Genomic DNA, 57671 nt, shown 5'->3' with positions numbered 1-57671 from the left:
TTCCTTCTATAAAACTCTTTGTTTGACGCAGACGATTCCACATTTGAAGTGTTCGACCGACGAATTGATATCCCCCTGGACCCTCCATTCCGTATACACACATATAAGCTCCGCCAATGCCTACAGCATTTTCCGGTGTCCATGTTCTGGCAGGATTATATTTGGTGGTTACTAAACGGTGCCGTGGATCAGTTGGTGTTGCCACAGGAGCACCAAGATACACATCTCCAAGACCAAGAACTAAGTAGTTAGCATCAAAAACAACGTTTTTAACTTCTTCAATGGCGTCCAATCCATTCACACGTCGAATAAATTCTAAGTTACTAGGACACCATGGTGCGTCAGGACGAACATTTTTTTGATAACGATCAATGGCAAGCTGTGTAGCCGGATCATCCCATGAAAGTGGCAGTCGAACAATACGGGACGGTACTTCCATTTCTTCAAGAGCTGGCAGCTCACGATCAAGAGATTGAATGATTTCACACAGTTCGGCAACCGACATTTTTGTTGCATCAACATGGACTTGTAGCGAACGGATGCCTGGAGTTAAATCGATTACTGGAATATCCTTACGAGATTGAATAGCCTGCATTAGTGCATGTACTTGGAAACGAAGCATAAGATCCAATTCCATTTCTCCATATTCAATCAGAATGTTTTCATCACCATCTGCACGAATCATCATGGGAAAACGGCCATCTGGACGCTGAACTAGTACTGGATAGTCTGATGAAAATAATGTGGCTTCTGTTGGTAAAGTCGGAAGAACAGCGGAATCAAATTCTCTTGTTCCAATATTATCCAAATACTGTTCTTGTATTAGACGCAGTTCGTTGGCTTCTTCTAATGTTAATAGCTGAAAACAAATGGTGTCTCCTGCATGAAGTTGACCAATTTTCCAAAATTCAGCTGAAGCAGTTGTAACCGGACATACAAACCCACCAAGACTTGGACCATCTGGGCCGAGTAAAATAGGCATATCTCCTGTTAAATCAAGAGTTCCAACAGCATAGGCGTTATCGTGAATATTCGAGGGGTGCAACCCTGCCTCCCCTCCATCTTCACGTGTCCAATGCGGGGCAGGACCTATTAACCGGACACCTGTACGTGAACTGTTAAAATGAACTTCCCAGCTCGTTGTAGTTAATTGATCCAGATAGTCAGGCATTAAATATTCTTCTGTGCAGTGCGGTCCTGGAATCACCCCAATCGTCCATTCCTTTGTTAGAACTGGATGAAGATCAGAAGGGAGTTCGAACTGTGCAGGCTCAGGTGAATAATTTGAGTGAACCCGCAGCACATCCCCTGTTCGCAGCGCACGTCCAGCGTGTCCGCCAAAGCCACCCAGCGTAAAGGTAGAGGAGCTGCCAAGGTATAGCGGCATATCTAATCCACCGGCTACTAATAAATAGGTGCGCATGCCTTGTACTGCTTCACCGAAAGATAGCACTTGACCACGCTTGATATGAATAACTTTATACATAGGTACTTCTCTGTCATCCAACCTTGCTTCCATATCAGCACCTGTCAAGCAAATGGTCATGTCTGCCCGGAATCGATAGGCACCGCCCCGAAGCGTGAACTCTAACCCCGCGGCCTTTTCGTCATTTCCTAACAGCTTATTTCCAATGCGGAAGGAGAAAGGATCCATCGGTCCGCAAGGCGGTACACCGACATCCCAATGTCCAATACGTCCCGGAAAGTCTTGTACTGTCGTTTGAATCCCGCCGTCAAGTACTTCAATCGCACTTTCCGCCGGTGCAAAGTTCTTTAACATTTGTGTGTGCACATATCCCAAACGGCAATCCTCATCTTGTAACAAAGCTTCTAAGTATTGTAGATTCGTAGTAATTCCATATAATCTTGTTTCTTTTAGTGCTGTAGTTAATTTGTTGATTGCTTCCTCTCTTGTATCAGCATGAACAATAATTTTTGCTAGCATTGGATCATAGAATGAAGTGACGTTTAAGCCGTCTCGTACCCATGTTTCAATTCGAGCTTGTTTAGAAAAATGAATTTGGTCCATTTGCCCTCCACTAGGACGAAAATCATTTAAGCAATCTTCTGCATAAATCCGCGCTTGAATACTGTGTCCTTTCGGAGTTGAATAAAGTGTATCCAGTGAACGCAACTCTCCTGCTGCTTCACGAACCATCCACTCTACTAAATCAATTCCTAAGACTTCCTCAGTTACCCCATGTTCCACTTGAAGACGTGTATTCACTTCCAGAAAATAAAACTTTTCTTCATCGGGATCATATAAAAATTCAACGGTACCTGCACTGCGGTACCCTACTTCTAGAGCCAATCTCTTAGCTGACGCTAGCATTTCTTCTCGGACAGACGAGGAGAGAAGAGGAGCCGGACTTTCTTCTATCACTTTTTGATTTCTTCTTTGAATCGAACAATCCCTCTCTCCAAGTGCGGCAACTTCACCAAATTCATTTCCGAAGATTTGCACCTCTACGTGACGCGCTTTTTGAATATATTTTTCTAAAAATACACCACCATTGTTAAAGTTCGTTTCCGCCAATCTACATACCGACTCGAAAGCTTCACTTAATACTGTCTCATCCGTACAGATTCGCATGCCGATTCCTCCGCCGCCAGCTGTACTTTTTAGTATTATTGGATAGCCAATCTGTTCGGCTTCTATTAACGCTATATCTAGATCACTAATTAACGAGGTACCTGGTAAAAGCGGAACATTTGCATTTGTCGCAAGTTCACGAGCAGAGTGCTTTAAACCAAATAATTCAATTTGTTCCGGGCTTGGACCAATAAAAGCAATTCCGTTTTCTTGGCAGGCACGGGCAAAGTCTGCATTTTCGCTTAGAAATCCGTACCCCGGGTGAATTGCTTCTGCCCCTGTTTCAATCGCTGTTTTTAAAATAATGTCGGCGTTTAAATAACTATCTTTTGCCAAACCTTCACCGATTAAAACCGCCTCATCCGCTAGGTCGACATGCAGACTGTCTTGGTCGGCTTTTGTATATACCGCAACGGAACCAACTTCCATTTTTCGCAATGTTCTTTCTATTCGAGTGGCAATAGCGCCTCGGTTTGCAATGAGTACTTTTTTAAACATAATTACACGCTCCTTTATAGGTTATTTATCCCAGATGATTAATTGAATAGGTGTTGGGTTATAGGCGTTGCATGGATTGTTTAACTGCGGACAATTACTAATTACAACCGTTGTCGCATTTATAGCCTGCATCTCCACGTAATAGCCGGGTGCTGAAACGCCGTCATCAAATCTTAAGCCGCCTGCTGGTGTAACCGGAACGTTCATAAAGAAGTTAACATTGGGAGCAAGATCTCGTTTGGTTGTACGGTTATCAAATTTTGCCATTTGAAGCATAAAGGTATCGCGGCAGTTATGCATCGGCAATGTATCGTGTGAGTACCGGACGGTGTTACTTTGTGCAGAGCATGCCCCGCCAAGGGTATCATGTCGTCCACATGTATCGGCTACTATTTTGACCAATTCTTTTCCCGATTCAGTTAAAAGAACTGATCCAGTTGATAGATAAATATTTCGCTGACGCCCAATAGTATTAATTGCACTGTAATGATCAGATGGATGATCTGCATCATAAAATAGAGTATCTGCTGCTTGATTACCTTCAACATCTACAATTCGTAACACTTCACCTGGCTCTAACGTATACAGCCAGCCCTCTCCTGAAAGTAATTTTTTATTATAGATCGCTTCTTCCACTTTACGTTCACTCTCGACATAATTTAAAACAGACATTATTGAATTCCTCCTTTGGTAAGCATTACGTATTCCCATGTATTTTCAAATGCCCGCCGGTTTTCGTCGCGGTGGTTCAAGCAAATGTCATTTTCTTTAACGGGTTCTGCGTCCTTAATTTTCACTTCAATTGGAGTCGATTGATAAGTATGCCTTGTATCAAGCGGATTGGGTGTATTGGATAAAACGAGAAGGACATCCATTTCCGTTCTTAGTGTCACAGTCTCTCCTTTTTTCGTATGCCCTTCAACAAAATTCATGTTACCCTCCTCATCGCAAAACACTTTCGAAAATAAATTGATGACTGGTGATAAATCACTTGTCGTTAATCCATTACGGAAGAGTTCAACTATTAAATCCTCTTCTCCACTTCGGTACCATTCATTCCGATTTTCTTGATAAGTGGTTTTTCCATATTTCTCATCAATCATTAGTCGAGTACTATATCCGGAGATTGCATCATGCCAGCCGACCGTGTCTTCCACGATACTAGCCAGTACACGTCCTTGATCCGTCATCAGAACATTTCCTTTTGTTAAAAATGCTGTGTATTGAGCTTTTAACGTATCTGGCATATTGTAGCGTTCAGCTGTGTCATTGGCGTTATAAAGTAATATAGATACATTGGCACCATCTTCGAGGGCAGTAAAGGTAATTTCTTTTCCTCTTTGAATGCGGGCTGACCATTTTCCACCAGCCGGTATTGTTTTCGTAATAATTGAAGAAAAAGTGTTAATCATCGTTCATCCTCCTTTAAAATAGACAATTGAAATAAAAAAGGATAAAAGCCTGAGAGATGAACATCTCCCAGGCTTTTATCCTTCCGTGTATGCAACTGTTACGGCTGCACCCTTTCTCTCGGACCAGACTTTAAAGATCATCAAACTTCTTTAAACGGAACCCTAGAAAGCTTTTTGTTTCCAACTGATTGCGGAAACCTTTATAAGTATGATGTGTTTTGATGTACTCAGTATAAATGGTTATTGGGTTATGAAACAACAATCATGTTAGGTTATCTAACATGTTTTTCTAATTTCATTTGTGTAGTGGTTGAAAGCATGATTTTTCGTTCTAGCGCCTTCGACCACTTCGTTTTGAAAAACATATAAACAAATCCTATTACAATCCAGACCATGCCAAATGTAAGTGTATATGAATCTAGTAAAGTTAATAGCCATCCAATAAAACTAGCTCCAATTAGAGGAAAAATCAGAAATAAAAAGGTTTCTTTTGGCGAACGTTTTTTATGTTTAATATAGAAATGGGCAATCACAGATATGTTCACGAAGAAAAATGCTGTTAATGCACCAAAGCTGACAAATAATACGGCTGTACTAAGATTAATAAAAATTGCTGATAAGGAAATAACGGCTACAAATATAATATTCGCTACAGGTGTTTTGTATTTTGGATGAATAGAGGTAAATAATTTTTTCGGCAAAACCGATTCACGGCCAAGTGCGTATAGAAAACGGCTTACACTGGTCATGGAAGAAAGCCCTTGTGTAAAGGTCGCCACAATTAACACCATAATAAACAATGAGCTTAATAGGTTTCCGCCAATCAGATGCACCAGGCTGTAGGCTGCGTTATCTGGATTTGTAAATGTAAAATTCGGATAGGCAATTTGGGTTAAATAAGATATAGAAATATACAAAGCTGCAGCAATAAAAATAATCCAAAAAATCGCTTTCGGTATCGTTTTTTGAGCATCAACGGTTTCATCCGCCATCGTGGTTACTGCGTCGAAACCAAGAAAACAGAAGCAAATTACAGCAGCACCCGAGAACACAGCGCTCGTCCGCGACTCAACACTGAAGAATGAAGCGAATGAAAAGATGGAACTGGATTCATTACCTCCAGTTAAAATATCCTTCCCAACCAAAATGCAGAATAGTAAGATAAATCCGATTTGAAATAGAACCGAGATCCCGCTTATGCGTGCAGCGGATTTGATTCCAAGGATGTTTACTACAGCAAGGATAAAATTCATAATAATGATCCAAACATAGATAGGTACAGCAGGAAACTCGGTATTCATAAAAATCCCAAAGGTTAAAATCGCAATTATGGGAGAGAAAACATAATCGATCAGTAGTGCCCATCCGACAAGAAACCCTGCTTTCGGATGAATCGAATTTTTCGTATACGTATAGGCAGAACCAGAGATTGGATAAGCTTTTACCATTTTGCTATAACTATAAGCGGTAAAAAAAATTGCTAGAAATGCTGCAATATAAGCGGCTGCCATTTGACCATTTGCCGCTTCAAACGCCACACCGTAGACCGTAAAATAAATCATTGGGGTCATCCAAGCAAGTCCCATAAAAACAACTTGAGGCAGTTTAAGTGATTTAACAAGTGTAGCATTCTCCTTCATCATCCATCATCCTTTTCTCAATGTAATAAAAAAGGAAAAAAGTCCGGGAGATTTTTGTTTTAAAAAATCTCCCGGGCTTTTTTCCCTCCGTGTATACAACTATGAATAGCTGTACGCTCTCTCTCGGACCAGACTTTAAAGTTACTTTTTTAAACGGAACCCTAGAGAGCTATTTTATTCAGTTGATATTAATAACGCGTTGATATTTTTAATATGTTTGAAGTATAAACCAGGTAAAAATAGAATTCTATAACTATGTAAGGAGTTCTAACATAGAAAGCGAAGAAACGTTACTAGATTTTATTTAAACAACACATCTGATTTTAGCTTCTTACAATAAACATCAAAAAGCCTGGGAGAATACTGTTTAACAGTTTCTCCCAGGCTTTTATCGTTCCAGGTCACAGCGTAGCTATCCGTTTTGATAATATTATTATTTTCCTTTGTTTTCCTTTTCCCACTTAGCCACTTCTTCACGAACAATCGGAGCCACTTCTTTTCCTAATAATTCGATGGACCTCATAACGTCTTCATGTGGCATGGTGCCAACCGGGCAGTGGAGCATAAACCGTGTGACTCCGACATTCTTGCGAAGGTTAATGATTTTTTCAGCAACGAATTGCGGATCCCCTACATACAAGGCACCATGCAAACTGCGAGCCGAGTCAAATGCATTTTGGTCATACCTTCCCCATCCACGCTCACGTCCTAATTTATTCATCGCCTGCTGAGTTGAAGGGTAAAACTTCGCCGCCGCATCTTCCGTACTTTCTCCCACGAAACCATGTGAATGTGAAGCAACTGGCAGCTTTGAAGCATCATGACCTGCGTGTTCCGCTGCTTTCTTATAAAGCTGGACTAGCGGTGCAAAATGCTGCGGACTGCCGCCAATGATGGCTAGAACAAGCGGTAATCCAAGCAGACCAGCGCGTATGACAGATTCCTGATTGCCACCGCTTCCGATCCACACGGGGAGTGGATCCTGAACCGGTCTTGGATACACTCCCAAATTATTTATGGATGGTCGATGTTCACCTTTCCAGGATACCTTCTCAGACTTCGTTATTTTTAATAGCAGATCAAGCTTCTCTTCAAATAACTGATCATAGTCCTTTAAATCATACCCAAATAACGGAAATGATTCGATGAAGGATCCACGACCTGCCATGATCTCAGCACGTCCATTTGAAATGGCGTCAAGTGTCGCAAAATCTTGGAAAACTCTGACTGGATCATCAGATGATAAAACGGTAACCGCACTTGTCAACCGAATTCGCTCTGTTTGCGATGCCGCCGCAGCTAACACAACCGCTGGTGATGAAGCAGCATAATCTTCACGATGATGTTCGCCTACTCCAAAGACATCCAGCCCAACCTGGTCAGCTAGGACAATTTCCTCCACCACTTCACGTATCCGTTGTGCGTGACTAATCACCTTACCGGTTTCAACATCCGGTGTTGTTTCTACAAACGTACTTAATCCTATTTCCACAAAATTTCCTCCTACTATGTATTTACATCATAATTAATGGTAAACCATTCACCCTACCATCCAGCTTAACCATCTTTCACTAATTGACAAGCAATTGATTTTACTCCCGGTCTCTTTTACTTGTCAGTTTTTTGGTATCCATTTCTATTCCAGACAATAAATAAGGAATGGATGGTTTAATAAAATCTTCAGGCTGAATTGTCATACCATTTCGTTTCCATTCTACTGAAGCTCCATAAATTCCCCAGCTTAAGATGACAGTATTAATTTTGGGTGCTTCCTTATCTTCCGATGTCGTCTGTTTTACTAACATTTTGTAAAAAATGACTTCAAGCTGTTCCCTAATGATTCGGGCAATTGTATCTTCGTATCCTCGATGACAACGATTGGATAATGACTTTTGAAAATTTGTAACGGCTGTGAATATACAAATGAAGACTTCTTCATTTATTTGGTCAGTCTTGAAAACTTCTTCATTTAAATTCACTAACAATACCTCAGATAATGCCTTCTCTAATAAGTCATAGATATCTTCAAAATGATAATAAAAAGTGGCGCGATTAATCTTCGCCTCGGTTGTTATATCCTTTATGGTAATATCTTTAAATTCTTTTTTAGATGAAAGTTCAATAAAAGAATCCATAATTAATCTGCGAGTACGTAAAACTCGGGGGTCCGTCTTTGATTGAGTCATTTTGTGGTCCCTCCTACTTTTTCAACAATTTCTTCAATGTGTTGAATAAACGACATATTGAAGGAACTATCGGTATTGATCTCTTTCATTATTTACTAAAATGCAATTATAAAGCAAATAGGAGGATTGAAAAATATTGAATAACAACAACAATATGATTTGTGATTTAGAAACAGGTGTATGTGGAGTAGCAGGTGAGGAAGAAATGGAGCTGATTGATTTTAATCAACCCAAAAAATCAATTGAGGTTTATTATGTAACAGACCCAATTTGCTCTCATTGCTGGGCGATTGAACCGCTGTTGCGTCGGTTTAAAGAGCAGTATGGACACTATTTTAACTTCCATCCGGTAATGGGTGGATTGCTGGAAAAATGGCATGACGGGCCCATTGATCCTGCAAACGGAATTTATAAGCCTGCGGACGTTGCTCCTCATTGGAGGGAAGTGGGAAAACATTCCCGGATGCCAATAGATGGATCACTCATGATTGACAATCCAGTACAATCATCCTTCCCGCCTTCACGGGTTTATAAAGTGATTCAAAAAAATCATAGCGATGCAGTGGCTTATGAATATTTACGTCGTGCTAGAGAAGAGCTTTTCGCCTTCAATAAAAATATCTCAGACACATCCGTTATGATTGAGATCGTCAATAAACTTGGTCTTGATGGAGAAACAATTGTAAATGAAGCGGAACAGCCAGCAGGTCAACAATTGTTGAATGAAGATTTTGGTCTTGCAAGAAGCTTAGGTGTTAGAGGATTTCCAACGATTGTTATGATCAATGAGGAAAATAAAGGGGTAAAAATTGTTGGCGGACGTCCGTTTGAATCCTATGTGGATGGATTAAAACAGGTACTAAATATGGAAGAACTCCAGCCAATACAACTACCTTCTCTTCCTAGTTTGCTTGAAAAAGAAAAACTTCTATTTTCAAAAGAGATTGAAATCATGTACGACGTTGATCAATCGGATATTAATGCCTTTGTTGAAAAGGAGCTTTCACCCGCTCAATATCAAGTAAAGGAAATTCTAGGAGAATCATACTTTACCCCTACAATTAAGTAATATAAATCTTCGACTAAAAACGACAAAGGCAACTTCTATATAAAAGTTGCTTTTGGTCGTTCCTAAGTGAATTCTTTACTTCATTTTATCTAACGTAACTTCGAATATCATACATAAAACGAGAGAAAAAGGGATTGAAATGAGTAGTGCAAGAATAGGTCTAGTAAAATGTATTCTTATCACTATAAACATGACAATCACAAAAAATAATGACCATCCGAGATTCCAGCCATTATGATAAGAAATTGAGCCTAACTTTACAGCCACATATTCTAAAACAATAAATACTACTACGAAAAATGAAACATAAATGCCCTTAATATATATACTTAATTTATATGGGTATTTAGATAAGAAGACCCATGTTGATAATGGCATACCAACTAAAATAAGCAACAACATTGGGATTATCGAGTAAGCGACCCCATTCGGTTCCATCGTCCACAGTTGATATTTATAACAAAGGATTTCATACAGTGCATTCCCTAGTGCGGCAAATAACATTGAGGGATAATATTTACTCCAATCACGATCTCCAAATTTCATGGCAGCAATAATCCATGATATAGAGAGAACGATTGCTACCATATTAGACCACCTACCTCACCTTAATATAATAAGTATGTATTTACAAAGAGATTTAAAATGAAGAGCAGGCTGCAAATGTAATAATCACATAGTAGACTTATTCAACATATTCCAGACTTTGGACGATTTTTACCGCTTCCTTAATAGGACCTTTATAAGAAAAGTGATAAACAAATTCATTAGTTGTTTCCCAATCAATGCTTGTGTATGCTTCGCGTCTAGTGCCTAGGATTGCGATATGTCCTTCGTGAATGACCTTGCCTTTAAGCCAATCTGCATTCTTCATCGCTTTAAACAACTCATCTGCCTGCTGATATGGCTCATCCCCTTTATCTCCATCAAAAAACATCGTCCAAGGTCCGCGCTTTGCGTAGATGATAGACCTTACCCACGGTTGGATCCATAACTTAGCGCCATTTTTCTTTTTATAAAAAACAAAATCACTTGGTCGCTCGCCAGGAGTCATAGTGCCAACAAATCCGGATAGCTCTCCGATTTCGCTCGACTCTTTTGGATGAAACAAGGCGGGGTCATTTGCCCTATATGGTTTATCCATAGATAAAAAATATATCGCATAGCCATTTTCATAGGCCTTTACTTTTACCGCGGTATGCTTCTTTGGCCTTTTCGTTTGTTCCTTCCAATACGTTGGCAGAAGCACCGGGACGTTTGTATTTTCTGGCAAACCTTTTGCTGCCGATCGCAAAAACGGAACGACTTGGTTTGATTTTGCAAATGCTGTGAGCAACACAATACTGATAAGGGTTAACAGGACAAATTTTTTCATAACAGACCTCATTAAAGACACGTTTTTAGTTATTATTTGAAATAACAAAATATCTATTAATGAAATTGCATATTTTATTACAAGATTTCTTTAAACGCTTTAACGACGATATTGATTTCATCCTTGGTCGTATATCTCCCTAAACTAAATCGAATCGCACCCATTCCCACTTCTTCAGGTACATTCATTTCTTTTAAAACTGGTGATAACTTAATGCTTCCGGCATGACATGCAGAACCAGTTGATGCCGCGAGCTGAGGGATTGCATTTAATAAATCTTGCCCAATCCTTTTAACAAAACTGACATTTAGAGTATTCGGTAATCGTTCCTCAGGATGTCCATTTAATACCACCTGATCACCAAACTCAGCTCTTAATTCGTTCCAAAAATAATCGGTCAAATCCTTTTGCATAATGGTACCTAATTGTGTACCTGCGATTTCACATGCCTTCCCTAAACCGACCGCCAATAAGGTATTTTCAGTTCCTGCCCGTAATCCATGTTCATGTCCAGCACCATGAATCAGCGGTTCAAGCTCCACACCTTCGCGAATATACAGAACACCAATGCCCTTTGGAGCATACAGTTTATGACCTGCAATGGTTAGCATATCGACTTTTAACTCATTTACATCCACTAGAACTTTCCCGACCGATTGCGAAGCATCTGTATGAAAAGCAATTCCATGCTTTTTTGCTATCTGTCCAATTTCTTTTATCGGCTGCAAGGTACCTGTTTCATTATTGGAATGCATGATGGTAATTAAGATAGTATCTTTTGACACAGCTTTTTCAATTTCCTCAGGTAAAACTCTCCCGTATTGATCCACACCAACGTATGTTACCCTTGCTCCGATTTCTTCAAGGAACTTACAAGGATTTATAATCGCAGGGTGTTCAATTTTTGAGGTAATAATGTGGTTCCCTTTATGCACGTTTTTAAAATAATAACCTTTAAGTGCAAGGTTATTGGCTTCACTTCCACCTGAGGTAAATATAATTTCTCCAGGAGAACAGTTAATGAGCCCAGCAACTTGTTCTCTCGCTTTATGTAATACTGCTTTCACAGGTTTTCCCGCCCAATGCAGTGCTGAAGGATTCCCATAGTAATCATTCAACACTGGCCGCATGGCATCAACCACTTCAGGTGCCAAAGGAGTGCTTGCATTGTAATCTAAATAAATTTTTTCCATTCGAGTATCCATCCCTTCGCCTACATCTCGTTATCTCTAATTCTACTAAAAAAATGGTTTAATAGTTCTAATATTATTAAAAGAATGTCCATTTACAGCTAGTACTGAGTACTTTCTGAAATGGACTGTAGTATTTCAGCGTTTGGGACGATTTTGGGATGAATTCATTTTTAGTTTACATAATTATATTATTGTTTAATATCTAAAAGAATTAAGATCTGTCCGCTGTCATATCGTTGTACGGCAGGATTAGCTTTCTCACTCTATCATAGTTCATTGAACTAATTTCGCGCATTAATCTTGGAATTGCTTTTTCAGGATAACCATAATCTCGAAGCAGCTTTTCCATTTTTTTATTTTCATCCATTCTAGTTCCTCCTAAATCTTTGTTCATGGTTCAACGTAATATCACTTTTACTATTCCCTTAATGAAGAAAGAGTTAAATGGAAATATTTATCTGGACTCCTTTTTCAACTGAATAGTCCAGCCATAATTACATAACCTATTTCTGTTTAGGAGGTGAACCATAATGGCAAATAAACAAAATAATAAAGGTGTTGCACAAGGCATTAAAGAAACAGCGGGTGCTGCTTTCCATGCGCTTCATAGTGCATTAGAAACAACTGAAAACGTTGCGATGAGCGCTGTTGACGCAGCTAAAAGCGCTACAGATAACTTAACTGGTACCCAAAACGAAAAGGGTCACCGCAACCACGATTAAGCAATAAAAAAATCCCTTTAGTTGAAAGGGATTTTTTCATTGGCTTTTTTTTAGGATATACTGCCAATTTATTTTGTAATTTTGTAATTTTTATGATTGACAATCGTAATCAGAGGTTCATCCTTATCCTTTGACATACCGTATTGAACCATAACGGAATTTTCCCTTACTCCCGTGACTACACCTTCTAAAGAATTCCCTTCTCGTTTAAAGGAAATCTTATCACCGACTTTTGCATTAGCCATTCTATCACCTCGACTTTAGATTTACCAAAAATTACAGATTAAATACTTGTTTTCCCCAGCAAAATGAAGATCAAAAAATCGTAAAAAAAGGGAGAACGATTATTGTAAGTGTAAGAAAGAATACGGCTATTGCACTTATTTTTTGTTTTCCCTTCCATAAGGTAACACCAAATCCGAGTGTATATATCGTAATCGTGACTAGAGAAGCGATAATAAGTAACTGCATCCTACTAGCCCCCCAACTTTTTAGCTTGTTTCGTTCGATTCCCATAATCAACAATTGTAACATCCACTTTTACTCGGATGTCCGCACGGGGGTAAGCTTTTGCCCAATTGTATTTTTTGTATTCCTGAATCGTTCCGAAATATTTTTTTGAATATATCGGCAGCGGGTATGGAATTCCTTTGAATTTGGTTTGTGTCTTCTTTAAAAGGTCTTCATTCGCTTTTTCAAGATGATCAGCAATACTTTTCTTTAAGATTCGTTGGTTTTTTTCTTTTGTAAAGTCCACCATACTAGGGTTAGACATTATTTCTAATTGTAAAGGGATGGTGATGAAAATCTTGGGTGTTATGCCCTTCAAATTCATTTTTACTTTATTGTTTTCCGTTTTCATGATTCTTGCTGCAAATTGTTTCTTTTTATCTGAGAAAGGATCAGGCATATTTACCAATATATCTTTAATATTCGTCGTATCATCTAGAATATTGATCGCACGGGTTTCCTGACCTGTTAGTGTATCAAACATGACCCCATTCTTAAAAACAGCCGAGCCGATAAATTGTGTATCATCAAGTTCACCCGTTGCATTCAGTTCACCTGCCGTGTATTCATCCTCCCTTTTTATCTCAGGGTTCTTTACCCTTTTTGCCGTTGTATACATGGCCAGAAAAAGATCACTTCCTCTATCCGCAGTTTGGAAATAACGAAATAAGTTTGAATCGGGTATGAGCCCATTTTCAATCCCGTGATCGACCATAAATTGAAAGTATTTATGTGGTCTTGTTTCCATTCTCGGTTTATTTCTTAGAAAATATTGTGAGGCTTTTTCTTTCGAAACAGCGATATAACTATTAAGGCGAATTTCTTTATCCTTTAAAACTTCGGCAAATATAGACGGAAAAATTGAATCTCTTGCAAATTCTTCGGAAACAACAAATATCCTTAATAGTTCGTAGCTTATGTTACGTGAAATGACTGAATTTGCAGTCGCTTTGGCCGCAATGAAATCATTCGCGTCAAATGTAATAATTTCACGCGGTTTTTCTGTTGAACCACCGCCGCCTTGCATACTGCCAACTTCAGGGTTTGCCAGCAACATGGTGACTTTAATTTTATCTTTTTCTTTTGAACTATCAAGTCCTAATCCGATGACATAGGATTTATCCTCCAATTCTTCCCGATCCCAACAGCCAGATAATATGCAAACCATAACGAAAAACAACAATAATCTACATAATGTTTTTGTTTTTTGCATGTTTAAATTCTCCCTTTATCAAAGCAACTAGCCAAATAATAATTGAAATGACGGCGAACGTTGGACCTGCTGTTTTCACTACTACAGGTTTAAATACAAGGCTGACATCCATGGGTGCTTCTGGAATCATGCCGATCATCAAATAAATTGTCGCCAGTGATGGAATCAAGTATTCAAAGTCTTTAATTTTAAATAGATGACCGAACATAAGGGCGTTTATGTACAAAAATGCGGTAAAACGAATAAATGCCGCCATAATCCAAATGATGAAGAAAATGATTTCGACATTCGGAATGTAATCGCCAAGTGAAATAAAACGTATAACAGTATGGAAAGGGTAGGCCACTCCCCCTAAGGACTCATCAAACATGCAGACAAAAATAAGAATAGCTAGACTAATTTGGATGCTGACGTAAATATAGGCAATCCAAGTACCTTTTTTGAATGCTTTGTTTGATGTAATATACGGCACCACCATGGTAAAAAGAAAAAAGTCAGCAAATAAAGTTAACTTTTGTGATCCTTCCTTCAGTAGTTCTAGTGGTCCAGGACCCCAAAGGGGAAACATAGAATTAATATTGGCATGCTGGGTACCCAGCCACAAGGCTAGATACAAAGAAAGTACTGCATAGAACACAATTAGATAGGAAACCGATCCAATATGTTGAAGTCCTTTCTTGGCGCCATATGCACAAATAAACATTAAAATGGCATAAATGATAAGAGTAGGAGTGGTAGTAAAGTAAAATGTTCGAATGATGTTGGTGTACGTTCTGCTATCAAACGAAACAGCAAATGAGCTGATGATAAAAATCACTAAGCAAACCAAAAAACCCAGGTATTTTCCAAGTACCTTTTTTATAACAGAAAACAGATCTTTTTCTTCATACAATGACATCGTTTTTATCAATAAAAAGAGGGGGATAAAAAGGATTCCGGCTGAAATGAACGGAATCATCCATGCTGCATTTTGTACTTGACTGTACAGATGGGCCGGCGTATCCTCAGAAGCTTTAGACCCTACCATTAATACTGCGATGGAAACAAATTCACGAACTCCAATTTTTCCAGATTGCTGTTTCATATCGTTTTATCCCTTTCTTTGTTTAACCATATCCTTTGGTTTTAAATATCCTGGCCGGAACCTTTCCTTCATTGGAGTATGTCGTATCAGTAGATCCTTTGATGAGAAGGAATGCGGGGTCATCGGTGCAAAATATGATGTGCCAAATGACTTCAACGATACTAAATAAAAGAGCCCTCCAATAAATAAAGCCGTGACCCCATATATTCCGATAAATCCAGCTGTAAAAATAAATAAAAAACGGGTAATCCGAATGGCGAAATTCATACTTATATCAATAATTATAAAAGAGCTTAACCCGCTTAAGGCAATAACGATAATGACGATAGGACTTATGATATTGGCTTGAACAGCAGCTTGACCTAAGATTAAGGCACCCACAATCCCAATCGTTGGACCAATCGGGGATGGCACGCGTAATCCAGCTTCACGTATAAGCTCAAAGGCAAGTTCCATCATTAGCACTTCAATGATTGATGGAAAAGGTACCCTTTCCCTTGTACCTGCAATCGCCATCAATAAATCAGGAGGAATCATCCCAACATGAAAGTTCGTAATCGCAAGATAGAATGGGGAGGTAAAAACAGCAACAAATAGAGCAAGGAACCGTAATATTCGAATGAAATTACCGTATGGTGCCCGCAAGTAATGATCTTCTGGTGAATGAAACATCGCCCAAAAGGTAGCAGGCAGGATTAAACAGCTGGGTGAATTTTCCATCAGTAAAACAATATGCCCTTCTTCAATAAAAGCAGCTGCACGGTCAGGACGTTCTGTATATACAATGGTTGGAAATAAGGATCTTGGGCGTTCCTCTAAATATTGCTCTAATATACTTAAATCAACAGCACTATCAATTTCAAAGGAGTTTAACCTATCTTTTACATTTTGAAGTAGCTCATTATTGACAAGGTCCCTCTGATAAACAAGAAATACAGTATTCCTGGAACGCTTAGAAATCTTCTGCGCTTGGACGAGAAGATTTTCATTTTTAATTTTTTTTCGGATTAAGGAAATATTGTCAATGACCTTTTCATTAAAGGCTTCTTTTGCACCTTTTACGATTACTTCATTTTCAGACTTCTCAATGGAACGACCCCGAATTTTTGTTGTTTCAAATAAATAGCAATTGGGATCGCCATCAACAAATAGTGCTGTAACACCTGCGGCAATGAATTCCGTTATATCTCCAATATTGGTAGAAGTATTTTCAACTGGATATGAAACGATATCTTGAATTTTGGTTGAAGGGTGCTCGCTATCAATTAATGGTCCCTCAATACCTTCCATGATGTTTTTTAAATCAGCCATTGTGCTGATAAAAATGATAAATGCCTTTCGATTTAGCTGCTGGATCGTAAACTTACGTAATTTGACATCTGTATTATCAGGAATCGTAAAGATCGACTTAAAGGTCTCTAAATTTTTCTCAATAGACGAACTTATGTCTTGTTTTTTGATTTCAATTTCCTCTACATTGGATTCTTCTTTAAATTCAGGTTCAGTGTTGAGAGTATTCTTCAACAACTTAGTCATCTTTTTCCTCACAAAACACCCCTCCCAGTTTTTATATCGTTTTCCATCTAAAGGGGTTTTATGTATGAATTGGACTACTACTGAAATAAAAAGAAGTTATCCAAATAATAAAAATTGCTCTAGGGGTGTCGTCAGATGATTGACCTGACTTCCCTCTAGAGCAATTTTTTTGTAGGCACGGATTACAGAATGGAGGATTAATATTCACCTCTTCCAATAACCTAATTACCTTTTATTCGTTGATTATTATTGATTTTTTTTCCATTTCAATGACTCTTTTTAGATAGTCATACTCTGATTTTTCGAGGATGTCTATTTCACGATTAGTCGCCAAGAGGATTTGGTCCCTGCACTTTGCGACTCGTTGAATCATCGGATGAATCGTTAAACTTGATAGATTCACAAAGTCGTACAGATCATTTAAACAAACAGGCAGCTTATAACCTTTATTGCTGGAGGCAATTAATAACCCCTGGTCGCGCAGCTTTGAAACAATATTTGACCGAAAATAATGCTGCTTGATTTTATTGATTCTAATCGCATTAAGGTTATCAAGGATTTCTTCGGTATACACATATTCATCAGGATTTTCCTTTAAATTGAATAATAGAAACTTCAGTAAATCAATCCGGACTTTTTCATCCTCTTCTTCACTTTTTCGATGTTTTTCGATGTATTGATAGGCTGAATTAACTGCTTGTTTAATAATAATCTGATCGGTTTCTGAGTCCGTTTTTTCAAAATGGTAGTCATAGAGGTAGTGCTTGTAATCATGAGGCCAAAGATTAATCGTGATAATCTTATTTTTTAAAAGTCTATAAAACGATGGATACTGATGAGAGTGATATTTTGCATCATATCCTTTTGCAATTGTCTCAGCGATAAACTGTGCCAATTCCAGAAGAATATCTGATTCGCTGCTGTTAAAGCCAAAGGTTGAATAATTAAACAAGTCTGGAATGCACTTCTGTTTTACGTAAGCAATAAATTCCTGCGTAAACTCTTTTGTTCCCTGTTCATCCGCGACAAGGTCAAGGGTGTCAAAGGTACGATATAAATCATCAAAGATATTGCGATTGAAAAATTTAATAAATGTTTTTTCATAGGTAACGCCGCTGTCTTCCCGAATTTTACGTTTATCAATAACATACGCGTATACCTTAAAGGGCAGGTCCTTTAAATCCTGTAAGAGTTCCATGCGAAGACTATCGTCAATTTCCTTTTTTGAAAGGTGTTTTCGTTTGATTTTTTCTACTTCCTCCTGTAGGAATTCTTTATCAGAACCTTTTACTAGTATAGAAACGATTATAAAGTGTGTCGAAGTCTCAGGTTGATCAAAATCGAATCCGTAATGGCCAAATTCATTTATAAATGCATATTGGATATCATTCAATTTTTATCCCACCTCACCAATGGAAAAACTTACTATACTTATTTCAACAAAAAATCCTCTACACCTTTTAAATGTGTTATTTTTCCTTTAAAAATCCTTAGGAATTCAGGAGAATGTATTGATTGGTAGTTAATACAGGGAGAAGTTCGTAGGTAAGGGGCGTTTTTTGATTATTTTTAAAAATAATTAGGGATTACGTTGAATGTGTGCTATACTGTGTCTACCATTTGCTTTACGTTTTACGTTTTTCGATTACCCGCCCTGCTCAATTTACTGAGCAGGGTTTTTTTGTTTTCCTAGTTTACGGGCAAGATTATCCCTTTAGGAAAAGAAAAAAGACTCTCAAAAGAGAGTCTTTTTATATATGTCGGTTCAATTATGCTTTACGAACGTTAGTAGCTTGGGGTCCACGTTGACCTTGTTCTACTTCAAAAGTAACTGCTTGACCTTCGTCTAAAGTTTTGAAACCTTCGCTTTGGATAGCTGAGAAGTGTACGAATACATCGTCTCCTGCTTCTCTTTCGATGAATCCGAAACCTTTTTCTGCATTAAACCATTTTACTTTACCTTGTTCCATTTGTTGTTTCCTCCTCGTGTGCTGTGCACACATTGTGTTACTATCCTTGCTCAGTTCTTTAGACGTAAAGTTTGAAAACTTTTTAATCCAACTGACAAACAAAAATAATTCTTCTTTAATATAACAGAGATATCTAATTAAAGCAAATTAATCTCAAAGTTTTTTTCTAGAGCGATTCCAATTCCTTTTTTATCATAGTCTCATGCTGGGCAGTAAGAACTGTAATACTCTTCAATTGGTTTCCCCCCCATCGCCTAATTTTTCGAGATAATATTTTACTAGCTCCTGAAACTCCTGCACTTCCAGTCTGCCCTTCTCGGTAAGGTCGTAGGTACCTCTCTTAATCCGTTCAAACCATCCATAATAGTTATTTGTTAAGATTGAGGGGATTTTATCACCGGCACCAAAATCCTTTAATGCCTTTGGTGATAATGGTCCCATTTTATCTAGTAAGCAAGCAATTTGTATGCAATTTTCTTTGTAGGCGGTCATGATTTTCGTCCGACTACTTCCCCCTACATTGAAATCAGCACTTCGTCCGCTAATTTCTTTCAAAATAGCTTCTCTCTTTAGCTTGTTCCTCCCCGTTGCGATTTTACCAGTAAAAGGAGTTGGGTGGATCAGTATATCTGCTTTTGAGCCGTTACCTGGAAAGGAAACCACAATTAAGCCTAGCTCTAACCTTTTCACTAAATGACATTTATCTGCCCATTGCTTAGAATTCAGCCTGCCCTTTGGTCTAGGAATGGCAATATATACTTGGTTCGTTAACTTTTGCCGCTTTGCTGCCTGAATAAGTAGATCGACACTTAAAGTGAGTTTTAATTCAACTATGATCAGCTCACTTTCTTTAACAGCGACGATATCACAGTCCTTTACTTCACCATAGACCTCATAGCCTTCTCGTAAAAAATACCTCTGAATTGGTTTATATAAATCTACCTCTTGCAGCTTTTTCTTTTCTTTCATACGGATCTCCTAAAAACATTTTTCTCCTAGTATCTTACCATGAAAATGGTCTAAGGTTTATCAATTGAAAAGCCAGGTTCTTACTAACATTTTTTTACAAAGTCAGTGTATTTGAAATAGCCTATTCTGTCAGAATTATGTTACTATTATTTTTGTCAAAATAAATAGAGAAATTGAATGGTATCATGGGGGTCTAAAATGAACATGAAATTCGCAACTAAGCTTTATTGGATTGTACCTGGGATTATTATGATAATAGGAATACTTCTATTATTCTATGAAAACTTTTCTGATGTGACTGAACACCCTGCAGATGATTGGAGCAGGGCTCTGACAATAGGAGAAACAGAACTGAATCAACTGCCTCCGGTAAAAGTGACAGAAAATGGAGAGTTTATTTTTACAAGATTTAAAGATGGAAAATTAGCGACTACTACTTTGGGCAAGGATTTTACAGTAGAAAAAGAGAAAACCTACAACATACCGGTAAATAAATGGACGCAGGTTTATCAACAAGAAGATACGATTATCTATTTTGATTTTAAAAATATTTATGACCAAGATAAGAATATGCTCGTCTCCGAAGTTGAGAAGTTTTATCCTTTGGAAACTACTACTCTTTATGTAAAGGATCATGTGCTTTATCAACTTTCACCAGAAACGAAGACATCTGAAAAAGTGATGGAGATTGATTTGGATAAGCTCAATGTCATACCTCAAGAGAACGAAGAGGGAGTAAATCTATTAACCTATACATCTGATCCAACAGGAGTCGATGTTACACTAAAGCAACATGCAAATGGAAAATTGCAGACTGTATACCAATCTAGAATAAATGTCGACCCAGGAAAAGCTGTTAATGATATCTCGTTTGCATTGGATGGTCAAACATTAGCACTGTTACTTCAGGAAGAGCTTCAATCCACACAAGGCGGGAATCCAGAGTTTTTCAACTACTTTCTGCTCACAAATATTACAAATCCGAACGCGCAAACTCTGAACGAGTTAACCTTTGAAGATCCAGCTGGAAAAAACAGCTTGAAGGAAGTATCTGATGTCGTTCTTACGTTTCGTAATGATAAACCAACTATTCTTTTTCACGCAAACGGGCGAACACAAACTCAATTCAATGACAGTACAACCTTTAATATCTATTCTGCAGAAATCAGTGAAAGTGGCACTACTAAAACGGAGCGACGCAGCAATACACCAGATATTTCAACAAACCCACAATGGATAAATGAAGAAACCATTGCATGGGTGGATTTAGACGGTGATGACCATAAAATTAAAGTTTCATCTTCTGATATAAAAACGGTCGATCCATTAATTGAGTTTACGGGGGACGATTGGCTGCAGGCACTGGGTAAGACATTTGGTATGATCACTTCATCCTTTTTCGGTATTGCCTTTGCGGTCATATGGTTTATCTGGCCAGTTCTTTTCGTTGTATTTATGTATATCTTTAGAAATCGAATCGCTGATCGCGATCCAGCTTGGTATTTTTATACAGGAATTGGGCTTTATGCTATAGCAGCACTCATTTGGAAAGACCGATTTTTCTTAGATAACATTTATACAAACGCACCGAGTTACTTAACCTTTACCGGCAGTTCTTATGTTTACATGATTTTATTTGCTATCATCGCTTTTTGGTTAACGATGCATACTAAAAAAGTAAATGATTGGGCAGGTACGGTAAGAATAAGCTATTTTGTCGGACTTCACATCTTACTATTAACCATTTTCTTTGGTCCCTATATTATCTAAGTAAAAATCCCCATTTTTGAAATGGGGATTTTTCAATAAATTTTATAGAGTTTTTATACTTCTCATATTTGCATCCAGCAATTGAAAGACCTTTTTTAAATCCTCTTTAGGCAGCTGCGCATACAAATCACCAATGCTAACTTCGTAGTAACTAGCTGTCTTGGTAACTTCGCGTACATAACCAGTTAAGCCAATGCCTGTTTCTTCATAGATTGCGGTTAGAATCCCTTCCATCTCGTCTTTCGGTGCTTCAAAATGGACATGAAACATATTAGAGACTGGTTCCAAGGGCCTGGTCGAAACACGATGACATTGGTTAAAGTAGTGGGCAAGTTCTTTTGCTTCTTGATAGTACTGATTCATCTGTTCCACCCGCTGAACAAAATAATAATCAGCACTTAAGATGTACGGATAAAGGCTGATTAAATCGCCGCCATGGCGCCTTTTCCAGACCTTTGATTCTTCCGTAAAGGCTTTATCCCCAGCAAGTATCGCCCCTGCAATCCCACCAATGCCTTTGTAAAAGGAAACATACACACTATCAAAAAGAGCGCAGATTTCTGCTGCCGATTTTTGATAATAAGGTAAAATTTCAAACAGTCTTGCTCCGTCTAAATGTAATTTGATCCCCTTTTCCTTGCAGTAAGCTGAGATGTCTTCCAATGTTTTGTAGTCAGGAAGCTGGCCACCAATCTCCCTTTGCGGCAGCTCGAGCAATAAACAAGCGATTTCCTCCTCTAAGCCAACCACATCCTCTAGCTGAATAACACTGTCTTTGTCCGCTAATAAAAAAGTCTCAATATGGTGCAATTCCTTTAATCCGTCTTCTTCATGAATCTCTAAATGACTTAATGGATGGTAAGCTGCTTTTTTTATTCCTTTCTGGTCACACCAAATCCTTAAGGCAATTTGCTGTGCCATCGTCCCGCTTGGAAAAAATACAGCAGACTCTTTGCCAAGGTAGTTCGCCATTTTCTCTTGGAAATCGTCGATGACTTTTCCCTTTCCGTACATCTCGCTTTCCAACTCTCCATCAATATCCAACAATGCATCCTTCAGCACCTGAACATTCCTCGGACCATGACCAGGCACCTTATATTTTGCCTTTTTATAAGCTTCTCCTAAACTATTGATCTCTGACATTGCAGTTCTCCTCCAAGACTACTATCTTAATTCAACAAGGATGTTTCTACCTTTTTAATGGTATATTATACTAAAACATACGAAAAAGGACATCATCTACTAGATGACGCCCAAATATTATTTACCCTTTTCATTGGACTGTTTCTTTTACAAATTCTACTTCAAAGCCTAAGTCTTTCAGCATTTGGTGATCTGCCGTCGTTTCTTGTCCTGAAGTTGTTAAGTAATCTCCTACAAAAATGGAATTCGCCGCGTATAATCCAAGCGGCTGCAAACTTCCTAGGTTAACTTCCCGCCCGCCTGAAATTCTGATTTCTTTCGTTGGATTCACATACCTCATAAGTGCTAAAACCTTTAAGCAATACCTAGGATTCAACTCTTTAGTGCCTTCAAGAGGAGTACCATCGATTGCATGCAGAAAATTAACGGGGATAGAATCCGCATCTAATACTCTTAAACTCATTGCCACGTTCACTACGTCTTCCTTCGTTTCCTTCATACCGACGATTACCCCTGAACATGGAGAAATTCCTACTTCTTTTATTAACTCAACCGTATTTACTCGATCCTGATAAGTGTGTGATGTCGTGATGGAGTCATGGTGATTTTCTGAGGTGTTAAGGTTGTGATTGTAGCGGTCGACACCAGCTTCTTTTAACTTGGCAGCTTGTTCTGGTTTTAAAATCCCAAGGCAGGCACAAATCTTCAATTGGTATTTATCCTTTATTTCCTTTACTGCTGAAACCACTTGGTCCACTTCATGATTACTAGGACCACGTCCGCTCGCTACTATGCAATACGTACCAGCGTGAAGCTGGAAGGCTTGTTCAGCTCCTTTAAGGATTGTATCTTTATCTACCATTCGATATTTTTGAATCGGTGCAGTAGAAATACTAGATTGCGAACAATATCCACAATTTTCAGGACAAAGACCTGATTTTGTATTAATTAACATATTAAGCTTAACCTTATTTCCATAATATTGATGGCGAATTACATAAGCTCCATGCAGTAGTTCTAGTAATTCCGTATCGCTGGAATTTAGAATATCCAATGCTTCCTCTTTTGAGATATCATGACCATCTAGCACCTCTAACGCTAATTCCTTCCACTTACTCATCCAATCCCTCCACTTACCTTAACTCGCGTTTTTAACATTGCTTAGTTGGCTTTTTGATAAGGTTCGTTTTAAACGATGTCCCACTACCCCTGCTAAAATGGCAAGAATAATATCCTTTGGTAGAGGAACAACCATCCATAACCAAGCCAATTTGTAAGTAAAACCATCTGGTGCTGCAGCCCAAATTTTATAAGCGGCGTACATCCAGTTCGTACCGAAAACATAATTAATTGCCATCCCTACTAGTGCTGCAAATGCAAATACCCCAACTGTATTTTTCATTTTTTCAATTATGTAACCCGTTATATACGCTGTAAAAACATAAGAAACAATAAAACCAAATGTAGGCTTCAAGAAAGTGCCAAATCCACCGCCAAATTGAGCAAATACAGGTACACCCACTAAACCAACAAATGCATAAACCATCATTGCGATTGCACCCAAACGGCTGCCAAGAACAACACCTGCTAAAATAGCAAAAAATGTTTGCAGTGTAATCGGTACTCCCCCTACGACCAAGAATGGAGCAATTGATGTAATATTAGCCCCAACAGCCATTAGCGCAACAAACATAGCCGCTGCTGTTAGCTCAGTTGTTTTAAGTTTCATAAACATCCCCCTAAAAAATTCTATAAATTAAGAATAATTGGTTCGTTTATTTATGTCAACCTAAATTATATTTAGGTTTACATATAAAATGATTAATAACTGCAACCTTTACTAAACGTATTATCTGGTCCCCGTTAAACAGCAACAAAATTTATTTATTTTCATATTCTAGTGTAGGTGTTCGACTATATAAGGGATTTGAATTCGTCTAGTTTTCAAAGGAGATGAAAAGGCACATGGCGATTAGAAAAGCAACTTACGCGGAGACTCAAAGTATCTTAAATTACCATTTAGAGGTATTAAAAGAAGCCACTATGGGGTACGTTACACCAAGTCGTGAAAAAGCGATTGAAATGATGACTCCATTTTTAAATGCTGGAGGATATTACCTTGTTCGTGTTAAAAAAAATGTTATACAAGGATGGGTTGGTTTAGGTCGAATTATCGATCAAAATACGGATGAACAAGTTGGATTTATCAATGAGATGTACGTCCTCCCACCCTTTCGCAATCAAGGTGCAGCTGAGAAACTATGTAAGGCGGCTTTCATCCAGTTACGTGCTGAGGGTCATAAGAAGGTTCAATTAAATGTGTATGCCGGTAACCATGCCAAACACCTTTATGAAAAGCTTGGATTTACAGACGTTTCCACCCTAATGACAAAGAACTTGGATTAAGACTATTATTCACAGTAAGCAAAAAAGAGGTCGTCAGAATAAAAACCTGATGACCCCCATTTTTCAAAGTCAAAAACTCACAAATACTCTATGCTTTAAAGTTTTGTTTGTAGGATTCTTTATGAAAAGATGCCATATACTTCAGACAATCTTCTCCTTTTAATGGTATTGCAGGCTTACCCTTAAGGTAATGGACCATTGCCATATAGTGTTGTGGACCCCATTTGTAACAATGTTTATAGTCGTCTAGCAGTTGAAATCCGCATTTTTCCCAGAATTGAATTCTCGCATGATTTTGCGGTGTGTCATCACATTCTACCTCAACCAATATCCGTTTGAATTGCGGCTGCGAGCTAGCCCATTCTAATAAGTAATCAAAAAACCCCTTACCAATCCCATGACCTCGTAAGTTCTTGCGTACCGCCAAATAATCCAACAGCAGTACACTTGAGTTTGGCATTGCACCTGTCAGTGCCATCGCCAGAACTACATCGTTCTCTTTTAACACATGAAGTGCACTAAGACCCCTGGCAAACATATTTTGGATAACCTTTTCTGGCTTCGTAGCATGTTCGCCAAAAGCAACATTATATATATCTCTAGTCTTTTGCCATAAATCTTCATCCCACTGTTGGGTTGTGATAAATTCCATCGTTCTGGTTCCTTTATTTTAAAGTTTTTCTGTTCTTTTTAGCATTCTACTAGCAAGTTGCGGCCGTCGCTCCATATACCATTGAAAGAACCATATGGATGTAGCAAGCCAAAAGCCACTGGCAAAATAACCACCAATGATATCACTAGGATAGTGGACTCCTAAATAAATCCTGCTAACTCCAATCATGATAATGAAAAAGGAGCTAAAGAGAAGCAACAGGGTACGTCCGCTTCGATTAAATATATGCCGCCACAATAGAAAAGTTAGGATCCCATATACAGTAAAGGCATTCATGGCATGACCACTTGGGAAACTATAACCGCCAATTTCAATCAGCCGATGTAATTCTGGACGTGCACGTCGGAAAATTTCTTTCAGCAAAAGATTTAGAATGGGTGATCCCACAACAACTCCAATAAATAATAGTAATTCCAGTCGATGATGCAGAACCTTATATAAGAAAAAGATAATAAAAAGGCATAGAATCACAACAATTCTAGTTGAACCAATTTCTGTAAAGAACTTCATAACAGATGTTATATAAGGCGCTTCTTGCGCTTGAACAGCGCCAATAACAGTTTGATCAAAATCAACCAACTTATCTGCCCTCATCAAAATCGCAACTAAACTAAAAAACATTAGTGAAAATAAACTAAAAACAAACACACGTGTAACCTGGAACTTCAAATTCATATTGTTGACCCCTCCATCATCGATACCCATATAATTACCCATTTTCTACAATCCTAAAAACTCTAACACAATAAAAAGGGCACCAAATATACAAAAACCGCTGCATAAGCAGCGATTTTTGTATATTTGGTGCCTGTCACCGTAAGTTACCCTACAAATTTTTCGTAAAAGGTTGTTTCTTGTTTTACTTGCATGATTTGTTGTGATTTGATTTCATTTTTTCTGCTCATTTCAAAGATTTTCAAATGGTCAGCTGTAATGTTATCTTCGTTTATTGCTTTGGTTAATATTGGTGCTAGGATATGGGCGTCTTTCATTCCACAATTTATTCCGATTGCACCCGTTGGTGTCATCGTATGTGCTGCATCCCCTATGAGGACTAATCCATCCTCTACCCATGTTTCACAGCGGGAGCTTTGTACCTTTAAACAAACAAAGTCGTTCCAAGATTGAAGGTGTTCGTTCACACTTTCTTCTAGCTCTGGAAAACTTTCAATTAATGGTTCTAGAAAAGGCTGTATTGATCCTTTCCTTAAAGCAGGAAAAGATCCTTCTGGAATATTCCAGCCTATTTGAATAAATCCACCTGTCTGGCTAAACAACGCCAACTGATGACCATCAACTAGTGCCATTCTAGTTGTTGGTTCCCAGCCTTCTGGAGCGGGAATTTTTGCCCATAGGACATCATATCCGTGTGTCATTTCAATTGTCGGTATCTTCGCAAGTTTCCTTACGGTTGAATAACGACCATCGGCACCGATTGTTACTTTGCTTGAAATCGTAATTTCTTCTCCGTTTTGGATTGCTTTTACACCTGTATATATTCCTTGTTCATCCTGGATTAATTCTTTAACGGTAGTATTGAATAATAGTTGGAAATGGTTATCTTCCTCTGATTCCTGGATAATGGCACTTAATAAATGCACTTGAGGTACATGAATTCCAACATGATCCTCATGAGCACCTGGTGAAATACTTCTTACCATATTTCTTCCAGAGAAGTATTGTACCTTTTTCATTTTGAGGATACCAAGCTCTTCTATTTTCTCAAATAATTTGTGCTCTTTTAAGATGGCTTCTGTTTCAGCATTAATATGCTCGCCTCTGAATTGTCTATTCACTCCAGCAGATCGTTCTATTATGATAGTGGATACACCGTTTTTAGCTAATAAATATCCAAGTAATGTCCCTGCAGGTCCGCCGCCAACGATACAAACATCTGCTTGTAAGTTCATTTTATCCACCTTCTACTTTTATTAAATTTATATATATATTAAGGTATTTTTGGACTAAATATTTGATTTAAAAAGTTTCATGATAAGAAAAAAAGTTAAGTATAGAGTAACAAAATTATTAAAAACGGTCAATCATTTCTTTACCATGTCTAATTACCATTTTCCTATTTAATCCAAACTGATTGGAAATGAGGTCAAGTATTTTTAATTATTTGTAAATATTACTTCAAATTGTTTGAGTTTTTTTAAAGATGAGGTTAATGAATGTTAAGAAATGGAAAATTGAATCTATTTCCTTCTAAAAGCTTGTATGATAATCCTGTAGTACAAATTGCAAGCATTCAAGGAGGAATTTTGAGATGAAAAGTTTCAAGACCTGGTTAGTTGCTACGATGTCTGTTTTAATGTTGCTAGGAGTTGCCACTGGTTGTGCTGATACTGGAAATGATGATACAGAAACAGAAGAAACAGAACAAAACGAAGATGGAACTGAAGAAGGTACAGAAAATACTGAGGAATAAGCATAAAATAGATACTTACAATATTTAACATGGAAACAAGGCGGCTAACTGCCGTCTTGTTTTGTCTTTATTTATGTCTAATTAGAAGATTTGTTCTAAAGGTACTTCTTCTACTATTTTTAAGCTTGTCTCTAAATGTCGAAACAACGATAGAACTACCTAACCAGAACAAGAGCCCAAGTACAATACTTAATGTCCAGTTACCGCTGACTTGTAATACGGTCCATACCGTCGCCACGCAAACCACACCGCCAATCATTCCAAAAACCGATCCATTGGCAATCTTCGCTGCTTTCTTTGAACCAGAAGCAATCCCCACCATTAACACCGCTGTAATCATCACGGCTGGAAATGCTGCAAAGATTCCGGCTAAGATTTTCCACGGAGAAATAACCGTTATCAAATAGCTTACCATTACGGCGGAACCGCCAAGAATAAAGCGAATCAGTAAATCTTTATACATAAATAGCACCCTTTCCTTATGAGTAAGTTGTAATCATCACAACTGCCATTGATACAACCAACCAAAATCCCATAGCCTGCAACAGACCGCGTTTCCATCCTTGTCTTGGCAAGAGATATCCTGCAAGAATTGCCACCATAATATTAATTCCCATGCCGACTATGGCACCTTTTGATAAAAGAATGGAATGGGCTACTAGTTCATCACCACTGAAGTCCAATCCCACTGTTAATAAAGCCGCTAAATACACGGCTGGAAATGCTGCAAAGATTCCTCCAGCCTTATCACCTAGATTTCTAGCAACTAATGTTGAAATAACAACAGCTGCTCCTCCTAAAATAAATCTTATTAGTAAAGCACTTATCGATAGGTCTCCCATGGTGATTCACCTCTGTTATTTTTTAAAAACAAGATCCTTGAATTTATGTGAATTGTTTCACATAAATTTAATATAAATTCATTTTACCTCATTTTCACGCTATCACATGTGAACATTTTTTTACTATTTTTAAAGCGTTACCATAGTAAAGTTTGTAAAAAAATCTTTCAAAAAAGAAAAACCCTATATGCAGGGTTTTGGTTGGAATCTATATTAATAACCTTTGTGAGTATCTACTCTATTGGTTAGCGCCCTGTTTTCGTCAATATTCTTAAGAGTTTCGAGAAAACAAGCAGCTCCTTCACTTGGGGTCGTAACGGCAGAGATATGTGGAGTGATTTGAACCCTTGGGTGATTCCACAACGGATTGCTTTTTGGAAGCGGCTCTAGTTCAAATACATCAAGTACAGCAAACTTAACTTTGTTTACATTCAATGCCTGTAGTAGGGCTGCTTCGTCTACTGAAGCACCTCTCCCTACATTCATAAATCCAGCATTTGAGAGTTGATTAAAGATGACACCATCAAATAATCTCTCTGTTCTTTCCGTCAAAGGCAATGTATTAATCACATAATTCACTTCATCTAAAACAGAAAAATGAGAATCAACCGTCATAACCTTTTTAAAACCCGCTTTTTCCTTCCCGCTTATAGATACCCCGTACACGTCAACTCCTAATCCGGAAAAAACTTTCGCAATCATTTGACCGATTTCACCGGTTCCATAAACAAGTACTTTTTGTTCACCTATTAATTTCGGTGTAGATTGAACCCAATGTTTTTGTTGCTGTTGCTCTTGAAAGCGGTCATGAAGCTGTAAATCTTTTAGGATGTAACTTAAGCAATATTCTGCAATCCTTTGTCCAAAAGAACAAATTGTTCTTGTTAAGAGTATCTCCTGATTCCAATCTTTCTTATGTAAAAAACGATCAACACCTGCGCCCAACGAGTGAACCCATTTAACAGTGCTATAGTCATAGTCCGTTTTTAAATTAAAAGAGACCAGTGCGTCTGCCCAGCTTATATCTTCCTGTGCTAGCCCTTCCTCCGGCATAAAACGGAAAGTCTTATGTGGGGCAACATTTTCTATTAATGCTTGAAGGTCTCTATACATTGGACTGACAAGTAAAATGTTTTTTATGTTCATTTCCTTCCCCTCTCCCTTGTTAACCTTACTCTTTTGGCACGTCGAGAGCTTGATATGCTGTCTGATATTTCCCACCGTCTGCTACTTCTGCATGATATAAAGCCTTTAAAGCAAAATTTTTCTCAAGATCATGTTCGTTAATCAACTCTTTTAGGTGTACCTGCAATTCTTTATTTTCTTTAACTAACTGCTTCATTTGTGATTTAAAATACTTCATTTGGTTGAAAATCTCCTCTTTTATGATAAATATAGGGACGATAACATCGTCCCAGTCTTGATCGATTATTTTAATGCCTTACTAACTTTAAGTTTCTTTCCTTTGACTGTCGTGTGTTCCATTGCTTGCAGGACTATTGATCCTTTGCCGTTAAGAATGTCAACGTAGGATAAATTGTCCTGAATGGTGATGATGCCAATATCGTCCGCTGAAACTCCTGGAATATTGGAAATCGTACCCACAAAGTCTACTGCACGCAGCTTTTTCTTTTTGCCGCCGCTAAAGTGGAGCTTGGTAATATCCTTGTTAATTCGAGCTGTCTTATTATTTCTGACTACTCTCCGCCCACTAAGCTTTTCTTCAAATGCCGCAATTCCACTAGTAACTTCATCTTGTGTCGGAGCATCCATAGCGGGAATTTCGAAGCCAATATATCTTTCTATTGCCTTTAAAAATTTCCCTTCATATGGTGTTACGAAGGTTACAGCTTTTCCTTTGTTTCCGGCCCGACCTGTTCGACCAGTCCTGTGAACATAGCTCTCTTTTTCCATCGGAACATCATAATTAATAATTAGCGTCACATTATCGATATCGATTCCCCTTGCAGCCACATCTGTTGCCACTAAATAGCGGAAATTGCCCAATTTAAATCCATCCATCACAGCAAACCGGTCCTCTTGTTCCAGCCCGCCATGTAATCTTTCACAGGAATAGTTGGCTTTTTCCAATTCAGTATAGACATTCTCTACATTTTCTTTTGTTCGGCAAAAAATGATACAGCTATCTGGATTTTCAACTACTGTTACATCCTTTAACAGTGATATCTTATCTTCATCCTTCACTTCGATGACACCATGTTCAATTGTATTCGTTGTAACACCTGTTGCCGCAATCTCAATATGAATCGGATCTTTCATATATTGATGGCAAAGATTTTCAACATCCTTCGGCAGAGTTGCTGAAAAGACCATGGTTACTCGGTTCTCTGGAAGTTCTTTAATGATGGCTTCCACTTCGTCAATAAAGCCCATATTTAGCATTTCGTCCGCTTCATCGATGATTAAATATTTGATTTTATCTAGTTCGAGTGTTCCTCTTTCAATATGATCCATGGTTCGACCAGGAGTACCGACGACTACATGTGTTTTTTGCTTCAATTCTTCCTTTTGTTTCGAGAAAGGTTCTTTCCCATAAACCGCCATTGCCTTGATCCGTTTAAACCGGCCTATATTCGTTACATCGTCACGAACCTGGACAGCAAGCTCACGAGTCGGTGTAAGGATTAACGTCTGGGGTTTCCTCTCCTCCCACTCCATCATCTCGCAAATCGGTATCGCAAAGGAAGCTGTCTTGCCGCTGCCTGTTTGTGATTTTACAACCAAATCTTGATTCTTCAATGCCTTTGGTATAACTTCTGTTTGGACTTCCGTGAGATTTTCGTATTTTAACACCGTAAGCGCCCTTCTTATTTCCTCGCTTAACAGATAATCCTGAAACTTTTTTTCGCTCATGCAGCAACCTCATTTTTAATTATTATCCAACTTCTATATAGGATTTCTCTGAAAGAAATATCATATGCAAAATCTGAATATGTTCATTATACTTGAAAAACAACACATTTCGACTTTTTATTTCAATGTATTGTTACACAACAGCTTTACAACACTAAAGAGAAACGGTACAGTATTTTTATAAACTGCCTTATATTTAAAAGTCAGCCACTATAATTAAAAAACAGAAAAGTCCAAATTTATCTAAAAAACTGTTATAATAGAAATATCCTGTTTCAAGGATATTATAGATCACTCACTGGACAGCAATTTCATACATCTGTGGATCTCTTTTTTTTATTTACTATATTTTTTTCAGGAGGTAATCTATGTATAAAATCAAAGATAAGGAAAAGCTTTTCATTTACACTGGACCCGATGGCTCTGGAAGAAAAACTATTGCAAAGATGGTCGCGACCGCGTTTGATATGGAAACTGTCCTATCTTACACGACTCGTCCTCCCCGTCATTACGAGCAAGATGGGGTAGACTACCATTTTGTTTCCGAAGAAAACTTTAACAAGCTGAAAGACAACGATGAATTTCTTGAAAGCGTAGACATTGATGGAATTCATTACGGAATCCGCGAAGAGGATATCGTTAAGGCTTTTGAAAATCATAATCTGGTCTATTTAACGTTAAATCCAGAAGGCACTGAAAAATTGAAAAGTATGTATGGTGACAAAGTCATGCGCTTTTTCATTTTTGCTGACCGTGACACGGTTATTGCCAGACATGAGGCACGTAAGGATACAGAAGAAGATATTAAAAGACACTTGGCACACTATGATGAAACCATGGATTATAAAAATCAATGTGAGCATGTCTTTGAAAACTATGATTCACCACAGGTTTCCTATCAAGTGAGTGAAGTCATTGAAGCTTTCCTTGATCGTAATCGAATTGTTACTGATTACTAAAAAAGGTCCAGTTGATGGGATGTTTATCCTGTCATTGGACCTTTTTCATATTTGACTTCCCCAAAGTCAGATAACAGCTTGAAATTGTCTCAAGTACCGTGTATAATTAAGTGTTGAAAACATTATTTAGGGGGAACTCTTTTTGTCGATCGAAGTAGGCAGCAAAGTACAAGGTAAAGTAACGGGTATTACTAATTTTGGAGCGTTCGTAGAATTACCAGGTGGCACAACTGGTCTTGTGCACATCAGTGAAGTAGCTGATAGCTATGTTAAAGACGTTAATGATCATCTCAAAGTAGGAGATCAAGTTGAAGTTAAGGTAATTAGTGAGAAAGACGGTAAAACTGCCTTGTCTATTAAAAAAGCTATTGATAAGCCAGAAGGACAAACTTCTTCATCTTATTCCCAGCGTCCACAACGCCAAGGAAGAGATAACAGGCAATCAAAAGACTTCCGTTCAAAAGGCGGCGGCAATTTTAAACCAAAAGAAAACTTTGAAGATAAAGTGGCTAAGTTCTTAAAAGCTAGTGAAGAAAATTTATCCAGCTTAAAGCGCAACACCGAAACGAAACGTGGCGGCAGAGGCGGAAGACGCGGATAATTATAGATGAAGAAGGCATGCCTCTGCGGCATGCCTTCTTTTATTTTTTGCTGTGTTAAAGGATACTGTTGATCTTAGAACCTGTTGATTGAAGCGGAAGGCGCTCGACTCCTGCGGGATGTACGAGCTGAGTGAGACCCCGCAGGTGCGAAGCTGTAAGGAGGCTCACGGGCGAGCCCGCGGAAAGCGTAGCGCCTGGAGCGTAAATCAACAGCCTAGTTTAACACAGCTTTATTTTTAAAAATGATTTCATAATAATGTTTATGTACGGTGAGAAATCTTCCCTACTCCTTTGCCAAATCTCTACGATTTGCTGCTAATGGCGGCTGTTCTATCCATTCGTTTTCGATCATAAGATTTGCACCATCCTCAGATAGTTTCAGAACCTCCACATTAAACCTTGAATAATCAACAACTAAGTCTGTTTTTTGACTTTCCGAAATCGCAATCCCATAATTCCCTACCCCAGCATAGATCATCAGGTTAAAGTGAAACATCATTAACTTATCTGAAAACGGGGATTCAGTTGAATCTGTCACTTCCTGTTCAAACGCCATTGGAATTCCTAGTGAATTCATTTCCAAATAGCTGCTTAACACTTTAATATGCTTCATGGAAACATTTTTTCCTCTTAAAAAATATTTTCGGGCCTCTTTGGACTTGGCCACTTGGCTAAAAGCGGTTGCGATTGCGACACCAAGGTGATTGGTCAAAACGTTTGCGTAGAGATTGGTAACCTCAGTTCCCGTAAGTGCTTCCCTTCTTCCCAACCTTTCTAAGATAAAGGACTGTTTATGGACAAACTCTAATTTTTGTGGATATGGAATGACAGGTGGGCGAATAGCCAACCCCTTTTCTAATAAAATCATTGTGGCGTTCGTATCCAGTTCAAGGGTGTCTGTTAAACATTCAGCATAAAAAGATCGGATATCCTGACGATAGACGTTTTGTAAAATTCTTCCATAGGTAACTAAACCGCCCTTCGACATGTTCCGAATATATCTTAGATAAAAAATATCTGAGAATAACCGTTTAGCTAATAAATTAACATCTTGTTCGGTAAACCCTTGTGGAATCTGAATTTGTTCCTTTGTAAATATCCCACGAATGAACTCAACATGTTTTTCTGATAATTGTAATGCGGAAGTGGTAAGGGATTTAATGTCATTGTCATCGATATGTACTAGAAAATACTTCAAAACGCAGACAGACATACTGTCAGCAAGATAACATGTCCATAAATAGGACAATTCAGATGCGGTTAACTTGATATGGTCGAGGTTGTTTTTATTCATAAAATTTCCTCCTATTATCTACAAGCATAATATTTCCAAAATAGGAGGAAATTATTTATATCACTGATTCATTTACACAGCCATTTCATTAATTGATTTATTTACAGCCGATCTGAATGTCCAAATAATGTCCGTTAAAATGTCTGTTTCCACCTTTATTTCTTTTATGTCCCAATACATTTCATTTTTCCGATGATAATAGAATACTCCATCTGGTGATTTCATAATTGTCAGGATTCCTTTCGGAGTTTCTGTTTTCATTGTAAGAAAATGTTTTTCTCCATCCCAATTCGCAAATGCTTCGAAAATTTTCAGAAAGACCTGGACTTCCAATTTACTCTCTAGCACATTATCCACTCCCCTTTTATTAAAATAAAATTTGAAGTGCCCTCTGAAGGCATTTCCTTCCAATCGAGTAGTGTTTTGATTATAGTCAATAAAACAGGCAGCATTCCATCTTCCTGTAAGAAAGACTAACATGGTTTCGCCATTTCTGGTTACAGGAATACTCATTAAGTTCTGCAAGGTGGAAGATATTGAAAAGGTAGGATTGTTACTAATGGTTACCGTAATCAAAGGTCCCCACATTTTCTGGCACATTCCAAAAAAATTAAGGCTGTCCAAAAATCTAGTGAACCAGACTTTTGAACAGCCACTTATCCATCTTATTTCTTGTTTAACTCGTCGAGCAGTGGAAAAAGTTCTTCTAGGTGTTGAATTTCATAGGTTGGAATTACTTCATTTCTTTCTTTATCATGGCGGTTGATCCATACCGATTTAATTCCTACCGTATTTGCCCCAAGAATATCCGTCATTAAGTTATCGCCCACCATCAGGACTTCATCCTTCTCTAATCCCATCAGTGACAAGGCGTGATCAAAAATCGATGGATCAGGCTTCCCTCTTCCAAACGCACCAGAGATGACAATTTGGTCAAAATAGGGAACAAGTTCTGGAGTAATCGATAGTTTCGTATTCTGTAGATCGGGGGATCCATTTGTCAAAAGAAGCATTTGGTACTTCCCTTTCAATGAATCTAGAATCGTAAATGTTTCCTCATATACGAACGGTAAGTTCCTGCGCTCCTCGGGAAACCTTTCTGCTAACTCATGACCAAAATCAGGATCATCTACTCCCAATGCCTTAAGTCCTGCTGTCCATGCTTCTTTTCGATAGCCAGGTACGATTTCTTTCATTTTCCTAAAATCATCCTGATCATCTAAAAAGTTACCCCATAATCCTTCAAACGGATTAATTCCAATCATTTGTGTAAATGAATAGGTCTCATAGGAGGAGTAAAGATTCCTTGCAGCCTCACGAACTGCTTCTTCTAATTCATTGGCGTCTACACCATACCGTTCCTCCGCTACTTTACAAGTCGCAACAAATGCTTCCTGGATGCTTTTTTGATCCCATAGCAGTGTATCATCTAAATCGAAAAAAATTGCTTTTATCATTCCCTGTGCCTCACCTTCAGCTAAATAATATTATACTAGTTTACCATTTTTCAAATTAAATGAATATTCTTTCACAAATAAAAAATAAAAATACCTCAGCCAAACGGCAGAGGGAACCATAAAAAGAGTATAAAACTAAGTTTGTCTATAAATTAATTCAACATATTCCATTTTCTTTTCTCATAAAATGGACAAGGAGAGGTAGTCCAAAGGGGGAATGAAAGTGGAAATCACGACTATACATTTGAGGATCCATTTCTACTAGTATGAAAAAAACATTACTGACTTATATGTGTTTAATATTAGGAGCAACCCTGCAGGGTTTTGCGATGTCTGTATTTTTATTTCCACATTCCATCCCATCTGGCGGCGGTGCTGGCCTCGCGATCCTAATTAATCATTTTTTCCATCTATCCCTTGGATTCTCTTTATGGCTGGCAAATGCTGTCTTTTTATTATTTGCTCTTCCCTATTTTGGATTTACCTGGACCTTCCGCACGATTATTTCAGTCGCGATTACCGCTATGACGGTAGGTTACATAACCTCTCACTATCCTCACCCACATATTAATATTTTCATCTGTATTGTCGCTGGAAGTATTATTTTTGGCTTTGGAGTCGGCTTATTGATTCGTGCCGGGGCATCTAGTGGTGGGATGGTCATTCCATCGTTAATGATTGCCAACTATAAGCAGTGGACCCCTGGCAAAGTCATGATGGGAATTAACTTGATTATCTTTTTACTAACGGCTGTGGTAATTGATATAAACATCGTTTTATATGCAATTATTTGCCAATTTTTCTCCACCAATATTATTGATTATATTTATGATTTAAAACTTCATAAGATAAGGATATTAACAGCAAACTGGAGAAAAAGATAAGAAGATCCCTTATAGAATCTTCTTATCTTTTAGGTATTTTATTATTATCTCAACCGATTGAGCAATGGTCATAATATCAGTTTCAATGACAACCTCAGGTAGAATAGGTGTCTCATACGGTGAAGAAATCCCTGTAAAATCTGGAATTTCTCCCTTTCTTGCCTTTTTATATAACCCCTTTGGATCCCTATTTTCACAAACTTGAATAGGACATTCCACAAAAACTTCCACAAATTCCCCGTCTTCAAACATTTGACGAACGAGCTCTCTATCTTCTCGAAATGGTGAAATAAAGGCTGATGAAACGATTAAGCCACTGTCAACAAATAGCTTAGCCACTTCCCCTATTCTCCGGATATTTTCTTTTCGGTCTGCTGGTCGAAAACTTAAATCACGATTTAATCCATGACGAATATTATCACCATCTAACACATAGCTTCTATATCCCTCCTGAAATAATGCGTAATCCACTGAATTTGCCAAAGTAGATTTCCCTGACCCAGATAAACCTGTGAACCAAAGGACACAACTTTTATGCTCATTCCTAACATGGCGTTCTTTTTTGCTCACACTTGTGTGGTGCCATGTGATGTTTTGACTATTTTTCATGTTCAACACCCTTTATTTCCTTTGTGTAAACATGCTGCATACCTTGAATAAGAATTTCAATTACTTCTGGCCGGCTGAATTCCTTAGGCGGATGCACCCCGTTTTTTAGCATCGCTCTTACCTTTGTACCGGACAGGACGACATGATCTCGTGAATCATGTGGACAGGTTTTCTCAGAGGCCATATTTTCGCACTTTCTACAGTAAAAGCTATTCTCAAAGAATAGAGGTTTAATTCCTAGTTCGGCTTCGTTAAATTCACTAAAGATTTTCTGTGCGTCATATGTTCCATAATAATTTCCTACTCCAGCATGGTCTCTCCCCACAATAAAATGAGTACATCCGAAGTTTTTGCGGACTATAGCGTGAAATATAGCTTCCCTTGGTCCTGCATATCGCATGGCAGCAGGGAACACAGACAGGAAAACCCGATCTTTTGGGTAGTAATGTTCAAGTAATACCTGATAACTTTTCATCCTAATATCACTTGGGATATCATCTGCCTTTGTCTCCCCTACCAGGGGATTTAAGAAAAGACCATCAACAGTCTCTAATGCAGTTTTTTGAATATATTCATGTGCCCGGTGAACGGGATTTCTAGTTTGGAACCCCACTACTGTCTTCCATCCGAGGTTCCTAAATCTATCCCTTGTTTGAATGGGATCTAGATAAAAACGTTCAAACTCACTGTTATTAATCCTTCTAACCATCGTAACAGGACCCGCCACATAGAGTTCATCCCTAGCAAATAGTTTTTTTACACCAGGGTGCTGCAAATCAGTTGTTTTATAAACCATTTCCGCCTCTACGAATTTATCTGGAATATAGATTTCCTCCACATTCATGACACCATAAATAACTTCATCCTTTATTAGGTTAATCGTTTCCCCGACCTTAAGTTCGATTGCTTTATTTTTATCAATCGCTAATGTGATGGGTAACGACCACGGAAGTCCGTTAGAAAGCCTCATATTCCTTACAACTGATTCATAATCGTTCTTTCCCATAAACCCTTCCAAAGGGCTATATGCACCATTTGCAATCAACTCCAAATCACTCAATTCTAAATTATCGAGTGATACAGATTTCCGTGATAAGTCTGTAGGTAGATTTAGATTTATCCTATTTATTAATTGGCCACCATGTGGTACACTTTCACTCATGATTCTTCCCTCCAAAATCCTACTAAACTATTAAAACGGCTGTCCCATTAGCAGCCTGTTACGATTCATGAAGTCCGCATTCTGTTTTTGCTAGACCCGCCCATCTTCCCGCGCGTGAATCCTCTGGGTTTGAAACAGGTTTTGTACAAGGAGCACAGCCGATACTTGGGTAGCCTTTGTCATGCAGTGGATTATAGGGCAGCTTATTTAGTTGAATATACATCATGATATCTTCTTGGGACCAATGAATGAGGGGACATATTTTTATTTTTTGAAATTTATCATCTTTATTAATATATTCTGTTTTGCTCCTTGCAGGAGATTGTTCTCGTCTTAAACCGGAAATCCATGCCTTTTCATCCCTTAATGCCTCCTGAAGGGGAACCACCTTTCTCATATGGCAGCAAAGATTAGGATTATGTTTCCATAATTCATCACCATACCATTTTGCCTGGTCTTCCAGGGAATTCTTCGGTTTTATCATATTGATTTGCAAGGATGAGTATCGATTTTTGACTTTTTCAATTAATTCATAAGTCTCAGGAAAATGTAGTCCTGTGTCAAGGAAGATGATTTTAGCCTCTTTATTCACCTTTGAAAGTAAATCGACTAGTACGATCCCCTCTGCACCGAAGCTGCAGGCGTATACAATTTCGTCATTATATTCTCGAAAAGCCCACTTTAATACATCCAAATAATCTGGCTGACTCTCCATAAAGGAAGCAACTTGTTCTTCATCCCATTTATCATACGTTAACAATCCCCGGACCTCCATTCCTCTCTATCCCTTAGGTTTCAATGCTTAACGTGATACAGGCATTATTCACCACTTCTATCTTATTCATCTGGTTAATATCGCCGTTATCGGCATAAGAAATCATCGCCCGGATCCAAGAGCCATGACCAAACGCTAGGATATTTTTATATTTTTGATATTTATCTAAAAACAGTTCAATTCGTTTCTGCAAATTCTTTATACTCTCGCCTAAAACGAGCTCTCTTGGATTTTCGAACCATACCTTTCCAAATTTATCAATCAACTTCTGCTTCGGAACTCCTTCAAATGGTCCAAAATCTAGTTCATCCAATAATCCCTCTATTTCATACTTATATCCATAGAGATTGGCTGTTTGGTGGGTTCTTTGTAATGTACTCGCTAAAACAAGGTCAAAGGGTGCTAAGTTTTCAAGTACTTTTCGATTGTCCTCAATTCCTTTTGATAATTCTTTAGAAACCTGTGAAAGTGCGATATCCTGCCTCCCCTGAAGCCATGTTTTTTTATTCCATTCCGTTGGAAGGTGTCGAATCACAGTGATTTGCATTCATCTTCCTCCACATAAAAAGTTTCACTCCGCAATCCGCGGCGTTGTGTCTCTAATACTAGAACATCCTGAAGTTTCACATTGCCTAAATTAACGTTTGGTCCCACTTCTCTAATAAAATACATTTGATGTTTGCATGTTGGCGCCTCAAATATGATCTTTTTGCTATCGATATCTTTAATTAATTCCTGAATCAAACTGGATTTAATGCTGCCGGATTTTTCATAAATGCCAGATGTACCAGAATCTCGCCCTTCTGTTATTACATAATCACAACCTGCCAGTAATAAAATGTTTATTTCTTCCTTCCAATCACAGATGTCCATATCCTTATCAGAATCCTTTGAACCCACTTCAGCTATTACATGAAAATCCCTTTTTATTTCCGAGATCATTTGGAGGCGGTCTTGAAGCGGAATATCCAGTGTTCCGTTGGAAATTTCAATCCATTCAATCCCTAATTCACGCAAATGCCTCAAATATTCAGGAACTTTATTTTGATAAAAACATTTTTCAAATAGTGTTCCTCCACAATAAGGCTTTATTTGATACTCCTTATAAAGTTCTATTTTTTTCCTAAGGTTTGGAGTCACATAAGCTGACCCTATTCCTATCTTAGCTATATCAATGAGGTATCCATAATCATCTAATATATGTTTTAACTCACCTATCGGGGTGCCGAAATCAATCACTGAGGTCAAACCATATGTCCTATTCCCTGACGTCCTTTCTGGAAGTATTAAAAAATCCATCTAAATGCCGCCTCCTCTATTTTTCTAGGATAGATTATTCAAAAATTAGGTGAATGTGTAGATATTAGGCTTGAAATGGAGAAATTAGGCTATTGTCTTGCATAAACTCGGCATTCACTTGAAACAATAAAAAGGCTATTCTCACAGTTAGGGGTGTACATCCTTGTCAAAGCAAAAACATAATGGCTTGACGATATTTGCAATTGGTTCCATTCCGCTTATTTTGGTCTTAGGAAACTCAATGCTTATACCAGTGCTACCTAAGATGAAGTCAGAACTAGATATATCTCAATTTCAAGTTAGTTTAATCATTTCTGCATTTTCGATTGCAGCTGCTATTTCGATCCCTGTTTTAGGTTACCTATCCGATAGATTTTCTCGCAAGGCCATCATTATTCCATCTCTAATCCTATATGGAAGTGGAGGTCTTCTAGCCGGTGCGGCTGCTGCCTGGTTTGACAATTCCTATACCTGGATTTTAGCAGGAAGGATTATGCAAGGCATGGGTGCTGCAGGTACAGCTCCTATTGCCATGGCGTTAACAGGAGATTTATTTAAAGGGGGACAACAGAGTAAAGTCTTGGGATTGGTAGAAGCGTCCAATGGGTTTGGAAAGGTTATCAGCCCTATTATCGGTTCGCTTTTAGCCTTAATCTTTTGGTATGCAGCGTTTTTCGCCTTTCCGATTTTCTGCCTTATGTCCTTGTTATTAACCATCTTTTTCATTAAAGAAAAGAAAACTAAAAAGGAACCCCCGCCAGTTGGTAAATATGTGAAGGGTCTTGTATCTGTTTTTAAAACCGAAGGACGCTGGTTATTCGCTGCCTATGTAACGGGTGCTACCTGTCTATTTACACTTTTTGGGATTTTATTTTACATTTCAGACATCTTGGAAAAGGATTATAAAATTGATGGTGTCATGAAAGGCTTGATATTAGCAATTCCGCTGCTTGTCATGACCACCACCTCCTATATAACCGGAAGTAAAATTGGTAAAAAGATGAAGCTAATGAAGACATTAATCATAATAGGATTATTGCTCATGACCACTTCATTTGCATCACTGATTTTCTTTAAAAAATTAGTGCCTTTTTTCGCTGTCCTATCTGTAAGCAGTATTGGAACAGGACTTGTTCTCCCATGTATCAATAGTTTTATCACAGGATCTGTTCCAACAGACCGAAGGGGTTTTGTGACTTCCTTATACGGTTCTGTGCGATTCTTAGGGGTAGCCATTGGTCCCCCTGTATTCGGCTCCCTAATGGCATGGTCGAGGTCTGGTATGTTTTTAGTCACTGCTGGTTTAACTTTATTTTGTGCCCTGCTTTGTATGGTACTGATTCACGTAGCGAAAACCAAGCCATCGGAAGAAAGTGAAAGTGACACATTATTTGAAAAATTGCAATTCACTTAAGACATGTAGGATATAAAGGAGAAGATTTACTTGCAAATTTATTTTTCACCTGAAGTTATTACACCTGAATACCAAGTCTTAAATGTCGTAAATTCCAAAAATAAGGGTGTAGGAAATGTTGCCTTTTTATTTGATGAAAAGAAGCTGTATGTTTACGGGATTTTAGAAGATGAAGAAGTGGGATCAGATTTTAAAGACTTGGTCACTCCCTATATAAAAGGTTTAGCTAAAGCTAAACCAGGGCTTGATATTCTATCCTGTTTGTATGTCGGCTGTAAAAAAATTAAGCTAAAAGAAGAAGAGCAAGAAGAAGAATAAGAAAAAATTAGGGGACGGTATTAACCGTTCTCTTTTAATTTGGGTCTAGGCAGTAGTAACATGGCATTTAACCACTTCATAACTTATTGGTAAGCAAGTTAGACAAATATGGAGTGTGTGGCCTAATGAGTATTGGAATTATTCTAATGGGGCTATTAATTGGATTTATGGTTGGTTTGACCGGTGTTGGCGGTGCAGCATTGTTAACACCAATATTAATATTATTAGGGATTAGTCCTTCCATAGCAGTGGGAACAGACTTGGTTTATAATTCTATCACCAAGCTTTTTGGTTCCTTTCAACATTGGAGACAAAAGACGATCAATCTTACGTTGGTGAAATATCTAGCTATTGGCAGTATTCCAAGTGCAATTTGTGCAGTCGGAATTCTCCATCTGTTTGACTCATTTTTTCATAACCAAGAACAAGTAATTAAGCATGCTTTAGGTTACGTTTTAATTTTAGTGGCATTGACTACCTTAATTAAAACGTTTGCTAAAGGGAAATTAAAGGAAAATCCTATCCAAAAGAAGCCGCTTCACGAGAAGCGAGGTTTAACAATTGGCATTGGGGTTATCTTGGGCTTTATTGTTGGGTTGACTTCTATTGGTTCGGGTTCTTTGTTTGCCTTGGCAATGCTTTATCTATACAGAATGAGTCCTTCAGAGCTCGTCGGAACTGATATTGCCCATGCATTTTTACTGGTTACCGCTGCTGGATTTATGCATGCTGGGATTGGCAATGTTGATTATTTATTAGTCATGAACTTGCTAATGGGATCCATACCAGGTGTATTGATTGGAAGTAATTTATCCTCAAAATTCCCAGCTAAACCATTAAGAACGATTATGGCCATCATGATTTTGATTAGTGGTGTTAAACTGATTTAAAAAACACGGTACACACCGTGTTTTTTTCTATTATAAATAGAAAATGAAAAACCTGTCCTTCTCCAGAACAACCAATCATATACTTATGGTAGAGATGGTAATTGCAGGAGGTCATTATGTTTATCATTATTGAAAAAGTAGTACTTGGGATGGCTTTTTTACGATTAATATCTGGTAGCATTGAAATATTTGCAGCTATCCTTATGATTAAATTTAATACTGTGGAAAAAGCACTGATGGTTAACTCTTCACTTGCACTCATCGGTCCGGTTATTTTAGTTTTAACAACCTCTATTGGGTTAATAGGATTAGTCGAGAAAATATCAATCATGAAATTCGTCTGGATTGCTCTTGGAGTTAGTTTTATCTTTATAGGGGTAAAGTCCTCATGAAAAACTACATAAAAAGAAAGCCTATCATCGACTAATGATAGGCTTATTTATGTGCTTGTCTAGTAGCATCTTGTGGATTCAGTATTCTTGCCCGTGTATTTTTTAGCGGGATTGGTGTGCGAGCAAGCATGATCCGGAAGTCCTGCGGATTAAATGGAATGAATGGATATAAATAAGGAGTATTCATACTCTTTGTTCTTGCTAGCATAATAATCCACAATGTAATTCCGATTGCTAGACCTGGTACTTTAAATAAAGCGACCATGATTAAAAAGAAAACACGAAACAATCGGTTTGCTAGACTCAATTCATAGCTTGGTGTGGCGAAAGTTCCGATTGCTGCAACCGCTACATAAAGGACTACCTCATGAGTAAAGATCCCCACCTGTACGGCCACATCTCCAATAATAATCGCAGAAACGATACCGAGTGCCGTTGCAAGGGCGTTAGGAGTATGAATGGCTGCCATTCGCAGTATTTCTATCCCAATTTCTGCAATAAGAAATTGCCATATCAATCCAATTTCGCCAGAGTCTTTCACACCAATAAACTTCCACCGGTCAGACAGCAGCTGCTCATTGGTAGCATAGGTATACCAAAACGGTAAGAGGAATAAGGATGCCAGCACCGCAATAAATCGGGCCCACCTTAAGAAGACACCTACGATTGGCTTTTGGCGGTATTCCTCTGCATGCTGTAAATGGTGCCAATAGGTAGACGGACAAATCATCACACTCGGTGATCCATCCACAACAATCAGGACATGGCCTTCCATTAAGTGAACCGCACTTGTATCTGATCTTTCCGTATAACGGACCATAGGATATGGATTATAATTTCGGCCAAAGACAAATTCTTCAATTGTTTTTTCACCCATCGATATTCCATCAACAGAGATACTTTCAAGCTTATCTCGTAACATATTTACATGATTAACATCAACAATGCTATCAATGTATACTAACGCAATATCCGTCTTTGACCGCTCACCAACCTGCACATATTCCATGACGAGAGACCGGTCACGCACACGCCTTCGAATCAAGGCTAAATTAAAAACAATTGTTTCAACAAAACCATCGCGCGGACCACGTACAACACGTTCAATATCAGGCTCTTGAGGAGAACGAATCGGATATTCACGTGCATCAATCAGAATAACTTGCTTACAGCCTTCCACAACTATTGCAGTTTGACCTGCAAGTACTTGGGCAATTGCTTCTTCTAAATCCTCTGACGTATTAACCTCCACATGAGGAATAAAGGTTTTAAAAAGCTTGTCGATTGGATTGTTTTCAAAATCCTCTGGTTTGCGCTTCTCAATTTCCTTCATAATTAACAGCAGGATATTGGCTGTAGCGAAACCATCAACCTGGAACATCCCAAACTTCAGTCCAACATACTCCAGAGGCCGGTGAATGACATCAAAGTTTTTCCCTATCCGTAATTCTTTGATTAAATACTCAATATTATCTTCAAACTTTTCTTTTACCGGAATTTGCGTTCCTTTTTTACCCAAGCCTGCCAACTCCTAAAATTTTCATATTGATATTTTGCAGCAAGCCTGGGTGATATATACTAACATTTCGTGTTTTTACAAGTATTTATTCTAGTAAAAACTTTTCAATTGTCTTTTGTATTTCATTTTCTGTATAAACGAACCAAATTTCACTGCCATCTTTTAGAGATGACATTTGCTGTATCGCTTCCTCTTTTAACTGGAAGGCGACCTTTTCTCCCTTGATATCAACCTCAAAGGAATGGGGATCGATTTGACCTGTGAACACGCCTGAAGCTTTTGTAAATAATGATTTTTCAACCAATAAATCCATTACAACCTTAGCTTGCTCCTCTTCTGCTGTTAAAAAAACTTCAATTTTATAGGTTCCATTATAAAGGTCAGAAATGGTAAACGAGTTTTGAATTTCTTGATTATTGTCAAACGTCATCTCAGTGATGGCCTGTGTTGACATGACTTCATCAGAATACTGTTTAACTTTTTTTCCTTTCTCATCATAGACGATATAATCCGCCTGTAACCCGCTTGTAAACGATAGTTTTATAGGTCCCCCAGATATATTTTTCACTTTGTAATTAATAATCGTAGAATTGTTTTCTTCCATCATTTCAATCGATGGATGAACTTTTGCTGCGATCTCATTTTGCATTGGGTTCTCCGCTGCGACCTCTTTCTTCATAACCCCATTATTCGCGTTTATTTGATTTCCAGTACCGCAAGCACTTAATAGTCCAACTAGTAAAACGATTATCATCTTATTAAATGGCATAAAAAAACTCCTTTTAATCGAATTACTTTAATAGTCGATTAAAAGGAGGATAGAGTTACATCTTTATAGAAAGATTTTTAAATCCTAAAGACCACCAAGGTAGGCTTTTTTGATTTCTTCACTTGCTTGTAATTCTGCTGCTGTTCCGGAAATTTCAACTCTGCCTGTTTCGATTACATAGGCACGGTCAGCAACCGATAGTGCCATATTCGCATTTTGTTCAACTAGAAGGATGGTTGTGCCATCCTGATTGATTTTCTCGATAATTTGGAAGATCGTTTTTACCATTAACGGGGCCAATCCCATTGAAGGCTCATCAAGTAAAAGCAGCTTCGGTTTAGCCATAATCGCTCTTCCCATCGCAAGCATTTGCTGTTCTCCCCCAGAAAGGGTTCCCGATAACTGCTTTCGACGTTCTTCCAGTCTTGGGAAAAGCTCATAAACGTTTTGAATATCTTTCTTGATTTCCTTCGAATCTTTTCGTAAATAGGCACCTAGTTCCAGGTTTTCCTCGACACTCATATTGGCAAATACACGGCGCCCTTCTGGCACATGTGAAATACCGGACTTCACAATCGACTGAGGAGCCTTTCCTGAAATGGAGCTGCCTAAGTATTCAATTGTCCCAGACTTCGGCTTAAGCAGTCCGGATAATGTCTTAAGAAGAGTACTTTTCCCTGCTCCATTTGCACCAATTAGGGTAACAATTTCCCCTTCATTGATTTCTAATGAAACTCCTTTAAGGGCATGAATATTACCATAAAATACATTAATTCCATTTACTTTAAGCATGGTCACTCGGAACCTCCTCTCCTAAATATGCCTCGATTACTTTTGGATGATTACGAATTTCATCAGGAGTTCCAGCTGCAATCAGCTGCCCATGGTCTAAAACATAGATTCTTTCACAAATCCCCATAACAAGCGCCATATCATGTTCAATTAGCAGAATGGTTAAATCAAATTGTTTTCGGATAAAAGCAATTAATTCCATCAACTCATGTGTTTCCTGAGGATTCATACCAGCAGCTGGCTCATCAAGCAGCAATAATTTCGGACTGGCAGCCAATGCTCTGGCTATTTCTAATCTTCTTTGCTGACCATATGGTAAGTTCTTTGCTTTTTCATCTTTAAAACGGTCCAATTGAAAAATCTTTAAAAATTCCAGCGACTTTTCCTCCATCACCTTTTCTTCGGAGAAATGGGAAGGAAGGCGAAAGATGGAACTTAAAATGGAATGCTTCGCTAAAGAATGATAAGCCACTTTAACATTATCTAATACAGATAATTCATTAAATAGTCGGATATTCTGAAACGTACGGCTGATTCCATTTCGTGTTACTTGGTATGGAGCAAGACCATTTAGTCTTTTTCCATCAAACAAAATGTCACCCTCTGTTGGGACATATACACCAGTAAGTAAATTAAAGCTCGTTGTTTTCCCGGCACCATTTGGACCAATCAAACCGACCAATTCACCTTGACCCAGCTCCATATTAAAGCCTGAAACCGCCTTAAGCCCGCCAAATTGAATACCGGCATTTTTAACCTGTAGTAAAGCGCCCACGTTAATTTCCTCCTTTCACACTTTTCTTTTTACCAAAGAAATCGGTAATTTCACGGGTACCCATTAAGCCCTGTGGACGATAGAGCATGACAACAACCAATACAATACTGTAAATAATCATCCGAGTCTCAGGATATTGCTGTAAGTACGTTGAAATAATTGTTAAAAGGATCGCAGCAATCACGGAACCAGACATACTACCAAGTCCGCCTAAAACCACAAAGATTAATATGTCAAAGGATTTTAAGAAACCAAAGTTTGTTGGCTGGATAATGTAAAAGTTATGCGAAAATAAACCACCGGCAATGCCTGCGAAAAAGGAACCAATGGCAAATGCCGCCACTTTATAAAAAGTTGTATTAATCCCCATTGCGTCTGCCGCAATTTCATTTTCCCTAATGGCTATACACGCTCTTCCATGCCGTGAATTCGTAAAATTGGATATAACAAGAATGGTAATAACAAGACACACAAATGCGCTTGTCCAAGTCGTCATATTGGAAACCATCATTCCTGCAGCGCCGCCAACATACTCAATATTTAAAAACACAATTCTGATAATTTCACCAAATCCTAAAGTAGCAATAGCCAGATAATCTCCTCGAAGTCTTAAAGTAGGAATACCAACAAGAAGGCCAGCTAAAGCCGCAACAATTCCGCCAATAATAATGGCTAGAACGAAAGGCAGTTCAAATTTCATGGTAATGATCGCTGAAACATACGCTCCTACTGCTAGGAATCCCGCATGCCCAATCGAAAATTGTCCGGTAATCCCAATAACCAAGTGTAGACTTACCGCTAAAACGATGTTAATAATCATTAAAATCAGCATGTTGCTATAAAATGCATTTAATATACCTGTTTGAATCAATCCTTGGCCAATTCCATAAACCAGTACTGCTAAAATGAGAAATAGCCAGAATTTACTTACCTTTTTCATCTGTCTATCTCACCTACACTTTCTCTCTTGTATTTTTTCCAAAGATGCCTGAAGGCCTAAAAATAAGAATCAGGATTAAGATAATAAATGCTGCAGCGTCTCTCCATAGCGAGAATCCCATTGCACTTACCACTGATTCCACAACTCCTAGGATAAGACCACCAACCATAGCTCCTGGGATAATTCCGATTCCACCTAAAACCGCCGCAACGAAGGCCTTTAAACCAGGGATAATCCCCATCAGTGGTTCAATCTTTGTATAATAAACACCAAAGATAACACCAGCTGCCCCTGCTAATGCAGAACCAATTGCAAAGGTATAGGAGATGGTCCTGTCTACGTTAATCCCCATTAAACGTGCAGCATCCATATCATGTGAAACGGCACGCATCGCTTTACCGATCTTCGTACGGTGAACGATAAATTGTAATATAATCATTAAGCCGACAGACACGCTTAGGATAAAAAGGGACTGTGAGCTAATTTGAGCTCCGAAAAGGTTAAAGCTTGTGCTTGGTAACACATTATCAGGATACGCCTCTGGCTGTGCTCCACGAGCGTAAATTACTCCATATTCTATTAATAGCGACATTCCGATTGCTGTTATTAAAGCCGCAATTCTAGTCGCATTTCTAAGACGTTTATAGGCTATTCTTTCAATCAATACTCCAAATACTGCACAAAATGCCATTGAGAATAATAATGCTGGAAAGAAGCCTAGACCCCATCCCTTAATCGCATAAAACCCGACGAACGCACCTACCATAAAAACATCACCATGGGCGAAGTTAATTAATTTTATGATTCCATAAACCATGGTATAGCCTAATGCGATTAAGGCATAGATGCTACCGAGTGATATTCCGTTTATCAATTGTTGTAACCACTCCATTGTTCTCACTCCTATTTATTCCAGATTTAACCTTTAAAAAAGTAAAATGGAAGGATTATCCTTCCATTTTACTAAAATAGTACTTTTAAGGATTTACTTTTGTGTTAAACACTTGTTTACCATCTACATATTCTAAAATTGTTGCTGTTTTGATTGGATGATGATTTTCATCAATTGTTACTACTCCAGTAACAAGGCTTAAATCTTTAGTTTTCGCTAATTCTGCCTGAATCTTGCTAGAATCAGTGCTGCCTGCACGCTTAACCGCATCTGCTAAAAAGTAAACCGTGTCATAGCCAAGTGCATTAAAGGCATTAGGTGCTTCGCCTTTGTTCTGTTCTTTAAATGCTGTTACAAAGTTTTGCACTTTTTCATCTGGATCTTCAGATGAATAATGGTTTATTAGGTAGGTATTATTTAATGCTTCTGCTCCAGCCAAATCAACTAACTTTGGTGAATCCCAGCCATCAGCACCGACTAATGGAACATCGATTCCTAATTCACGCGCTTGCTTAACAATTAAGCCAACTTCTTCATAATATCCTGGGATAAAGATGAATGAAGGATTTTTTGCCTTGATTCGTGTTAATGTTGCACGGAAATCTGTATCCTTTGCTACATAAGCTTCTTCCGCAACAATCTTTCCACCTGCTGCTTCAAATGTTTCTTTGAAAGCGTCAGATAACCCTTTAGCATAATCACTTGAGTTGTCAGCGAAAATCGCTGCATCTTTGATTTTTAGCGTATCTAATGCAAAATTCGCAGCCACAGTTCCTTGGAATGGATCAATAAAAGAAGTACGGAAAACGAATGGTCTTACTTTCCCTTTTTCATCTACAGTAACTGTTGGGCTTGTACCACCTGGTGCGATTAGAACAGTTTTCGTATCGTTCGCAATCTGAGCCTGAGCAACTGTATTACCGCTTGTTGCTGCCCCAATAACAGCTGTTACCTTGTCTTGGCTTGTTAACTTAATAATACCGTTTGTAGCCTCTGCTGCTTCTGATTTATTATCTACTTTTACAACCTCGAATTTTTTGCCATCTACTCCGCCATTTTTATTGATTTCATCAACAGCCATTTCAATTCCTTTTGACATTGATTCACCATATGACGCAACATTTCCGGAAAGCTCTAAGTTAATACCCAATTTAATGGTATCTGAATTACTGCCTCCTGAACCTTCTTTCGCTCCTCCTGCACATCCTGCTAATACGCCAGCAAAGATGGTAGAAGCCATAAACACACTAGCTAATTTCTTATTCATGGTGTTTTCCCCCTTTGATTGAATTTTCAGATACTAAGAATCGTAAATTAGTATCTTTCTTGACCCCATGAGATTTGTTTATAGGATAAATTAATTAACATAAGTTATTGTAGTACTTTTTTCATTATTAGTCTAGTATATTATTTCAATATTTCAGAACTTTTTATTTTTTATAAAAATTGAAGCGCTTTCTTGTAGTTATAAGGCTTTTTTCATAGAGAATTAACGATTTTTCCGAATTGCTTTTTTTCCGATTTATATAAAAGCCAATTTAAATATTATTCCAATTTATGTATTTAATGATGATATATTTTTTTAATATATGCTTGGATTCGAAATTCCCCATACGTCAACAAACATTATTTTACAAAAAGAAAGAAGACTGATTTCGTCTTCTTTCTTTTTACTCAGATGTATCCTTTACCACCTATGTGCCTTTGCATTTGATCTCGTGATAATGTTGTGTTGAGAAATTTTTGTATGTCCGTTTACCTGAGAACTAGCACGCTTAGGCCTTGTCCAATTATTAAAGAACTTTTGAGAATGTGGATCCAAATGATCTTGAGTACTCACAATGAATCACCTCAATAGTTAGTATAGGGATACTCTGAAATGCGATATTACAGGAATATCACTTATAGTATTTGATTTTGGCTATATAAAAATACACATCATTTAAAGCAAATCCGCGTTTTGTTTAATGAATATCAAAAAATCTAACATAAGAAATCGTGGAGGTACCCACGCGTCATTATTATGACATAATCCTTTTTTCCCCTTCGATGGCTTTGATAGGATCAATATTTTGCGTAAATTCAAGTGTTCCCATGTATTTACCACTTTCATCCCTAATAGCAAAATAACGAATGTATACATATTTATCACGAAACTTAATCCAGAAATCTTCTGTATCCTTTCTCCCTGCTTTAAAGTCAGCTAAAAGTTCCTCCACCACATGTACACTTCTTGGCGGATGACAGTTTTGAACTGTACGACCAATAACTGCCTTTGTACGGGCAAAAATTCTTTCTTTACCATGAGAGAAGTATCTTACCACATCATCCTGATCAATGAACGTGAGATCTACAGGTAAATGATTTAACAGCAGCTCCAACTGTTTTAAAGATAATATTCCTGTTTCCATTTTAATGTACCCTTCGGAAATTGCTTTTTCATCCAATCCATGTCTTTCAGGCTTCCAGACCTCCGTTGGTGCAATTAAGCAATAACCAATTTCGTCACTCTCTCGTGCAATTTTCACCCATTCATCTTCGGTAAAATTGTTCAATGCCATCGGGAAAAGAATATTTTCTTCTCTGTAAATCATGGTAATAACTTCTTGAATGACAAATTTAATTCCTTCGATAACAGCCTGTTTCTCCCCATTATAAGAGGCTAATTTTTTCCTTGCGTCTTTAATGGCGTCACGGATAAAATCGTTAATCCGCCACATGTTGTTTGTTGGTCCATAAATGCCGTACGTTTCTAAATAAGGGAATATTAAATTCTCTTTCCGACTATAGTGCTTATCAATATCAAGTAGTAAATTGATGTCTTCTAAAAGGAGAAGTACATTTTCTTGGTTATCTTCAAACTCAAACTGATCTAAATGAACTTGAAGTTGAGTATTTACCAATTTATCTAATTCTTTATTTTCTAATATAAAAGTGTGTACTGGGTGGCCAGGTTGTTCCTCTGGCTTGTTAGTTTTTTCTACGTCTTCAATTGCTCCTTTAAAAATTTCTGTGTGTTTTGCATGTAAACGATGCATTTCTTCTACTGATAGGTCACCAAAATCATGCTGAAGCTGTGAAATTTCTTCAATTGTAATTTTTCCAATAAACGCATCAAAATGTGCTTTTACCTCATTAACATTTTTTCCATCATGGAGATCTTTAAAAATTTGCTTTAAGATAGCTTGACGTTTATTTGGGTTATTAGTTAATTGTTCACGATTATTAATTAATTCACTCATTGGAATTCTCCTTCGCAATTTGGTTATTTATGCTATTAATAATTATTCTCATACATAAAATAACACCTTTTAAAATGTCTGATTGTGATTAACATCATTGGTACAGAAAAAAACTTTGTAAATGTGATAAATTTAAGAACAAATTATGGCAGAGAAATTGACAGCAGTTTTTATCCGTGTTATGTTTATCTCGAATTAGAGATAAATGTTTTCAAGATATCAATTATCACCCTGTCCTATGGAGTGTATTGGGCTTTCGCAGGGAAAAATAAATTTAAACATCACTTAACTGGAGGAATAAATTTGAACCACTTAAAAGGTATCCACCATGTAACAGCGATAACAAGCAGTGCCGAGAAGAATTATGAATTTTTTACTTATGTATTAGGTATGCGTCTTGTTAAAAAAACAGTCAATCAAGATGATATTCAAACCTATCACTTGTTTTTTGCGGACGACACAGGTAGCCCAGGAACAGATATGACCTTTTTTGATTTTCCTGGAATACCAAAAGGTGTACATGGAACAAATGAGATTTCAAAAACTTCCTTCCGTGTACCAAATGACGCAGCAATCGATTATTGGGTGGAGCGTTTTGAACGATTGAACGTAACTCATACTGGAATAAAGGACCAATTTAATAAAAAAACCTTATCGTTTGTTGATTTTGATGATCAACAATACCAATTGATTTCAGATGAAAACAATGAGGGAGTTGCCTCAGGCATACCTTGGCAAAATGGCCCGATTCCATTGGAATTTGCGATTACCGGATTAGGCCCTATTTTTGTACGCATAGCTAATTTTGATTACTTTAAAGAAATGATGGAGAAGGTACTACTCTTTAAAGAGATAGCTCAAGAAGGAGCCTTTCACTTATTCGAAGTAGGTGAAGGAGGAAATGGCGCGCAAGTAGTGGTGGAATACAATGCGGTCCTGCCACAGGCACGACAAGGATTTGGTACGGTTCACCATGCAGCATTCCGGGTTGAAGATCGTTCCGTATTAGAGGAATGGGATCAGAATATGCAGAGCTTTGGATTTCAAACATCTGGCTTTGTGGATCGCTACTTTTTCGGTTCACTTTACTCAAGAGTGGCTCCTCAAATATTATTTGAATTTGCAACTGACGGTCCTGGTTTTATGGGTGACGAACCATATGAAACCCTTGGTGAAAAACTATCATTACCCCCATTCTTCGAGTCAAAACGTGATCAAATCGAAAGACTTGTTCGTCCTATAAATACTGTAAGAAGTACGATTAAATTTAATAAGGAATAAAAAATGAGCGGATCCTTCGGGTAACGGGTTACGTTACCTGTCGTAAAACCCGATAATGCAATCCAATTTGTACTGCCTGCAATTAAAAGTAAAATGGCTTAGTTCACTAGACTAAGCCATTTTTAATATCCACTTTTGGTGCCTGTTGAACTAACCCAGACCTAATTCATAACTATAAAACAGTTCCCTTTAACAACTTTTTTTCATTATTTGATAACGGTGCATCCTCTTCTTCAATATTCTGCTCACCTCAACCATAAAGAGCGGACCCTCACGGACCCAGATGAGGGAATCATATGGTTTAGTAAATAAGCGGAAAAATTTCTCTTAATTAGGACATAGCACTGAAACTACCTTAAATAGACGGAAAAATTCCGACTATTGACACGAAAAGCATGAAAATGGGTAATTTTGCTTTGCTTAAACGGAAAACCTCCGTTTATATACCCGAACTGATCCCTATTCTGCAGTCTAACCGGAAATTCTCCGCTTATTTTAAATATCACTGCTTACTCAATTTAAGGAGAAGACTTCTTATGCTTCAAAACATCAATAGATGATCCCCTAAATATGAAAAAGTGCCAGCTACAAAAGGCAGCTGGCACTTATTATTACTATCTACAGCGTTGTAATGATTGGACCATTTTTTGTTAGGATGATGGTATGTTCGTACTGCGCAACAAAACTTTCTTCAGTTACATATGTCCAGTCGTCACCTTCAACTTGAAAAACTTCCTCTTCTTTGGTTGAGATGAAAGGCTCGAATGCGATTACCATGCCTTCCTTCAAAAGTTCGTCATCCCACGTATCATGATAATTATAAATATGGTCTGGAGCTTCATGAATTCTTCGTCCGATTCCGTGTCCTGTTAGGTTCATGATGACTGTTAATCCGTGCTGTCGCGCCGTTTGGATGACGGCTTTACCAAGTCCACTTTTCTTTGAACCAGGTTTAGCTTTCTTAAGACCAGCTTCAAAAGCCAATTTAGCCACATCACAAATTTTTGTTAAGACTTCCTCTCCTTCACCTACTACGAAGGAAATACCTGTATCAGCGAAGTAGCCATTCTTTGAACCAGATACATCAATATTTACGATGTCACCTTCTTTAATGACTCTCTTCCCAGGAATACCATGGGCGACTTCCTCATTGACGCTTATGCATGTGTAGCCGGGAAAATCATATTCACCCTTTGGTGCTGAAATGGCACCAGACTTCTCGAAAAGCTGGCCAGCTATATCATCTAATTCTTTTGTAGTTATACCAGGTACCGTTCTTTGTACCAATTCATCTCTAATTTCAGCACAGATTTTGCCGATTTCTTTCAGTGCTTGAATATCTTCTTCTGTTTTTGCAATCATGTGTTTTCCCTACTTTATCAATTTAATATCGTTGTAAATTTTCCATTCTTATATTTTAGGCTTACTACTAGTAAAAATTCAAGTATGTTTCCTTATTATTATGAAGGTAATGATCCTAAAAGTTATTCTTCTTGCACCCAATGGGCTGGCCTTACTAATTTACCTGGTAATTTAGTATGTTTGTTTCCCTTAGCCGCATTGACTTGAGCCTGAGTAAGAAAAATACTCCCAGTAAGATTTGCTCCACTGATATCCGCATCCCTAAAATCTGCGCCGATGACATCACTCCATCTTAGATCCGTATTTCTAAGGTCTGCGGCAATTAGTAAGGCACCTCTTAGATTTGCACCCCTTAAATCAGCGCCCTGCAACTTTGCCCCTAAATAATCCATTCCCCGCCGTGTATCTTTTTGCTTATTAGTGACTTGAGGACGAACCAATTCGCTTGTATGTATCAGTAATTTGTTTACCTTAGCTCTATGCTCGGTCACATCTATGCTCAAAATGAATTCTGGACTTTTGACAGTAAGTTCTTCAGTCTCTATAAGACAATAATGCAATTCTTTATAGATTGATTTTGCAGCGTCTATAGTTAATGCTTCATTTAAATACCAAAGCATTTCATGAAGTTGCTGCATAATTGGATAAACATCAAACATCTCTTGAGCAACTTCTTTGTTTGCCCGCCAATCCTTACCATTATAAGTGATTTGGGATACCTTTTGACCAGCGCCAAAGCATTCATAAGCCGAACAGCCACGAAATCCTTTATTCCGAAGTTCATTATGTATGCCGCATAAATAATTGGATTGTAGATTACGACATGGAGTTCCACCGTCTTTATCAAAGGCAAAATCGGCTGATTTTGCATAAGGCAGTGCCACGCAGCACAAACCAAAGCAATTTTCACAGTCAGCACGTAAATTATTTAATATATTGTCGTCTAATAATGCACTAGACAAAATAAACACACTTCCTTCTATTAAAAAACTAGCCTATTATCCTTTTTTAAAAATCTCAACTAGATATTATCTTAACACATAATACATTAATACGTCTTTTCCTCATCAATGTATCTTTCTTCCTTATTATATATATAAAGTTTTGTTTGCCCTTCAGGACAAACAAAAAGAACAACCTTTTCAAGTTGTTCTTCGTTGTGCCTGGCAACGTCCTACTCTCACAGGGACAAAGTCCCAACTACCATCGGCGCTGAGAAGCTTAACTTCCGTGTTCGGTATGGGAACGGGTGTGACCTTCTCGCCATTGCTGCCAGACTATTTTGTTGAGGTTTCATTCCCTCAAAACTAGATAATTTCAGAAGAAGTTGTAAAAACGAGTTTGCCTTTAAAAAATTGGTTAAGTCCTCGAACGATTAGTATCAGTCAGCTCCACATGTTACCACGCTTCCACCTCTGACCTATCAACCTGATCATCTTTCAGGGTTCTTACTAGCTTGACGCTATGGGAAATCTCATCTTGAGGGGGGCTTCATGCTTAGATGCTTTCAGCACTTATCCCGTCCGCACATAGCTACCCAGCGATGCCTTTGGCAAGACAACTGGTACACCAGCGGTGCGTCCATCCCGGTCCTCTCGTACTAAGGACAGCTCCTCTCAAATTTCCTGCGCCCACGACGGATAGGGACCGAACTGTCTCACGACGTTCTGAACCCAGCTCGCGTACCGCTTTAATGGGCGAACAGCCCAACCCTTGGGACCGACTACAGCCCCAGGATGCGATGAGCCGACATCGAGGTGCCAAACCTCCCCGTCGATGTGGACTCTTGGGGGAGATAAGCCTGTTATCCCCGGGGTAGCTTTTATCCGTTGAGCGATGGCCCTTCCATGCGGAACCACCGGATCACTAAGCCCGACTTTCGTCCCTGCTCGACTTGTAGGTCTCGCAGTCAAGCTCCCTTGTGCCTTTACACTC

Annotated in this window: 61 protein-coding genes, 2 rRNA genes and 2 riboswitches (2 of these 65 cut by a window edge); of the genes, 13 read left to right on the top strand and 50 right to left on the bottom strand. The window is 38.1% G+C overall.

The genetic code is table 11. The features are described 5' to 3' along the window. The 6 genes from uca to ABC255_RS12550 all read right to left on the bottom strand — a co-directional run. Positions 1 to 3091, bottom strand: the 5' portion of a protein-coding gene (uca, locus tag ABC255_RS12575) for an urea carboxylase (protein WP_412993900.1). 575 nt of this gene lie to the left of the window's left edge; 3091 of the gene's 3666 nt are visible here — the first part of the coding sequence; its start codon is at positions 3089 to 3091; its stop codon lies off the left edge, out of view. 21 nt (positions 3092 to 3112) lie between these two features. Beyond that, positions 3113 to 3763, bottom strand: coding sequence for an urea amidolyase associated protein UAAP2 (locus ABC255_RS12570; protein WP_412993898.1), 651 nt, complete (start codon positions 3761 to 3763; stop codon positions 3113 to 3115). After that, positions 3763 to 4503 carry an urea amidolyase associated protein UAAP1 gene (locus ABC255_RS12565; RefSeq protein WP_412993896.1) on the bottom strand — a complete coding sequence of 247 codons (741 nt, stop codon included), beginning with the start codon at positions 4501 to 4503 and terminating at the stop codon, positions 3763 to 3765. Before ABC255_RS12565 ends, ABC255_RS12570 begins: the two co-directional genes overlap by 1 nt. 62 nt (positions 4504 to 4565) lie before the next feature. Beyond that, a riboswitch (guanidine-I (ykkC/yxkD leader) is annotated at positions 4566 to 4680 on the bottom strand. Positions 4681 to 4775: 95 nt separating this feature from the next. After that, on the bottom strand, positions 4776 to 6143 hold the full coding sequence (locus tag ABC255_RS12560) for an APC family permease (protein ID WP_412993894.1): 1368 nt from the start codon (positions 6141 to 6143) through the stop codon (positions 4776 to 4778). 66 nt (positions 6144 to 6209) lie between these two features. Continuing rightward, positions 6210 to 6319: riboswitch (guanidine-I (ykkC/yxkD leader) on the bottom strand. Between the two features lie 257 nt (positions 6320 to 6576). Continuing rightward, positions 6577 to 7635, bottom strand: coding sequence for an LLM class flavin-dependent oxidoreductase (locus tag ABC255_RS12555; protein ID WP_412993892.1), 1059 nt, complete (start codon positions 7633 to 7635; stop codon positions 6577 to 6579). A gap of 100 nt (positions 7636 to 7735) precedes the next feature. Continuing rightward, on the bottom strand, positions 7736 to 8329 hold the full coding sequence (locus tag ABC255_RS12550) for a TetR/AcrR family transcriptional regulator (RefSeq protein ID WP_412993890.1): 594 nt from the start codon (positions 8327 to 8329) through the stop codon (positions 7736 to 7738). Between the two features lie 154 nt (positions 8330 to 8483). On the opposite strand from ABC255_RS12550, the gene ABC255_RS12545 reads away from it, so the two are divergent. Next, positions 8484 to 9398, top strand: coding sequence for a DsbA family protein (locus tag ABC255_RS12545; RefSeq protein ID WP_412998549.1), 915 nt, complete (start codon positions 8484 to 8486; stop codon positions 9396 to 9398). Between the two features lie 75 nt (positions 9399 to 9473). Here the strand turns inward: ABC255_RS12545 and ABC255_RS12540 are convergent, their stop codons facing one another. The 4 genes from ABC255_RS12540 to ABC255_RS12525 all read right to left on the bottom strand — a co-directional run bounded on the left by ABC255_RS12540 (position 9474) and on the right by ABC255_RS12525 (position 12333). Next, on the bottom strand, positions 9474 to 9986 hold the full coding sequence (locus ABC255_RS12540; RefSeq protein WP_412993888.1) for a CBO0543 family protein: 513 nt from the start codon (positions 9984 to 9986) through the stop codon (positions 9474 to 9476). Between the two features lie 97 nt (positions 9987 to 10083). Continuing rightward, positions 10084 to 10773 (bottom strand): hypothetical protein, encoded by a 690-nt coding sequence (locus tag ABC255_RS12535; RefSeq protein ID WP_412993886.1) that lies wholly within the window; start codon positions 10771 to 10773, stop codon positions 10084 to 10086. Between the two features lie 77 nt (positions 10774 to 10850). Beyond that, positions 10851 to 11966 (bottom strand): cysteine desulfurase family protein, encoded by a 1116-nt coding sequence (locus ABC255_RS12530; RefSeq protein WP_412993884.1) that lies wholly within the window; start codon positions 11964 to 11966, stop codon positions 10851 to 10853. Positions 11967 to 12177: 211 nt separating this feature from the next. Further along, positions 12178 to 12333 carry a hypothetical protein gene (locus ABC255_RS12525; RefSeq protein WP_412993882.1) on the bottom strand — a complete coding sequence of 52 codons (156 nt, stop codon included), beginning with the start codon at positions 12331 to 12333 and terminating at the stop codon, positions 12178 to 12180. Between the two features lie 163 nt (positions 12334 to 12496). Here ABC255_RS12525 and ABC255_RS12520 point away from each other — a divergent pair, with 163 nt between their 5' ends. Then, on the top strand, positions 12497 to 12688 hold the full coding sequence (locus ABC255_RS12520; RefSeq protein ID WP_412993880.1) for a hypothetical protein: 192 nt from the start codon (positions 12497 to 12499) through the stop codon (positions 12686 to 12688). Positions 12689 to 12756: 68 nt separating this feature from the next. On the opposite strand, the gene ABC255_RS12515 is transcribed toward ABC255_RS12520, so the two are convergent. The 8 genes from ABC255_RS12515 to ABC255_RS12480 all read right to left on the bottom strand — a co-directional run bounded on the left by ABC255_RS12515 (position 12757) and on the right by ABC255_RS12480 (position 19970). Continuing rightward, the gene (locus ABC255_RS12515) at positions 12757 to 12933 is read right to left on the bottom strand and encodes a DUF2187 family protein (RefSeq protein ID WP_335535856.1); all 177 of its coding nucleotides are present in this window, start codon (positions 12931 to 12933) and stop codon (positions 12757 to 12759) included. Between the two features lie 70 nt (positions 12934 to 13003). Beyond that, positions 13004 to 13159 carry a hypothetical protein gene (locus tag ABC255_RS12510; protein ID WP_412993879.1) on the bottom strand — a complete coding sequence of 52 codons (156 nt, stop codon included), beginning with the start codon at positions 13157 to 13159 and terminating at the stop codon, positions 13004 to 13006. A 4-nt stretch (positions 13160 to 13163) separates the two neighbouring features. Beyond that, a complete protein-coding gene (locus ABC255_RS12505) occupies positions 13164 to 14411 on the bottom strand; it encodes a Ger(x)C family spore germination protein (RefSeq protein ID WP_412993877.1) in 1248 nt (415 codons plus the stop codon). Beyond that, a complete protein-coding gene (locus tag ABC255_RS12500; RefSeq protein WP_412993875.1) occupies positions 14386 to 15495 on the bottom strand; it encodes a GerAB/ArcD/ProY family transporter in 1110 nt (369 codons plus the stop codon). Before ABC255_RS12500 ends, ABC255_RS12505 begins: the two co-directional genes overlap by 26 nt. Positions 15496 to 15501: 6 nt before the next feature. Next, positions 15502 to 17031 carry a spore germination protein gene (locus ABC255_RS12495; RefSeq protein ID WP_412993874.1) on the bottom strand — a complete coding sequence of 510 codons (1530 nt, stop codon included), beginning with the start codon at positions 17029 to 17031 and terminating at the stop codon, positions 15502 to 15504. A gap of 232 nt (positions 17032 to 17263) precedes the next feature. Further along, on the bottom strand, positions 17264 to 18424 hold the full coding sequence (locus tag ABC255_RS12490; protein ID WP_412993873.1) for a hypothetical protein: 1161 nt from the start codon (positions 18422 to 18424) through the stop codon (positions 17264 to 17266). Between the two features lie 376 nt (positions 18425 to 18800). Next, entirely contained in the window at positions 18801 to 19001 is a 201-nt protein-coding gene (locus tag ABC255_RS12485) for a cold-shock protein (protein WP_026568674.1), read from the bottom strand. A 231-nt stretch (positions 19002 to 19232) separates the two neighbouring features. Beyond that, positions 19233 to 19970 carry a DUF2161 domain-containing phosphodiesterase gene (locus ABC255_RS12480; RefSeq protein WP_412993871.1) on the bottom strand — a complete coding sequence of 246 codons (738 nt, stop codon included), beginning with the start codon at positions 19968 to 19970 and terminating at the stop codon, positions 19233 to 19235. A gap of 198 nt (positions 19971 to 20168) precedes the next feature. On the opposite strand from ABC255_RS12480, the gene ABC255_RS12475 reads away from it, so the two are divergent. Then, positions 20169 to 21740, top strand: a complete 1572-nt coding sequence (locus ABC255_RS12475) for a hypothetical protein (RefSeq protein WP_412993869.1) — start codon at positions 20169 to 20171, stop codon at positions 21738 to 21740. A gap of 42 nt (positions 21741 to 21782) precedes the next feature. Here ABC255_RS12475 and ABC255_RS12470 read toward each other — a convergent pair whose 3' ends face one another. The 3 genes from ABC255_RS12470 to ABC255_RS12460 form a co-directional block, all read right to left on the bottom strand. Then, positions 21783 to 22883 (bottom strand): threonine aldolase family protein, encoded by a 1101-nt coding sequence (locus ABC255_RS12470; RefSeq protein WP_412993867.1) that lies wholly within the window; start codon positions 22881 to 22883, stop codon positions 21783 to 21785. Between the two features lie 130 nt (positions 22884 to 23013). After that, the gene (gene bioB / locus ABC255_RS12465) at positions 23014 to 24003 is read right to left on the bottom strand and encodes a biotin synthase BioB (RefSeq protein WP_412993865.1); all 990 of its coding nucleotides are present in this window, start codon (positions 24001 to 24003) and stop codon (positions 23014 to 23016) included. Positions 24004 to 24021: 18 nt separating this feature from the next. After that, complete coding sequence (locus tag ABC255_RS12460; protein ID WP_412993863.1) at positions 24022 to 24618, bottom strand: biotin transporter BioY; 597 nt, start codon at positions 24616 to 24618, stop codon at positions 24022 to 24024. Between the two features lie 230 nt (positions 24619 to 24848). On the opposite strand from ABC255_RS12460, the gene ABC255_RS12455 reads away from it, so the two are divergent. Then, positions 24849 to 25289, top strand: a complete 441-nt coding sequence (locus ABC255_RS12455; protein ID WP_412993861.1) for a GNAT family N-acetyltransferase — start codon at positions 24849 to 24851, stop codon at positions 25287 to 25289. Between the two features lie 88 nt (positions 25290 to 25377). Here the strand turns inward: ABC255_RS12455 and ABC255_RS12450 are convergent, their stop codons facing one another. The 3 genes from ABC255_RS12450 to ABC255_RS12440 all read right to left on the bottom strand — a co-directional run bounded on the left by ABC255_RS12450 (position 25378) and on the right by ABC255_RS12440 (position 27872). Beyond that, the gene (locus ABC255_RS12450; protein WP_412993860.1) at positions 25378 to 25941 is read right to left on the bottom strand and encodes a GNAT family N-acetyltransferase; all 564 of its coding nucleotides are present in this window, start codon (positions 25939 to 25941) and stop codon (positions 25378 to 25380) included. Between the two features lie 18 nt (positions 25942 to 25959). Further along, positions 25960 to 26679 carry a phosphatase PAP2 family protein gene (locus ABC255_RS12445; RefSeq protein ID WP_412993858.1) on the bottom strand — a complete coding sequence of 240 codons (720 nt, stop codon included), beginning with the start codon at positions 26677 to 26679 and terminating at the stop codon, positions 25960 to 25962. A 104-nt stretch (positions 26680 to 26783) separates the two neighbouring features. Next, positions 26784 to 27872: an FAD-dependent monooxygenase gene (locus ABC255_RS12440; RefSeq protein WP_412993856.1), complete on the bottom strand. Its 1089-nt coding sequence runs from the start codon at positions 27870 to 27872 to the stop codon at positions 26784 to 26786. A gap of 359 nt (positions 27873 to 28231) precedes the next feature. On the opposite strand from ABC255_RS12440, the gene ABC255_RS12435 reads away from it, so the two are divergent. Next, positions 28232 to 28393, top strand: coding sequence for a hypothetical protein (locus tag ABC255_RS12435; RefSeq protein ID WP_412993855.1), 162 nt, complete (start codon positions 28232 to 28234; stop codon positions 28391 to 28393). 67 nt (positions 28394 to 28460) lie between these two features. On the opposite strand, the gene ABC255_RS12430 is transcribed toward ABC255_RS12435, so the two are convergent. The 5 genes from ABC255_RS12430 to ABC255_RS12410 form a co-directional block, all read right to left on the bottom strand. Then, complete coding sequence (locus ABC255_RS12430; RefSeq protein WP_412993854.1) at positions 28461 to 28856, bottom strand: DUF3147 family protein; 396 nt, start codon at positions 28854 to 28856, stop codon at positions 28461 to 28463. A gap of 16 nt (positions 28857 to 28872) precedes the next feature. Then, positions 28873 to 29235 (bottom strand): DUF3147 family protein, encoded by a 363-nt coding sequence (locus ABC255_RS12425; protein WP_412993852.1) that lies wholly within the window; start codon positions 29233 to 29235, stop codon positions 28873 to 28875. A 213-nt stretch (positions 29236 to 29448) separates the two neighbouring features. After that, positions 29449 to 30381, bottom strand: a complete 933-nt coding sequence (locus ABC255_RS12420; protein ID WP_412993851.1) for a D-2-hydroxyacid dehydrogenase — start codon at positions 30379 to 30381, stop codon at positions 29449 to 29451. A gap of 25 nt (positions 30382 to 30406) precedes the next feature. Beyond that, positions 30407 to 30598: a hypothetical protein gene (locus tag ABC255_RS12415; protein WP_335533465.1), complete on the bottom strand. Its 192-nt coding sequence runs from the start codon at positions 30596 to 30598 to the stop codon at positions 30407 to 30409. A gap of 65 nt (positions 30599 to 30663) precedes the next feature. Further along, on the bottom strand, positions 30664 to 32109 hold the full coding sequence (locus ABC255_RS12410; RefSeq protein WP_412993850.1) for a DEAD/DEAH box helicase: 1446 nt from the start codon (positions 32107 to 32109) through the stop codon (positions 30664 to 30666). Between the two features lie 368 nt (positions 32110 to 32477). Here ABC255_RS12410 and ABC255_RS12405 point away from each other — a divergent pair, with 368 nt between their 5' ends. Both ABC255_RS12405 and ABC255_RS12400 read left to right on the top strand, forming a co-directional pair. Beyond that, positions 32478 to 33068, top strand: coding sequence for a guanylate kinase (locus ABC255_RS12405; protein WP_412993849.1), 591 nt, complete (start codon positions 32478 to 32480; stop codon positions 33066 to 33068). A gap of 142 nt (positions 33069 to 33210) precedes the next feature. Then, the gene (locus ABC255_RS12400; protein WP_335533471.1) at positions 33211 to 33669 is read left to right on the top strand and encodes a S1 domain-containing RNA-binding protein; all 459 of its coding nucleotides are present in this window, start codon (positions 33211 to 33213) and stop codon (positions 33667 to 33669) included. A gap of 284 nt (positions 33670 to 33953) precedes the next feature. Here ABC255_RS12400 and ABC255_RS12395 read toward each other — a convergent pair whose 3' ends face one another. The 3 genes from ABC255_RS12395 to ABC255_RS12385 form a co-directional block, all read right to left on the bottom strand. Beyond that, a complete protein-coding gene (locus ABC255_RS12395; protein ID WP_412993847.1) occupies positions 33954 to 34964 on the bottom strand; it encodes a DUF3231 family protein in 1011 nt (336 codons plus the stop codon). Positions 34965 to 35036: 72 nt separating this feature from the next. After that, on the bottom strand, positions 35037 to 35552 hold the full coding sequence (locus tag ABC255_RS12390; protein WP_412993845.1) for a hypothetical protein: 516 nt from the start codon (positions 35550 to 35552) through the stop codon (positions 35037 to 35039). A gap of 77 nt (positions 35553 to 35629) precedes the next feature. Next, positions 35630 to 36421, bottom strand: a complete 792-nt coding sequence (locus ABC255_RS12385) for an HAD family hydrolase (RefSeq protein ID WP_412993844.1) — start codon at positions 36419 to 36421, stop codon at positions 35630 to 35632. A gap of 266 nt (positions 36422 to 36687) precedes the next feature. Here ABC255_RS12385 and ABC255_RS12380 point away from each other — a divergent pair, with 266 nt between their 5' ends. After that, a complete protein-coding gene (locus ABC255_RS12380) occupies positions 36688 to 37305 on the top strand; it encodes a YitT family protein (RefSeq protein WP_412993842.1) in 618 nt (205 codons plus the stop codon). 9 nt (positions 37306 to 37314) lie between these two features. Here the strand turns inward: ABC255_RS12380 and cysC are convergent, their stop codons facing one another. From cysC to ABC255_RS12355, 5 genes are read right to left on the bottom strand one after another with little or no spacing between them, the layout of a single operon-like run. Beyond that, positions 37315 to 37914 carry an adenylyl-sulfate kinase gene (gene cysC / locus ABC255_RS12375; protein ID WP_412993840.1) on the bottom strand — a complete coding sequence of 200 codons (600 nt, stop codon included), beginning with the start codon at positions 37912 to 37914 and terminating at the stop codon, positions 37315 to 37317. Continuing rightward, entirely contained in the window at positions 37904 to 39076 is a 1173-nt protein-coding gene (gene sat, locus ABC255_RS12370; protein ID WP_412993838.1) for a sulfate adenylyltransferase, read from the bottom strand. Before sat ends, cysC begins: the two co-directional genes overlap by 11 nt. Positions 39077 to 39134: 58 nt before the next feature. After that, positions 39135 to 39836, bottom strand: coding sequence for a phosphoadenylyl-sulfate reductase (locus ABC255_RS12365; protein WP_412993837.1), 702 nt, complete (start codon positions 39834 to 39836; stop codon positions 39135 to 39137). A gap of 28 nt (positions 39837 to 39864) precedes the next feature. Further along, the gene (locus tag ABC255_RS12360; RefSeq protein WP_412993836.1) at positions 39865 to 40398 is read right to left on the bottom strand and encodes a histidine phosphatase family protein; all 534 of its coding nucleotides are present in this window, start codon (positions 40396 to 40398) and stop codon (positions 39865 to 39867) included. After that, positions 40383 to 41150 carry a phosphosulfolactate synthase gene (locus tag ABC255_RS12355; RefSeq protein WP_412993834.1) on the bottom strand — a complete coding sequence of 256 codons (768 nt, stop codon included), beginning with the start codon at positions 41148 to 41150 and terminating at the stop codon, positions 40383 to 40385. Before ABC255_RS12355 ends, ABC255_RS12360 begins: the two co-directional genes overlap by 16 nt. A 163-nt stretch (positions 41151 to 41313) precedes the next feature. Here ABC255_RS12355 and ABC255_RS12350 point away from each other — a divergent pair, with 163 nt between their 5' ends. The 4 genes from ABC255_RS12350 to ABC255_RS12335 all read left to right on the top strand — a co-directional run bounded on the left by ABC255_RS12350 (position 41314) and on the right by ABC255_RS12335 (position 44164). After that, on the top strand, positions 41314 to 42564 hold the full coding sequence (locus tag ABC255_RS12350; protein WP_412993833.1) for an MFS transporter: 1251 nt from the start codon (positions 41314 to 41316) through the stop codon (positions 42562 to 42564). 30 nt (positions 42565 to 42594) lie between these two features. Further along, complete coding sequence (locus tag ABC255_RS12345) at positions 42595 to 42882, top strand: hypothetical protein (protein WP_412993832.1); 288 nt, start codon at positions 42595 to 42597, stop codon at positions 42880 to 42882. 125 nt (positions 42883 to 43007) lie between these two features. Next, entirely contained in the window at positions 43008 to 43772 is a 765-nt protein-coding gene (locus ABC255_RS12340; RefSeq protein WP_412993830.1) for a sulfite exporter TauE/SafE family protein, read from the top strand. A 116-nt stretch (positions 43773 to 43888) separates the two neighbouring features. Then, entirely contained in the window at positions 43889 to 44164 is a 276-nt protein-coding gene (locus ABC255_RS12335; protein WP_179600951.1) for a YqhV family protein, read from the top strand. A gap of 43 nt (positions 44165 to 44207) precedes the next feature. Here the strand turns inward: ABC255_RS12335 and ABC255_RS12330 are convergent, their stop codons facing one another. The 9 genes from ABC255_RS12330 to ABC255_RS12290 form a co-directional block, all read right to left on the bottom strand. Next, positions 44208 to 45683, bottom strand: coding sequence for a spore germination protein (locus ABC255_RS12330; protein ID WP_412993828.1), 1476 nt, complete (start codon positions 45681 to 45683; stop codon positions 44208 to 44210). Positions 45684 to 45768: 85 nt separating this feature from the next. Further along, positions 45769 to 46452: a BsuPI-related putative proteinase inhibitor gene (locus ABC255_RS12325; protein ID WP_412993826.1), complete on the bottom strand. Its 684-nt coding sequence runs from the start codon at positions 46450 to 46452 to the stop codon at positions 45769 to 45771. Between the two features lie 84 nt (positions 46453 to 46536). Next, positions 46537 to 47244 (bottom strand): ABC transporter ATP-binding protein, encoded by a 708-nt coding sequence (locus tag ABC255_RS12320; RefSeq protein WP_412998548.1) that lies wholly within the window; start codon positions 47242 to 47244, stop codon positions 46537 to 46539. Continuing rightward, positions 47237 to 48019 (bottom strand): ABC transporter ATP-binding protein, encoded by a 783-nt coding sequence (locus tag ABC255_RS12315; protein WP_412993825.1) that lies wholly within the window; start codon positions 48017 to 48019, stop codon positions 47237 to 47239. Before ABC255_RS12315 ends, ABC255_RS12320 begins: the two co-directional genes overlap by 8 nt. 1 nt (position 48020) lies before the next feature. Further along, complete coding sequence (locus tag ABC255_RS12310) at positions 48021 to 48959, bottom strand: branched-chain amino acid ABC transporter permease (protein ID WP_412993823.1); 939 nt, start codon at positions 48957 to 48959, stop codon at positions 48021 to 48023. A 13-nt stretch (positions 48960 to 48972) separates the two neighbouring features. Further along, the gene (locus tag ABC255_RS12305) at positions 48973 to 49851 is read right to left on the bottom strand and encodes a branched-chain amino acid ABC transporter permease (RefSeq protein WP_179600960.1); all 879 of its coding nucleotides are present in this window, start codon (positions 49849 to 49851) and stop codon (positions 48973 to 48975) included. Positions 49852 to 49936: 85 nt separating this feature from the next. Continuing rightward, complete coding sequence (locus ABC255_RS12300; protein ID WP_412993821.1) at positions 49937 to 51118, bottom strand: ABC transporter substrate-binding protein; 1182 nt, start codon at positions 51116 to 51118, stop codon at positions 49937 to 49939. 420 nt (positions 51119 to 51538) lie between these two features. Then, positions 51539 to 51691: a YpzG family protein gene (locus ABC255_RS12295; protein ID WP_179600964.1), complete on the bottom strand. Its 153-nt coding sequence runs from the start codon at positions 51689 to 51691 to the stop codon at positions 51539 to 51541. 181 nt (positions 51692 to 51872) lie between these two features. Further along, positions 51873 to 53093 carry a DUF438 domain-containing protein gene (locus ABC255_RS12290; protein ID WP_412993819.1) on the bottom strand — a complete coding sequence of 407 codons (1221 nt, stop codon included), beginning with the start codon at positions 53091 to 53093 and terminating at the stop codon, positions 51873 to 51875. Positions 53094 to 53396: 303 nt separating this feature from the next. Here ABC255_RS12290 and ABC255_RS12285 point away from each other — a divergent pair, with 303 nt between their 5' ends. After that, the gene (locus ABC255_RS12285; RefSeq protein ID WP_412993817.1) at positions 53397 to 54374 is read left to right on the top strand and encodes a ring-cleaving dioxygenase; all 978 of its coding nucleotides are present in this window, start codon (positions 53397 to 53399) and stop codon (positions 54372 to 54374) included. 618 nt (positions 54375 to 54992) lie between these two features. Here the strand turns inward: ABC255_RS12285 and map are convergent. From map to ABC255_RS12265, 4 genes are all read right to left on the bottom strand, one after another. Then, entirely contained in the window at positions 54993 to 55736 is a 744-nt protein-coding gene (map, locus tag ABC255_RS12280) for a type I methionyl aminopeptidase (protein WP_412993816.1), read from the bottom strand. A 122-nt stretch (positions 55737 to 55858) separates the two neighbouring features. Next, positions 55859 to 56701: a pentapeptide repeat-containing protein gene (locus ABC255_RS12275; protein WP_412998547.1), complete on the bottom strand. Its 843-nt coding sequence runs from the start codon at positions 56699 to 56701 to the stop codon at positions 55859 to 55861. 196 nt (positions 56702 to 56897) lie between these two features. Continuing rightward, a 5S ribosomal RNA gene (gene rrf, locus ABC255_RS12270) occupies positions 56898 to 57013 on the bottom strand. 78 nt (positions 57014 to 57091) lie between these two features. Then, positions 57092 to 57671, bottom strand: a 23S ribosomal RNA gene (locus ABC255_RS12265) (it continues 2381 nt past the right edge of the window).

Origin of the sequence: Neobacillus canaveralius (genome assembly GCF_047237705.1) — a bacterium.
GTDB classification, from domain to species: domain Bacteria; phylum Bacillota; class Bacilli; order Bacillales; family Cytobacillaceae; genus Neobacillus; species Neobacillus niacini_K.
This window is presented reverse-complemented; position numbering and strand designations above follow the sequence as displayed.

Coding starts and splice junctions, on each gene's coding strand:
- ABC255_RS12570 (WP_412993898.1), bottom strand. CDS start 3,763: ATGTCTGTTTTAAATTATGTCGAGAGTGAACGTAAAGTGGAAGAAGCG.
- ABC255_RS12565 (WP_412993896.1), bottom strand. CDS start 4,503: ATGATTAACACTTTTTCTTCAATTATTACGAAAACAATACCGGCTGGT.
- ABC255_RS12560 (WP_412993894.1), bottom strand. CDS start 6,143: ATGAAGGAGAATGCTACACTTGTTAAATCACTTAAACTGCCTCAAGTT.
- ABC255_RS12550 (WP_412993890.1), bottom strand. CDS start 8,329: ATGACTCAATCAAAGACGGACCCCCGAGTTTTACGTACTCGCAGATTA.
- ABC255_RS12545 (WP_412998549.1), top strand. CDS start 8,484: ATGATTTGTGATTTAGAAACAGGTGTATGTGGAGTAGCAGGTGAGGAA.
- ABC255_RS12540 (WP_412993888.1), bottom strand. CDS start 9,986: ATGGTAGCAATCGTTCTCTCTATATCATGGATTATTGCTGCCATGAAA.
- ABC255_RS12535 (WP_412993886.1), bottom strand. CDS start 10,773: ATGAAAAAATTTGTCCTGTTAACCCTTATCAGTATTGTGTTGCTCACA.
- ABC255_RS12530 (WP_412993884.1), bottom strand. CDS start 11,966: ATGGAAAAAATTTATTTAGATTACAATGCAAGCACTCCTTTGGCACCT.
- ABC255_RS12525 (WP_412993882.1), bottom strand. CDS start 12,333: ATGGATGAAAATAAAAAAATGGAAAAGCTGCTTCGAGATTATGGTTAT.
- ABC255_RS12520 (WP_412993880.1), top strand. CDS start 12,497: ATGGCAAATAAACAAAATAATAAAGGTGTTGCACAAGGCATTAAAGAA.
- ABC255_RS12515 (WP_335535856.1), bottom strand. CDS start 12,933: ATGGCTAATGCAAAAGTCGGTGATAAGATTTCCTTTAAACGAGAAGGG.
- ABC255_RS12510 (WP_412993879.1), bottom strand. CDS start 13,159: ATGCAGTTACTTATTATCGCTTCTCTAGTCACGATTACGATATATACA.
- ABC255_RS12505 (WP_412993877.1), bottom strand. CDS start 14,411: ATGCAAAAAACAAAAACATTATGTAGATTATTGTTGTTTTTCGTTATG.
- ABC255_RS12500 (WP_412993875.1), bottom strand. CDS start 15,495: ATGAAACAGCAATCTGGAAAAATTGGAGTTCGTGAATTTGTTTCCATC.
- ABC255_RS12495 (WP_412993874.1), bottom strand. CDS start 17,031: ATGACTAAGTTGTTGAAGAATACTCTCAACACTGAACCTGAATTTAAA.
- ABC255_RS12485 (WP_026568674.1), bottom strand. CDS start 19,001: ATGGAACAAGGTAAAGTAAAATGGTTTAATGCAGAAAAAGGTTTCGGA.
- ABC255_RS12480 (WP_412993871.1), bottom strand. CDS start 19,970: ATGAAAGAAAAGAAAAAGCTGCAAGAGGTAGATTTATATAAACCAATT.
- ABC255_RS12475 (WP_412993869.1), top strand. CDS start 20,169: ATGAACATGAAATTCGCAACTAAGCTTTATTGGATTGTACCTGGGATT.
- ABC255_RS12470 (WP_412993867.1), bottom strand. CDS start 22,883: ATGTCAGAGATCAATAGTTTAGGAGAAGCTTATAAAAAGGCAAAATAT.
- bioB (WP_412993865.1), bottom strand. CDS start 24,003: ATGAGTAAGTGGAAGGAATTAGCGTTAGAGGTGCTAGATGGTCATGAT.
- ABC255_RS12460 (WP_412993863.1), bottom strand. CDS start 24,618: ATGTTTATGAAACTTAAAACAACTGAGCTAACAGCAGCGGCTATGTTT.
- ABC255_RS12455 (WP_412993861.1), top strand. CDS start 24,849: ATGGCGATTAGAAAAGCAACTTACGCGGAGACTCAAAGTATCTTAAAT.
- ABC255_RS12450 (WP_412993860.1), bottom strand. CDS start 25,941: ATGGAATTTATCACAACCCAACAGTGGGATGAAGATTTATGGCAAAAG.
- ABC255_RS12445 (WP_412993858.1), bottom strand. CDS start 26,679: ATGGGTAATTATATGGGTATCGATGATGGAGGGGTCAACAATATGAAT.
- ABC255_RS12440 (WP_412993856.1), bottom strand. CDS start 27,872: ATGAACTTACAAGCAGATGTTTGTATCGTTGGCGGCGGACCTGCAGGG.
- ABC255_RS12435 (WP_412993855.1), top strand. CDS start 28,232: ATGAAAAGTTTCAAGACCTGGTTAGTTGCTACGATGTCTGTTTTAATG.
- ABC255_RS12430 (WP_412993854.1), bottom strand. CDS start 28,856: ATGTATAAAGATTTACTGATTCGCTTTATTCTTGGCGGTTCCGCCGTA.
- ABC255_RS12425 (WP_412993852.1), bottom strand. CDS start 29,235: ATGGGAGACCTATCGATAAGTGCTTTACTAATAAGATTTATTTTAGGA.
- ABC255_RS12420 (WP_412993851.1), bottom strand. CDS start 30,381: ATGAACATAAAAAACATTTTACTTGTCAGTCCAATGTATAGAGACCTT.
- ABC255_RS12415 (WP_335533465.1), bottom strand. CDS start 30,598: ATGAAGTATTTTAAATCACAAATGAAGCAGTTAGTTAAAGAAAATAAA.
- ABC255_RS12410 (WP_412993850.1), bottom strand. CDS start 32,109: ATGAGCGAAAAAAAGTTTCAGGATTATCTGTTAAGCGAGGAAATAAGA.
- ABC255_RS12405 (WP_412993849.1), top strand. CDS start 32,478: ATGTATAAAATCAAAGATAAGGAAAAGCTTTTCATTTACACTGGACCC.
- ABC255_RS12395 (WP_412993847.1), bottom strand. CDS start 34,964: ATGAATAAAAACAACCTCGACCATATCAAGTTAACCGCATCTGAATTG.
- ABC255_RS12390 (WP_412993845.1), bottom strand. CDS start 35,552: ATGTGGGGACCTTTGATTACGGTAACCATTAGTAACAATCCTACCTTT.
- ABC255_RS12385 (WP_412993844.1), bottom strand. CDS start 36,421: ATGATAAAAGCAATTTTTTTCGATTTAGATGATACACTGCTATGGGAT.
- ABC255_RS12380 (WP_412993842.1), top strand. CDS start 36,688: ATGAAAAAAACATTACTGACTTATATGTGTTTAATATTAGGAGCAACC.
- cysC (WP_412993840.1), bottom strand. CDS start 37,914: ATGAAAAATAGTCAAAACATCACATGGCACCACACAAGTGTGAGCAAA.
- sat (WP_412993838.1), bottom strand. CDS start 39,076: ATGAGTGAAAGTGTACCACATGGTGGCCAATTAATAAATAGGATAAAT.
- ABC255_RS12360 (WP_412993836.1), bottom strand. CDS start 40,398: ATGCAAATCACTGTGATTCGACACCTTCCAACGGAATGGAATAAAAAA.
- ABC255_RS12355 (WP_412993834.1), bottom strand. CDS start 41,150: ATGGATTTTTTAATACTTCCAGAAAGGACGTCAGGGAATAGGACATAT.
- ABC255_RS12340 (WP_412993830.1), top strand. CDS start 43,008: ATGAGTATTGGAATTATTCTAATGGGGCTATTAATTGGATTTATGGTT.
- ABC255_RS12335 (WP_179600951.1), top strand. CDS start 43,889: ATGTTTATCATTATTGAAAAAGTAGTACTTGGGATGGCTTTTTTACGA.
- ABC255_RS12325 (WP_412993826.1), bottom strand. CDS start 46,452: ATGCCATTTAATAAGATGATAATCGTTTTACTAGTTGGACTATTAAGT.
- ABC255_RS12320 (WP_412998548.1), bottom strand. CDS start 47,244: ATGCTTAAAGTAAATGGAATTAATGTATTTTATGGTAATATTCATGCC.
- ABC255_RS12310 (WP_412993823.1), bottom strand. CDS start 48,959: ATGAAAAAGGTAAGTAAATTCTGGCTATTTCTCATTTTAGCAGTACTG.
- ABC255_RS12305 (WP_179600960.1), bottom strand. CDS start 49,851: ATGGAGTGGTTACAACAATTGATAAACGGAATATCACTCGGTAGCATC.
- ABC255_RS12300 (WP_412993821.1), bottom strand. CDS start 51,118: ATGAATAAGAAATTAGCTAGTGTGTTTATGGCTTCTACCATCTTTGCT.
- ABC255_RS12290 (WP_412993819.1), bottom strand. CDS start 53,093: ATGAGTGAATTAATTAATAATCGTGAACAATTAACTAATAACCCAAAT.
- map (WP_412993816.1), bottom strand. CDS start 55,736: ATGATTGCAAAAACAGAAGAAGATATTCAAGCACTGAAAGAAATCGGC.